45 protein-coding genes and 1 pseudogene (2 of these 46 running past the window's edge) are annotated in these 57,671 nt (G+C 67.1%); 18 read left to right on the top strand and 28 right to left on the bottom strand.

Going from position 1 to position 57,671, the window contains the following annotated elements:
- Window positions 1–1,603, bottom strand: the 5' portion of a protein-coding gene (locus tag LK540_RS08465; RefSeq protein ID WP_229436744.1) for a Na+/H+ antiporter. 29 nt of this gene lie to the left of the window's left edge; 1,603 of the gene's 1,632 nt are visible here — the first part of the coding sequence; it begins with the start codon at window positions 1,601–1,603; the stop codon falls past the left edge of the window.
- A gap of 265 nt (window positions 1,604–1,868) precedes the next feature.
- On the opposite strand from LK540_RS08465, the gene LK540_RS08460 reads away from it, so the two are divergent.
- On the top strand, window positions 1,869–4,091 hold the full coding sequence (locus LK540_RS08460) for a TonB-dependent hemoglobin/transferrin/lactoferrin family receptor (protein ID WP_229436743.1): 2,223 nt from the start codon (window positions 1,869–1,871) through the stop codon (window positions 4,089–4,091).
- Window positions 4,092–4,106: 15 nt separating this feature from the next.
- Complete coding sequence (locus tag LK540_RS08455; RefSeq protein ID WP_229436742.1) at window positions 4,107–5,264, top strand: hemin-degrading factor; 1,158 nt, start codon at window positions 4,107–4,109, stop codon at window positions 5,262–5,264.
- Window positions 5,265–5,289: 25 nt separating this feature from the next.
- Here LK540_RS08455 and LK540_RS08450 read toward each other — a convergent pair whose 3' ends face one another.
- The 8 genes from LK540_RS08450 to LK540_RS08415 form a co-directional block, all read right to left on the bottom strand.
- Entirely contained in the window at window positions 5,290–6,540 is a 1,251-nt protein-coding gene (locus tag LK540_RS08450; RefSeq protein WP_229436741.1) for an ATP-grasp domain-containing protein, read from the bottom strand.
- Complete coding sequence (locus LK540_RS08445) at window positions 6,540–7,133, bottom strand: hypothetical protein (protein WP_229436740.1); 594 nt, start codon at window positions 7,131–7,133, stop codon at window positions 6,540–6,542. The genes LK540_RS08450 and LK540_RS08445 overlap by 1 nt, the downstream gene beginning before the upstream one ends.
- Window positions 7,130–8,209 (bottom strand): polysaccharide deacetylase family protein, encoded by a 1,080-nt coding sequence (locus LK540_RS08440; RefSeq protein ID WP_229436739.1) that lies wholly within the window; start codon window positions 8,207–8,209, stop codon window positions 7,130–7,132. The genes LK540_RS08445 and LK540_RS08440 overlap by 4 nt, the downstream gene beginning before the upstream one ends.
- A 112-nt stretch (window positions 8,210–8,321) precedes the next feature.
- A complete protein-coding gene (locus tag LK540_RS08435; RefSeq protein WP_229436738.1) occupies window positions 8,322–10,031 on the bottom strand; it encodes a 6-pyruvoyl-tetrahydropterin synthase-related protein in 1,710 nt (569 codons plus the stop codon).
- Entirely contained in the window at window positions 10,028–11,131 is a 1,104-nt protein-coding gene (locus LK540_RS08430; protein ID WP_229436737.1) for a glycosyltransferase family 2 protein, read from the bottom strand. Before LK540_RS08430 ends, LK540_RS08435 begins: the two co-directional genes overlap by 4 nt.
- Entirely contained in the window at window positions 11,128–11,550 is a 423-nt protein-coding gene (locus tag LK540_RS08425) for a GtrA family protein (protein ID WP_229436736.1), read from the bottom strand. The genes LK540_RS08430 and LK540_RS08425 overlap by 4 nt, the downstream gene beginning before the upstream one ends.
- 240 nt (window positions 11,551–11,790) lie before the next feature.
- On the bottom strand, window positions 11,791–14,025 hold the full coding sequence (locus LK540_RS08420) for an ATP-binding protein (protein WP_229436735.1): 2,235 nt from the start codon (window positions 14,023–14,025) through the stop codon (window positions 11,791–11,793).
- Window positions 14,022–15,176 (bottom strand): pyridoxal phosphate-dependent aminotransferase, encoded by a 1,155-nt coding sequence (locus tag LK540_RS08415; protein WP_229436734.1) that lies wholly within the window; start codon window positions 15,174–15,176, stop codon window positions 14,022–14,024. Before LK540_RS08415 ends, LK540_RS08420 begins: the two co-directional genes overlap by 4 nt.
- Before the next feature lie 295 nt (window positions 15,177–15,471).
- On the opposite strand from LK540_RS08415, the pseudogene LK540_RS08410 reads away from it, so the two are divergent.
- From LK540_RS08410 to LK540_RS08390, 5 genes and pseudogenes are all read left to right on the top strand, one after another.
- Window positions 15,472–17,880 (top strand): annotated as a pseudogene (locus tag LK540_RS08410) (bifunctional salicylyl-CoA 5-hydroxylase/oxidoreductase).
- A gap of 14 nt (window positions 17,881–17,894) precedes the next feature.
- Window positions 17,895–18,749: an enoyl-CoA hydratase family protein gene (locus tag LK540_RS08405; RefSeq protein WP_229436733.1), complete on the top strand. Its 855-nt coding sequence runs from the start codon at window positions 17,895–17,897 to the stop codon at window positions 18,747–18,749.
- Between the two features lie 37 nt (window positions 18,750–18,786).
- Window positions 18,787–19,965: an acyl-CoA dehydrogenase family protein gene (locus LK540_RS08400; protein WP_229436732.1), complete on the top strand. Its 1,179-nt coding sequence runs from the start codon at window positions 18,787–18,789 to the stop codon at window positions 19,963–19,965.
- Between the two features lie 8 nt (window positions 19,966–19,973).
- Window positions 19,974–20,390: a RidA family protein gene (locus LK540_RS08395; RefSeq protein ID WP_229437130.1), complete on the top strand. Its 417-nt coding sequence runs from the start codon at window positions 19,974–19,976 to the stop codon at window positions 20,388–20,390.
- 57 nt (window positions 20,391–20,447) lie between these two features.
- Window positions 20,448–20,798 (top strand): hypothetical protein, encoded by a 351-nt coding sequence (locus LK540_RS08390; RefSeq protein ID WP_229436730.1) that lies wholly within the window; start codon window positions 20,448–20,450, stop codon window positions 20,796–20,798.
- Window positions 20,799–20,865: 67 nt separating this feature from the next.
- Here LK540_RS08390 and LK540_RS08385 read toward each other — a convergent pair whose 3' ends face one another.
- Both LK540_RS08385 and LK540_RS08380 read right to left on the bottom strand, forming a co-directional pair.
- Window positions 20,866–23,100, bottom strand: coding sequence for a molybdopterin cofactor-binding domain-containing protein (locus LK540_RS08385; RefSeq protein WP_229436728.1), 2,235 nt, complete (start codon window positions 23,098–23,100; stop codon window positions 20,866–20,868).
- Entirely contained in the window at window positions 23,097–23,573 is a 477-nt protein-coding gene (locus tag LK540_RS08380; protein WP_229436727.1) for a (2Fe-2S)-binding protein, read from the bottom strand. The genes LK540_RS08385 and LK540_RS08380 overlap by 4 nt, the downstream gene beginning before the upstream one ends.
- A 279-nt stretch (window positions 23,574–23,852) precedes the next feature.
- Here LK540_RS08380 and LK540_RS08375 point away from each other — a divergent pair, with 279 nt between their 5' ends.
- Together LK540_RS08375 and LK540_RS08370 are read left to right on the top strand one after the other, a co-directional pair.
- Window positions 23,853–24,491, top strand: a complete 639-nt coding sequence (locus LK540_RS08375; RefSeq protein WP_229436725.1) for a zinc ribbon domain-containing protein — start codon at window positions 23,853–23,855, stop codon at window positions 24,489–24,491.
- A gap of 31 nt (window positions 24,492–24,522) precedes the next feature.
- Window positions 24,523–24,798 (top strand): hypothetical protein, encoded by a 276-nt coding sequence (locus LK540_RS08370; protein ID WP_229436723.1) that lies wholly within the window; start codon window positions 24,523–24,525, stop codon window positions 24,796–24,798.
- Between the two features lie 72 nt (window positions 24,799–24,870).
- On the opposite strand, the gene LK540_RS08365 is transcribed toward LK540_RS08370, so the two are convergent.
- The 8 genes from LK540_RS08365 to LK540_RS08330 all read right to left on the bottom strand — a co-directional run bounded on the left by LK540_RS08365 (window position 24,871) and on the right by LK540_RS08330 (window position 31,470).
- Entirely contained in the window at window positions 24,871–26,211 is a 1,341-nt protein-coding gene (locus LK540_RS08365; protein ID WP_229436722.1) for an erythromycin esterase family protein, read from the bottom strand.
- Window positions 26,212–26,224: 13 nt separating this feature from the next.
- Window positions 26,225–27,439 carry an SRPBCC family protein gene (locus LK540_RS08360; RefSeq protein WP_229436720.1) on the bottom strand — a complete coding sequence of 405 codons (1,215 nt, stop codon included), beginning with the start codon at window positions 27,437–27,439 and terminating at the stop codon, window positions 26,225–26,227.
- Between the two features lie 27 nt (window positions 27,440–27,466).
- On the bottom strand, window positions 27,467–28,150 hold the full coding sequence (locus LK540_RS08355; protein WP_229436718.1) for a phosphoribosyltransferase: 684 nt from the start codon (window positions 28,148–28,150) through the stop codon (window positions 27,467–27,469).
- An 86-nt stretch (window positions 28,151–28,236) separates the two neighbouring features.
- Window positions 28,237–28,710, bottom strand: a complete 474-nt coding sequence (locus LK540_RS08350) for an Hsp20/alpha crystallin family protein (RefSeq protein WP_229436717.1) — start codon at window positions 28,708–28,710, stop codon at window positions 28,237–28,239.
- Window positions 28,711–28,938: 228 nt separating this feature from the next.
- Window positions 28,939–29,778, bottom strand: coding sequence for an S-formylglutathione hydrolase (gene fghA, locus LK540_RS08345; RefSeq protein WP_229436716.1), 840 nt, complete (start codon window positions 29,776–29,778; stop codon window positions 28,939–28,941).
- Window positions 29,779–30,051: 273 nt separating this feature from the next.
- A complete protein-coding gene (locus LK540_RS08340; RefSeq protein WP_229436715.1) occupies window positions 30,052–30,639 on the bottom strand; it encodes a chromate transporter in 588 nt (195 codons plus the stop codon).
- A complete protein-coding gene (locus tag LK540_RS08335) occupies window positions 30,636–31,211 on the bottom strand; it encodes a chromate transporter (protein WP_229436714.1) in 576 nt (191 codons plus the stop codon). The genes LK540_RS08340 and LK540_RS08335 overlap by 4 nt, the downstream gene beginning before the upstream one ends.
- Before the next feature lie 82 nt (window positions 31,212–31,293).
- The gene (locus tag LK540_RS08330) at window positions 31,294–31,470 is read right to left on the bottom strand and encodes a hypothetical protein (RefSeq protein ID WP_229436713.1); all 177 of its coding nucleotides are present in this window, start codon (window positions 31,468–31,470) and stop codon (window positions 31,294–31,296) included.
- A 244-nt stretch (window positions 31,471–31,714) separates the two neighbouring features.
- Between LK540_RS08330 and LK540_RS08325 the strand changes: the two genes are divergently transcribed.
- Both LK540_RS08325 and LK540_RS08320 read left to right on the top strand, forming a co-directional pair.
- Window positions 31,715–31,891 (top strand): hypothetical protein, encoded by a 177-nt coding sequence (locus LK540_RS08325; RefSeq protein WP_229436712.1) that lies wholly within the window; start codon window positions 31,715–31,717, stop codon window positions 31,889–31,891.
- Between the two features lie 441 nt (window positions 31,892–32,332).
- The gene (locus LK540_RS08320) at window positions 32,333–34,423 is read left to right on the top strand and encodes an ATP-dependent helicase (RefSeq protein ID WP_229436711.1); all 2,091 of its coding nucleotides are present in this window, start codon (window positions 32,333–32,335) and stop codon (window positions 34,421–34,423) included.
- A gap of 60 nt (window positions 34,424–34,483) precedes the next feature.
- Here the strand turns inward: LK540_RS08320 and LK540_RS08315 are convergent, their stop codons facing one another.
- The 3 genes from LK540_RS08315 to LK540_RS08305 all read right to left on the bottom strand — a co-directional run bounded on the left by LK540_RS08315 (window position 34,484) and on the right by LK540_RS08305 (window position 36,197).
- Window positions 34,484–34,657 (bottom strand): hypothetical protein, encoded by a 174-nt coding sequence (locus LK540_RS08315; RefSeq protein ID WP_229436709.1) that lies wholly within the window; start codon window positions 34,655–34,657, stop codon window positions 34,484–34,486.
- A gap of 102 nt (window positions 34,658–34,759) precedes the next feature.
- Window positions 34,760–35,596 (bottom strand): Sir2 family NAD-dependent protein deacetylase, encoded by an 837-nt coding sequence (locus tag LK540_RS08310; RefSeq protein WP_229436708.1) that lies wholly within the window; start codon window positions 35,594–35,596, stop codon window positions 34,760–34,762.
- The gene (locus LK540_RS08305) at window positions 35,589–36,197 is read right to left on the bottom strand and encodes a phosphohydrolase (protein ID WP_229437129.1); all 609 of its coding nucleotides are present in this window, start codon (window positions 36,195–36,197) and stop codon (window positions 35,589–35,591) included. Before LK540_RS08305 ends, LK540_RS08310 begins: the two co-directional genes overlap by 8 nt.
- A gap of 179 nt (window positions 36,198–36,376) precedes the next feature.
- On the opposite strand from LK540_RS08305, the gene glpD reads away from it, so the two are divergent.
- Complete coding sequence (gene glpD, locus LK540_RS08300; protein WP_229436706.1) at window positions 36,377–37,918, top strand: glycerol-3-phosphate dehydrogenase; 1,542 nt, start codon at window positions 36,377–36,379, stop codon at window positions 37,916–37,918.
- Window positions 37,919–38,120: 202 nt separating this feature from the next.
- On the opposite strand, the gene LK540_RS08295 is transcribed toward glpD, so the two are convergent.
- Window positions 38,121–39,446 (bottom strand): ISNCY family transposase, encoded by a 1,326-nt coding sequence (locus LK540_RS08295; RefSeq protein ID WP_229436705.1) that lies wholly within the window; start codon window positions 39,444–39,446, stop codon window positions 38,121–38,123.
- 185 nt (window positions 39,447–39,631) lie between these two features.
- Window positions 39,632–42,307, bottom strand: a complete 2,676-nt coding sequence (locus LK540_RS08290) for a M1 family metallopeptidase (protein ID WP_229436703.1) — start codon at window positions 42,305–42,307, stop codon at window positions 39,632–39,634.
- A 156-nt stretch (window positions 42,308–42,463) separates the two neighbouring features.
- On the opposite strand from LK540_RS08290, the gene LK540_RS08285 reads away from it, so the two are divergent.
- Window positions 42,464–43,090: a glutathione S-transferase family protein gene (locus tag LK540_RS08285; RefSeq protein WP_229436701.1), complete on the top strand. Its 627-nt coding sequence runs from the start codon at window positions 42,464–42,466 to the stop codon at window positions 43,088–43,090.
- Between the two features lie 140 nt (window positions 43,091–43,230).
- Entirely contained in the window at window positions 43,231–43,578 is a 348-nt protein-coding gene (locus LK540_RS08280) for a DUF4870 domain-containing protein (RefSeq protein WP_229436700.1), read from the top strand.
- 61 nt (window positions 43,579–43,639) lie between these two features.
- Here the strand turns inward: LK540_RS08280 and LK540_RS08275 are convergent, their stop codons facing one another.
- Together LK540_RS08275 and LK540_RS08270 are read right to left on the bottom strand one after the other, a co-directional pair.
- Window positions 43,640–44,512 carry a CheR family methyltransferase gene (locus tag LK540_RS08275; RefSeq protein WP_374041340.1) on the bottom strand — a complete coding sequence of 291 codons (873 nt, stop codon included), beginning with the start codon at window positions 44,510–44,512 and terminating at the stop codon, window positions 43,640–43,642.
- Complete coding sequence (locus LK540_RS08270) at window positions 44,500–49,419, bottom strand: response regulator (RefSeq protein ID WP_229436697.1); 4,920 nt, start codon at window positions 49,417–49,419, stop codon at window positions 44,500–44,502. Before LK540_RS08270 ends, LK540_RS08275 begins: the two co-directional genes overlap by 13 nt.
- Window positions 49,420–50,004: 585 nt before the next feature.
- Between LK540_RS08270 and LK540_RS08265 the strand changes: the two genes are divergently transcribed.
- Window positions 50,005–50,712, top strand: coding sequence for a LuxR family transcriptional regulator (locus LK540_RS08265; RefSeq protein ID WP_229437128.1), 708 nt, complete (start codon window positions 50,005–50,007; stop codon window positions 50,710–50,712).
- Here the strand turns inward: LK540_RS08265 and LK540_RS08260 are convergent.
- The gene (locus LK540_RS08260) at window positions 50,687–50,953 is read right to left on the bottom strand and encodes a helix-turn-helix transcriptional regulator (RefSeq protein WP_229436696.1); all 267 of its coding nucleotides are present in this window, start codon (window positions 50,951–50,953) and stop codon (window positions 50,687–50,689) included. The two genes, LK540_RS08265 and LK540_RS08260, sit on opposite strands and share 26 nt — an antisense overlap.
- Window positions 50,954–51,109: 156 nt before the next feature.
- Here LK540_RS08260 and LK540_RS08255 point away from each other — a divergent pair, with 156 nt between their 5' ends.
- Window positions 51,110–51,697, top strand: a complete 588-nt coding sequence (locus LK540_RS08255) for an acyl-homoserine-lactone synthase (RefSeq protein WP_229436695.1) — start codon at window positions 51,110–51,112, stop codon at window positions 51,695–51,697.
- Window positions 51,698–51,973: 276 nt separating this feature from the next.
- On the opposite strand, the gene LK540_RS08250 is transcribed toward LK540_RS08255, so the two are convergent.
- Window positions 51,974–54,088 (bottom strand): prolyl oligopeptidase family protein, encoded by a 2,115-nt coding sequence (locus LK540_RS08250; protein WP_229436694.1) that lies wholly within the window; start codon window positions 54,086–54,088, stop codon window positions 51,974–51,976.
- A gap of 110 nt (window positions 54,089–54,198) precedes the next feature.
- On the opposite strand from LK540_RS08250, the gene LK540_RS08245 reads away from it, so the two are divergent.
- Complete coding sequence (locus LK540_RS08245) at window positions 54,199–57,315, top strand: CHASE domain-containing protein (RefSeq protein WP_229436693.1); 3,117 nt, start codon at window positions 54,199–54,201, stop codon at window positions 57,313–57,315.
- Window positions 57,316–57,398: 83 nt separating this feature from the next.
- A protein-coding gene (gene recC / locus LK540_RS08240; RefSeq protein ID WP_229436692.1) for an exodeoxyribonuclease V subunit gamma crosses the window boundary here: on the top strand, window positions 57,399–57,671 show its beginning. 3,129 nt of this gene lie beyond the right edge of the window; only the first 273 of its 3,402 coding nucleotides appear in the window; it begins with the start codon at window positions 57,399–57,401; the stop codon falls past the right edge of the window.

The raw sequence follows: 57,671 nt of genomic DNA, 5'->3' as shown, positions 1-57,671 counted from the left end.
TCTCCCTCAGCAGCTTCCTGGCGATATCGTCCGATATCTTGCGCTGGTGCGTGAGCGCCAGGATCGCCTCGCGCTCGGCCTGCAGCGCCGCCAGCCGGTACTCGCGCTCGGCCTGTTCCGCGACCCGGATGCGCGACGGCTCGTTCGCCGCCAGGCCGGTGCCCAGGCGGTGCTCGTAGACGCCGCGCACATGGTCGACCGCGCTGGCATGCACGTCGGCGTGCTCGCTGTCGCCCAGGTGGCTGTGGCCGACGCGTTCGATTGCGGCAATCGCCGCCACCGCCGCGTTGTGGCGCGCCAGGTCTTCCTGCGCTTCTTCAGTCGATTCTTCCGGCAACTCGAGGCCGCGCAGCACGCGCGGCAGGCCGATGCTGGCCACCACCAGCGAGACGATGATCACCGCGCTGGCAAAGAAGATCGCCAGGTCGCGTCCCGGGAAGGCGGCGCCGCCCGGCAGGGCCAGCGGCAGGGTCATCACGCCGGCCATGGTGATGGCGCCGCGCACGCCGGCCAGCGAGGTGGCCAGCACCAGGCGGAAGTTCGGCTTGTAGATCTTCTGGCCCTGCAGGCGCGCGTTCAGCAGGGTCAGGCGCAGCGACACCCAGACCCACACCAGGCGCAGCACGATCAGGGCCAGGCTGATGAGCAGGGCGATGCCGAACAGTTTCCAGGGCGTGAGCGCGGCGTCGGGGCCGGCCTGGCGCAGGGCGCGTTCGATGATCTCGGGCAGCTGCTCGCCCAGCAGCACGAACATGCCGCCGTTCAACGCGAACTGCACCGTGTCCCAGACCACGGCGCGGCGCACGCGGGTAGTGGCGAGCGCACGGCCCGACAGTTCCACATAGCTCATCGTGATGCCGGCGGCCACCGCTGCCAGGATGCCGGACGCGTGCACGTGTTCGGCCACGAGGTAGGCGCCGAAGGGCAGCAGCAGATTGACCAGGATCGGCGAACCGGGGTCCTCGCCGAAGCGCTGGCCGATCACGCGCTGCACGAACGACACCGCGACCGTGATCGCCACGCCGCAGGCGATCCCGCCCAGCGCCACCCACAGGAAGGTCAGCGAGGCGCTGGCCAGCGAAAAGGCGCCGGTCATGGCGGCGGCCACGGCGAAGCGGAAGCACACCAGGCCGCTGGCGTCGTTCAGCAGGGATTCGCCCTCGAGGATGTGCATCAGGCGGTGCGGCACGTGGATGCGCGAGGTGATCGCCGATACCGCCACCGGGTCGGTCGGCGCCACGATGGCGGCCAGGGCGAAGGCCACCGGCAGCGGCATCGACGGCACCAGCCAGTGGATCAGGAAGCCGGCGCCGACCACGGTGAAGATCACCAGGCCGAGGGCCAGTTCGAGGATCGTGCCCTTGTCGCGGAACAGGCCGACTTTCGGGATGCGCCAGCCGTCCAGGAACAGCAGCGGCGGCAGGAACAGCAGGAAGAACATCTCGGGGTCGAGCGTGACGCCGTGCCCGAACACGCCGGAAATCACCGCCCCCAGGCCGATCTGCACCAGGGGCAGGGGCAGGCCGAACGGCAGCATGCGCACCAGGTAGCCACTGCCGATTACCGCCAGCAGCATTGCCAGCACCACACTTACCGATTCCATCGCCTCTCCTTGTATCAGGGCTCGATGATACGGCATTGTCGCTCTGCCATGTTTTTAGCGGCAAAACACGCGCGCTGGCCATGATGGATCAGTCAATATTTCTATTGCAAATGATAATCATTCGCATTAGGATGTGCGTTTCGTCAATGAGAATGATTCTCATTCATTGATGATGCGCACTCCGGCAGGCCATCGCGCCTTGCCGGCCGATCACCACTTTCATGGAACCCCTATGGCTGTTTCCCCGGCTGTTACCCCGTTACGCTTGCGACCGCTCGTCTTCCTGCTGGCCTGCGCCTTCAGCGGCGCCGCGTCCGCCCAGCAAGTCCAGGCAGCGCCCGATACCGTTCTCGTCACCGGCCAGCGGCTGGACGAATCCGGCACCGTGACCACCCTCGACGCCGATGCCCTCGCGCGCCAGGGCGCCACCGACATGCAGAACATCGCCCGCTACGCGCCCCTGGTCAGCGTGCCGGGCGCCGCCAGCGGCAGCGGCAACGTCTGGGACGGAGCAGGCAACACCGGGTTCAACATCCGCGGCGTGGAAGGCAACCGCGTCGCGCTCGACCTCGACGGCATCGCGCTGCCCGAGGCGGCGCCGAAACCCGACGCCTCGACCACGAATGCCTTCGGCGTCGGCCGCGACTACTTCGATCCCGAGACCTTCCGCAGCGTGCGCATCGGCTCGGGCAGCACGGCCGCCGGCGCCGGCTCGCCGGGCCTGGGCGGCAGCGTGGCCTTCGTCACCAAGGCGCCCGATGACTACGTGAGCGCCGCGCATCCGCTGTATGCCGAATACAAGATCGGCTACAACGGCGCCGACGGCATGCGCATGCACGCCCTGACCGGCGCCGCGCGCAGCGGTGCGCTGCGCATGCTGGCCCTGGTGGTGCACCGCGACGGCCACGAGCCGGAAGCGAAGGGCGCGGCGGCGACCAATCCCGACGACTGGGATTCGGATGCGCTGCTGGCCAAGCTCAGCTGGTCGCCGGCCGCCGGCCATACCCTGCACGCTACCGTCGACGCCTACCACGCCGACCACGCGCGCGCCTACGACAACAAGCAGGGCGCCTCCTACCCGGACGGCGCGCTGCAGGATTCGCGCACGCGCCGCCACCGCGCCAGCATCGAGCACCGCTACGACGGCGCCACGTCATGGTTCGACAGCCTGTCCACCCGCATCCACGTCCAGGATGCCGAGATCGAGGACACCACCCACGCGCGCTACATCACGGGCGGCCAGCCGTATATCCGCAATATCGTCACCAGCTACGAGAACCGCAGCAGCGGCATTGCCAGCGACGCCACCCTGCGCATCGGCGCCCACGAACTGGTCTACGGCCTGAGCGCGGAAGAGGTGTCGACGAAGCGGCCCTGGCGCGAAGACCGCACCGTGATCGCGAGCGGCGCGCAGCAGGTCACGCTGAAGAACCGCATGCCCGACATGGAATCGCGCAACTTGTCGGCCTATGCGCGCGCCGAGCTGGCGCTCTCCAGCGCCTGGAGCCTGACCCCGGGCCTGCGCTACCACTACCGAGAGATGAAACCGGACAGCCTGGCCGGCTACGCCGTGGCGCTGCCGAACGCGGGACGCGAAATCGTCAAGGAGACCGACAGCTACGTCACGCCGAGCGCCACGCTGCGTTGGCAGCTGCGTCCGGCGCTGCAGGCCTACCTGCAATACAGCCGCGGCACGCGCCTGCCGACGGCGGCCGAGCGAACCGGCACGTATGACTCCTTCAGCTACAGCGGCGCCGGCAACGGCTATGCGGTACTGGGCAACCCCGACCTGAAGAAAGAGACGAGTAATGCCTGGGAGCTGGGCGCCAAGGGCAGCGTCGCGCGCGGACTGCACCTGCACGCCGCATTGTTCCAGACCCGCTACGCCAACTTCATCGAGTACGCGGCCCAGCCGCCCGATCCGGTCAATTACCCGACCGTCACCTTCGGCCTGTACCGGCCCGAGAACGTCGGCCAGGCGCGCACCTGGGGCGGCGAGCTGTCGGCGGAACTCGACGCCGGCAAGTGGTCGGCGCCGCTCGCCGGCGTCACACTGACGGCCGCCGCTGGCATTCAGCGCAGCCAGGCGCGCAACACGCTCACCGGCGTCGAGGGCGAACTGGCTTCGACCCTGCCGAAGAAGGGGAGCGTGATCCTGGCCTGGGACGACCCGGCCAGGCGCGGCGGCGCGGCCTTTGCCGTCGTGCACACCGCCGCCAAGCAGGCCGCGCCCGACGTCATCGGCGGCGTGTCCACGCCGCGCTTCGCCGTGCCCTCGGCCACCGTGATGGACCTGACTGCGTACTGGAACCTGGGACGCAATGTCTCGTTCGGCGGCGGCGTCTACAACCTGGCCGACCGCAAGTACTGGGACTACGCCTCCTCGCGCAGCCTGCCGCTCGGCACCACCGCAGCCGGCGCCGCCGACATCGCGCGCCAGGCCCGTCCCGGCCGCTACGTCGCCGCCCATTTCAAACTGATGTACTGACCTGAAGGAAACACCATGAAAACACACCGCCACCTGATCGCCGCCGCCCTCGCGCTGGCATTCTCCGCCTCGCTTTCGGCCTTCGCCTCGGCCGCCACCCTGGCCGAGCAGTGGGAGTCGCTGCGCAGCCAGCAGCCGCGCCTGCAAACACGCGACGCCGCGCGCCAGCTGGGCGTGTCCGAAGCCGAACTGCTGGCAACCGGCATCGGCCGCACGGTCACGCGCCTGCAGGACAACCAGCACGCACCGCGCGAAATCATGCGCCGCGCCCTCGGCCTGGGGCGCGTGATGGCCCTCACGCGCAACGAGAACGGCGTAATCGAGACCACCGGCACCGCGACACGCATCAAGGACAAGGAAGAAGCCACGCCGGGCGCGGCCGACGATGCCGAACGCGAGGCGCGCATGCTGAACATCGCCGGCGGCTACCTGGGCGGGCCGATCGATTTGCGCTTCCAGTTCCCGCAGTGGAAGCATGCCTTTGCCGTGGTCCAGCCGGGGCGCGACGGCGCCGTCAGCCGCAGCCTGCAGTTCTTCGATGCCCAGGGCAACGCCGTCCACAAGCTGTATGTGCGCAGCGACGCCGGCGTGGCCGTCTTCGACAAGCTGGTGGCGGACTTCCGCCATCCGCAGCAGGATGCGCGCCTGGCGATCGCCCCGGCCGTGGCGAAGACGCCGCCCAAGCCCGACGGCGCAATCGACGTCGCCGAGTTCCGCGCCGCCTGGACGGACATGACCGACGTCCACCAGTTCAACCGCATCGTCTCGGAATTCGGCATGACGCGCGAACAGGCGATGCGCCTCGGGCCGGCGGGCATGGTGCGCAAGGTGCAGCCGGGCGCGGTGCGCCAGCTGCTCGAAGGCGCGGCGAAAGAGGGGGTGGCGATCATGGCCTTCGTCGGCAACGGGGCCGTGACCCAGATCTACAGCGGCAAGATCGCGAAGGTGGCGGCGGCGGAGGGCTGGTTCAACGTGCTGGACCCGGACTTCAACCTGCACCTGCGCGACAGCGCGCTGCGCTCCGGCTACGTGGTGCGCCGCGCCGGCGTCACCTCGGTCGAGTTCTACGACGACCAGGGCGAACTGGTGGTGACCTTCTTCGGCGTGCGCCAGCCGGGCAAGCCGCAGCCGCAGCCATGGCTCGACCTGGCCGCGGGCCTGCCGCAGGCTTGAGGGCAGGCTACATCGCGGGCCTTGTTTACTTGCGCCCGCGCCTGAATGCCTTGCCCAGCATGTTGCGCACGTCGTTGACGAAGGGTTTCGGGTCCTGCGCCTCGAACACGTAGTAGCGGCTCGACGGTCGCACGAAATCCAGGCAGTAGCCGGCCAGTTCGGGCAGGCGCCGGAAGCGGATGGTCTTGTCCTTGATCTTGCTTTGGCCGAACAGGATGCGCAGCAGGCGCTTGGTCTCCGGGACCATGAAGCGGCAGCGCACGCCGCTGCGGTAGGGCGTGTTGACGACGTTCTCGCCGAGGCCGAACAGGCGGTAGCTCAGGAAAGGGAAGTTGGCGCCGGCGTGATAAGCCAGCGGCAGGCTGCCCCAGAAACGCCCGTTCACTTCCATCAGCGCCGCCTCGTCGCGCACCGGGTCGTAGCGGTACTCGACCATGGCGATGCCTTCCCAGGCCAGCTCGCGCAGCAGGGCGATCGATTTTTCCATCAGGGCCGCGTGCTGCTCGCGCGCCACCGATTCGCACTGGCTGGAAAAGCCGCCTTCGGGCGGCCACTCGTGCAGGCGGCGGTGCTGGAAGGTGTAGTGGGCCTGGCCGTCTTTCATCAGCACGAACTGGCCCAGGCCGTAGCCGGCGCAGTATTCCTGGATCAGCGGCCAGATGCCGGCCGGCTCAAAGCGCGCCATGTAGGCGCGCAGCTGCTCGGGCGTGTCGCAGTAGTGGGTCTTGGCGACCGTCAGTCCATGCGGACGCAGCCTGGCGCCTACGCCGTGCGGATTGGCCCACTTCAGCACCACCGGGAAGCGCAGCACGCCGCACAGGGCGTCCAGTTCGTCCAGGCGCGTGATCTGCTCGCTGCGCGGGGCGCGCACGCCCACGCGCGCTGCGGCTTCATAGGTGCGGTCCTTGTTCAACACGCTGTCCAGGCGCGCCTGGTCGGCGAACATGATCTTGAAATTGCCGAGGCGCGCGCGGTGCCGGTTCAGCATCGCGATGTCGCCCTCGGACACCGCGAACAGGCAGGCCGTGCCGAGTTCCTGGCCCAGCTTCACCAGCTGGTTTACCTGCGCCTCTTCGCCGGCGTCTCGCACCAGGCCGCGGCGCAGCCAGCGCGAGGACAGGCCCAGGCCTTCGTTGTTGCGGGCCACGCCGTACACGGGCACGCCGTGGCGGCCGAGGTCGCGCACGATGGTCAGGCCGATCGGCGTGTCGATGCCGAACACGACGGCGGGGAGGGTGGAGGTCGAAGCGGTGGCAGGTATCTGGGCGCGGTCCATCAGGCGGTCTTGTTACGGGTAGTCGGTGGTTCGATGCGGGCGTTCGGCAAATCGGCACTGAGGTTGGCGACGGCTTCGCGCACGCGCACGAAGCAGGTGTCGAAATACGGGTCGCCCAGTTTATAGGGGTCGTGCAGGTGGGGCATGGGCGGCTTGCACCACATGCCGAGCAGGGCGATCTGGACGTCGTCGCGCGGGCCCAGGCGGCGGCGCACTTCGTGGGCCTGGCGTACTTCCATCACCAGGAAGAGGTCGCCGGGTTTTACCTTGAAATCGGGCCAGGAGGTGGCGCGGTGGGCCGTCATGTCGACCCCGGCGCGTTCCGACGCGGCCAGCGCCTGCTTCGGCGAGCGGCCGCCAGTGCTGGTTGACAGGCCGAGCGAGGCGACGTTCAGGCCGTGGCGAATGGCTTCCATGTGGGCAAAGGCGCTGCGGCAGATATTTCCGTGACATACGAAGACCGCGCGTCTGACGCCCGCCGGGTCGCGTAGTGCAAAGCTGCGCAGGCGGCCGGTGGCATGTTCCAGGTGGGCGAGGGCAGCGCGGATCATGCCGCGCCAGGTGCCGTAACGGCGGTCTATCGTTTCTTTCATGTAGGACGGGTATAGGGGCCGTGCTTGCGCGAGAGCAGCCAGCGGCCGTATTTGTGATAGGCAACCTGGGCCGCCATGCGCGGCACGGTGTGCCGCAGGGCGCCCTTCAGCAGAATGTTGCCGGCGGAGGCCGAAGCAGAAGCCGAAGCCGAGGCCGATACCGAGGCCGTGGCTGGGATGGCATTCGCTGCCGTGGCCAGCCCGCAGCCGTCGAAACGGTCGCGGTTCTCGTGCAGGAAGGCGCACAGCTGGACCAAGCGGCGCTGGGTCTGGCTGTTGATGCGGGTCTGGCTGAAGGCCAGGTCGCGGTTCTGCACGTATTCGAAGGGGTGGGTCAGGATCACCACCAGCGGGATGCCGGCGGCGCGCGCCTGTTCCAGCAGGCGCCGGGTTTCGGCAAAGCTGGAGCCGGCGATGGTCAGCGACTTGATGTGCTGCTTGCTGCCCAGCGCCCAGTCGGCAAAGGTCAGCACCGGGAACTCGCGCACGCCATGGCGCTCGTGCTGGCCGCTGTACAGGCGGTACTTGGCGTCGCCGCAGTCGAAGATCGCCACCGCCACGTTCGAGGCATACGGAATCCCGGCCTTGGCCAGCGCCTGGTACAGGGCGTCGTCGTGGTGCATGTTTCCGCTGCGGAATACCTGCGGGCGCGGCAGGCCCCAGTCGGCAAAGGTGTCGATGCCTTGCTGGATCAGCGCGGCGGAGTCGTCGATGTCGCGGCTGTGGTAATTGTCCTTTGGACGGCCCTTGCTCGCCACTTCGCGCCAGTCGTCGCGCTGGAACATGGTCCAGCAGGGGTGGGAGTGCAGCTGCACCTCGTGGCCCTGGTCGTGGATGCGGCGCGCGATGGCGCGCATCGGGTCGTGCTTGAAATAATTGCGCTGCAGGGTTTCCACGAAAAACGTGGCCTGCACACCGTAGCGGCCGAAGGTGTCGAGCATGAAGCCCAGGCCCTGCGACTGGCCGCCGACCTCGCACCAGACCAGGGGCTCGGCAACTGGCGTCCGGGCGGCGTTGGAAAACGCGCCGCCGATGCTGAATTCGGTATCGATGGTGATGCAGACACGTGTGCGCATGGTATGAAAAAATGCCAAAAAAATACTGCGGATCATAGCATGGTGGTCAACTTTCCAGCCGTCACCAACCGTGCGCGGCCTCCCCGCGCCGCGCTCCTCGCTTCGTTCCCATTTATCCAGTATGCATGAGCCGCCCGGCCTTGGCTCCGGCGTCCACCGCCGCCGGCGCCGTCCGCGCACGGCGGCGTAGAACCAGGAACCACACCAGCCACGCCACGCAGGCCAAGGCGCTGGCGATGCGTCCCGCCGTTTCCGCAGGCAATCCAACCCAGCTTAGCGCCACCGTATGACGGCCGGATGACAGGTTCGCCAGCGCCAGGCCGGTTGCCGGGTCGGCCGCCAGCGGGCGCCGTTCGCCGTCCACCGTCATGGCCCAGGCCGGGTAGGCCAGCAGGGGCAGGCGCAGCGCCACCGGGCGCGGCGTGTCGATGACAAAGGCCAGCTCGTGGGTCCGGTTCAGGGTCTGGCTGCAGGCGATGCCCAGGCGCGCGCATTCCCCGTCCAGCTTGCCGCCGGCCAGGTAAGCCTTCCACTCGGGCCCGCGCACCGCCGGGATGTACTCGGGCTGGCCGAAGCGGCCCTGCATGAAGCTGGCCGCTTCGGGAATCGGTTTGCCGCCGCGCACGATGCCCAGCTGCAGCTGCAGGGTCATGGCGCACTGCGCCGCCATCAGGGCCACGGCCAGGACGCGGAGCAGCGTATTCCAGCGGCGCCAGGCGCCTTCGTTGAGCTCGATGACGAGGGCGATGTTCGCCAGCAGCAGGGCCAGGAACATGAAGCGGTAGGGGAACTGGATCTTGCGCATCGGTTCGAGCAGCGCGTACAGCGGGTAAGCCAGTTCGCTCGCCAGCAGCATCGCCGCCAGCGCCGCGACCGCGAGCTTGCGCGCCCTGGCCGAACCCGGCGTGGCGGCGCGGCGGCTGGAATACAGCACGAACAGGCACAGCACCAGGGCCAGCAGCGACAGCGGCCCCTGGATCGCGAACCAGCGGAAGCCATGCGCCAGGAACGAGAAGGTGGGCAGGGCAAAGGCGCGGCGCCAGTCGAAGTTGGCGCCGCCGGTCCAGCCGTCGGGGTTGATCAGGTGCAACTGGGTGACGGCCGGCCACACAAAAAAGGCGGCCAGCCCCAGGCCCAGCACCACGCCCGCGCTCCAGTGCAGGTGGCTGGCCAGGGTGCGGCGGTTCGGCCAGGCCAGCGCCAGGCGCGCCAGGCCGGTGCAGGCCAGGACCATCAGGGCGCTCAGCAGGTGGCTGAGGCAGACCAGGGCCAGCAGCACCGCAAGGTGCGGCGCACGCGGCTGCTCGCCGGGGCCGGTGCGGATGCTCTCGGCCACGAACAGCAGGCAGAAGGGCAGGGCCAGGGTCCAGGGATAGGCCGCCATCTGCACCGCCAGGAACAGCAGCACCGGGCAGGCCAGCACGAACAGCGTGCCCGCCAGCGCCGGGCCGGGCCGGTAGGCATGCAGGAAGCGCTGGCGCACCACGATCCCGAGCAGCAGCGACGGGACCATCGCCGCGCCGACCAGCGCCGCTTCGCTGCGCAGTCCGAGCAGCCGGAGGCCGCTAGTCACGTAATAGAACAGCGGCTGGTAATAGAAGAAGGTGGGGTCGCCCAGGCCCTCGATCGAGGCATACGCCCAGCGCGGCAGCAGCCAGCCTTCGCGCAGCGCGGCCAGGAACTGCTCGGCCCAGCGCAGGTGGACCAGCATGTCGACCTGGTAGGGCAGGCGCAGCGTCGCCAGCGCGTACAGCCAGAGCAGCAGGGACATGGCGACAATGGCCAGCAGGCCCGGCCAGGATGGGCGGCGCGCCAGGGTCATGGATGCACCCGGGGCTGGGCCTCGGGCCGCGGGCCGGGCTGGGGAGCGGAACGCAGCTCGGGCTGATGTTTGGCGAGCGAGTCGGCTTCGGTCTGCATTTCCGAGCCGAGCAGGCGGTTCACCAGGTACAGGGGACGTTGCTTGACCTCGTTGAAGATGCGGCCCACGTACTCGCCCAGCAGGCCCACCGAAATCAGCTGCACGCCGCCGAGGAAGAGCACCACCGCCATCAGCGAGGGGTAGCCGCGCACCGGGTCGCCGAACACCAGCGCCTTCCAGATCACGAAGGCGGCGAACAGCAGGGCCAGCACGGCCACCGACAGGCCGAGGTAGGTGGCCACCTTCAGCGGCGCCACCGTGAACGAGGTAATGCCCTCGAGGGCGAAGTTCCACAGCTTCCAGTAGCTCCAGGTGGTGGTGCCGGCCACGCGCGCTTCGCGCCGGTAGTGCAGCGGGCGCGACGGAAAACCGACCCAGGCGAACAGGCCCTTCATGAAGCGGTGCTCCTCGCGCAGCTTGCCGACGGCCTCGACGGCGCGGCGCGTCATCAGGCGGAAGTCGCCGGTGTCGGTCGGGATCTGCACCCGGCTGACCGACTTGATGAAGCGGTAGAAGTACTTGGCGGTGAGCTGCTTGAACCAGGTTTCGCCGTCGCGTTTGGTGCGCACGCCGTAGACGACGTCGTAGCCTTCGCGCCAGCCCTCGAGCATGGCCGGGATCAGCTCCGGCGGGTCCTGCAGGTCGGCGTCGAGGATCACCACGACCTCGCCGCGGGTGTGGTCGAGGCCGGCGCTGAGGGCGATCTCCTTGCCGAAGTTGCGCGACAGATCGACCACGGCGACGTGCGGGTCGCGCTCGCGCAGGGCGTGCATCAGGGCCAGGGTGTGGTCGCGGCTGCCGTCGTTGACGAGCACGATCTCGTAGTCGCAGCCGAGCTTTACCAGCACCTCGCTGACGCGGCGGTGGAATTCACCCAGCACTTCCTGCTCGTTATAGGCCGGCGCCACCACCGAGATGCTGGGCAGGTGCGCGGCGGGGCGCGGATTCAGGGCGGGGTTCGGTGCGGAATTGGGCGCCGCGGACTGGGCGAGCGTATTCATCGTTGGCTTGGAAATATCCATTTTTTGCTTATCACGTAATTCAGGACCAGGACCAGCAGCGTCGCGCAGACCTGCGCCGCCATGAAATGCAGGCCGATCCGCGCCAGGGCGCCGACGATCAGGCCATTGAGCAGCGCACCGAACAGGGCCATCGCGGCAAAGCGCGGCAGGGCCTCGGCATGGCGGCGTTCGCTGCGGAAGATGAGGCTCCGGTTCAGCCAGTAGTTGACGACGGCGCCGACCAGGGCGCCGCAGGCGGCCGCAGGACCGGGGGCGACGCCGGCGCCGGCGCTCAGGGCCAGCAGGACCAGGTAGTGGCAGGCGGTGCCCAGCGCGCCGGCGGCGGCAAAGCGCAGGAACTGGTGGTTCAACTGGCGCAGCAGGGAAGGCATACGTGGGCGGGCATGGTTTTCGATCATGGAACATGGCCCGGCTAAGCGGGAAAGCAATGTCAGGTGTAATGACGCATGCTAGCACCCGTCATGCATAAGTTTTGATTTCTTGACTACTTGTTGTTCAAATTATACAAGAGTCAATACAGGAAGTTGATTTTGTGAAATTCAATCGTGCTGCGGTGCGGGATAGGATTAATACGAGGGCAAGAAAAAGCCCGGCGCAGCGTTCGCTGGGCCGGGCTCGTGGTGAGTTGATGCGGTGCGCTAGCGTGGGTGCTGCTGCGCCGCCACCTCCGCCAGCCGGTCGGACAACTCCACCGTGTTCACCGGCTTGACCATGTAGTGGTCGAAGCCGGCCGCCATTGCCGCCTCGCGGTCCTGCTGGCGGCCATAGCCAGTCATGGCGATCAGGGTGGCTCCGGTCGACTGCGGCATGCGGCGCAGGCGGCGCGCCAGTTCGTTGCCGTCGAAGTCGGGCAGGCCGATGTCGAGCAGGCAGACGTCGGGCTCGAACACGCGCGCCACGTCCACCGCGTCGGCGCCGCAATAGGCCACTTCCACCGTGTGCCCGCCGGCGCCCAGGAACAGCTGCAGGGTGTGGGCGGCGTCGAGGTTGTCGTCGACCAGCAGCACCTTCAGGGGCGTGGCGGCGGTGGCCTGGCCGCGGCTCTGGGCGATCGACACCGGCAGGTCCTGGGTGTGGCGCGGCAGGCGCACCGTGAAGCTGCTGCCCTTGCCCAGGCCCGCGCTTTCGGCGTGCACGCTGCCGCCGTGCAGCTCGACCAGGCTCTTGGCCAGCGCCAGGCCCAGGCCCAGGCCACCCTGCGAGCGGTCCGGGGTGCGCTCGGCCTGGCTGAACAGATCGAACACGCGCGCCACCAGCGCCGGCTCCATGCCGATGCCGTCGTCGCTGACGGTCAGCACGTAGTCGCCGTCGTCCTGGCGCAGGCGCAGTTCGATGCGGCCGCCTTCGGGCGTGTACTTGTTGGCGTTGTTCAGCAGGTTGGCCACCACCTGCACCAGGCGCTTGTGGTCGCCCTTGACGGTGGCGGCGTCCAGCGGCTGGTCGAGCACCACCGTGTGGCGGCGCGTGGCGATCAGGGGCCGGATCTGCTCGGCCGCGTCGTCGACCACCTTGCGCAAATCGAGTACCTGGGTCGACAGCGAGACCAGGCCGCGCGTCACGCGCGACACGTCCAGCAGATCGTCGACCAGGCCGGTCATGTGCTCGACCTGGCGCGCGATGATGGCGCAGGTCTGCGTGATCTGGGCGTTATCCGAGTGCAGCAGCTTGAGCAGGTGCGCCCCGGTGCTGATCGGCGCCAGCGGGTTGCGCAGTTCGTGCGCCAGCATCGCCAGGAACTCGTCCTTGCGCTGGTCGGCGGCGCGCAGCTCGCGTTCGGCCAGCCCGCGCGCCGCTTCCTTCTTCTGCAGGATGGCGGCCATGCCGTCCAGGGCCTCGGCCAGCTGGCCGATCTCTTCGCGCTCGTAGGCGATGCCCGAGCGTGCATCGAGATCGCCGGCGGCGATGCGGGTGGCGGTGTCCTTCAGTTTGCGCACGCGCTGCACGATCAGCACGTCGCCGGCCAGCCAGGCGGCCAGCAGGGCCAGCATGGTGGTGGCGGCCAGGCCGACCAGCGACATCAGCTGGGCGCGGCGCGCGCCGGCGGTGACGATCTCGGTCGGGATTCCGATCGTCACCGTGTAGTCGGACAGGGTCGGGGCGCCGACGCGGGCAAAGGTGTGCAGGCGCTCGACGCCGTCTTCGTCCTGGATCACCACGGCGCGGCGGCCGGCGCCCTGCATCGCCTCGCGCAGGCGGGCCGGCACGCGCGAGCCGAACCAGCGTTCCGGGTCGGGGCGGCGCGAGATGATGGTGCCGTTGGCGTCGGCCGTCACCAGCACCGAGCCGGGCGGCAGGTTGATGTCGTTCACGAAGGTGTCGAGGCCGGCCAGGTCCATGGCCGCGAACACCACCGCCACCACGGTGCCGGAACGGTCGATGACGGGATAGGTGAGGTTGATCGTGTGGCGCCGGATCACGCGTCCGAACACGTAGTCGCCGGCGATGAAGCGGCGTTCCGCGATGGCGCGCTTGAAGTGGCTGCGGTCGCCCAGGTTCACCGGGTGCAGCATCGGCACCGCGCTGCAGCTGACGTCGCCGTTCAGCTGGATCAGGCCGAAGTTCACGTAGCCTTCGTTGCGGTCGAGGACATCGGCCAGCAGGGCGTTGCAGCCGGCCGTGGGGCCGAGCAGATCGGGCACGCTGGCCAGGTCGACCAGGATCTGGCGCGCGCGCTCGACCGACTGCGCTTCGTTGGCCGCGGCCAGGTTGGTCAGGCGGCGCAGGTTTTCCTCGGAGGCCTGGACCGCCTGCTCGCGCTCGCGCATGCCGCCGACCACGGTCATCACCGCCAGCGGCAGGATCGCCAGCGCGACCAGCAGCATCAGCCGGCTGCGCAGGCTGCTCAGCTTCAGGAAGGGGGCGGACGGCTTCATTGGAGCGCGGCCCGCCGGTCGCCAAAGGCGATCACGCGGCGCACGCCTTCGCGCAGCGTGGCGACGTCGTCCGAGATGTAGCCGATCCGGATGAAGCCCCGCACGCCCAGGGCGTCGCCGGGCATGACCGCGACCTTTTCTTCCTCGATCAGGGCTTCGGCAAAGGCCACCGTGTCGTGGGTGAGGGCGCGCACGTCGCCCCACAGGTAGGGGCCGGAGTCCGGGCTGTGCATGACGATCCAGGGCACGTCGGCGAAGCGCCGCACCACCATGTCGCGCCGCTCGCGGTAGTCGTCGAGCATGTGGCGCTGCACGCCGGCATTAAAGGCGGCAGCCGTCGCCACCTGGCTCAGGTGGCTCGCGGCGGCGGTGATCGGCCCCTGCAGGGTCTGCATCGCGGCCACCAGCGGCGCCGGCGCCAGGGCGAAGCCCACGCGCCAGCCCATCATGGCATAGCTTTGCGAGGCCGAGAAAATGGTGACCACGCCGAGCGCGCGCCAGTCGCACAGCGAAGCGAAGCTGGTGTGCGCGGGGCCGAACGAGAGGTGCTCGTAGCTTTCGTCGACGATCACCTGGGCGCCGGTGGCCTGCACCCAGTCGCGGATGGCTTCGAGTTCGGCGCGGCTGTAGACCTTGCCGGTCGGGTTGTGCGGATTGTTGATGATGACGATGCGCGCCGGCTCGCAGGCGGCCAGGAAGGCCGGGGTCACTTCCTCGGGCAAATCGGCCAGCACCGGGCGCAGGCCGAGCAGCTGGCAGGTGGCGACATAGGCCGGCCAGTGCGGCTTGAAGATCAGGACGCTGTCGCCGGGGTCGCTCATCGCATACAAGGCTTCGTACAGGGCCTGCTTGGCGCCGTTGGTGACGATGACTTCGGCGGCGCCGGCGTCGATGCCGTTTTCACGCGCCAGCTTATCGCACAGGCGCTCGCGCACGTCGAAGGCGCCGACCACGCTGGTGTAGGGCATGGTGCGCACGTTCTCGACGGCTGCGCCGACGGCGTCGAGCACGGCGGCCGGCGCCGGGAAGTGCGAGATGGCGATCGAGAAATCGATGACTTCCTCGCCTGCGTGGCGCATGCTTTCGACGCGACCGTGCATGGCGGTGGTGGCCAATGGACGGGAGTGGGCAATCCTTTGTGAGATTTTCATCGTTCTTATAAAAGGAAAAGGCGATTCCAAATGTGTCTCAGTGTGTCGGCCGGCACAACATTTCCTGATTGTACTAAATTCCAGGTCAGTAGAGGCGCTCAATCGAAGCGCAGGCTCCCGTTTGTAGAGGATGTGAAAAAAACGTCAGGGCAAGGGCCGAGTCGAAGACAGTACGGGCATACGGCGAGACGAGGCAACGCAGCCATGGCGATTTTTTCACGTCCTCTGTGGAATTATTTGACATCTAAACTATATGCTCATCTAATATGCTGCAGGATCGATAACCGGAGCTGCAATGAAGATCGTGTGCGTGGGAGGTGGACCGGCCGGCCTGTACGCCGCGCTGCTGCTCAAGCAGGACGATCCGGCGCACGAGGTGACCGTGGTCGAGCGCAACGGCCGCGCGGACAGCTTCGGCTGAGGCGTGGTGTTCTCGGACCAGACCCTGGGCAAGCTGCAGGCCGCCGATGCCGCCAGCGCCGCCGCCATCCTCGGCGCCTTCAACCACTGGGACGACATCGCCATCCATTTCAAGGGCCGCACCGTGACGTCCGGCGGCCATGGCTTCTGCGGCATCGCCCGCCGGCGCCTGCTGGCCATCCTGCAGGCGCGCTGCGAAGAAGTAGGTGTGCGCCTGCTGTTCGACACGCCGGTGGACGACGAGCTGGCCCTGGCGCGCCGCCTCGATGCCGACCTGCTGCTCGCCGGCGACGGCATCCACAGCCGCATCCGCACGCGCCATGCGGCCACCTTCCAGCCGCAGATCGACCAGCGCCATTGCCGCTACGTCTGGCTCGGCACCACCAAGCGTTTCGATGCGTTTACCTTCGCGTTCGAGCATACCGAAGAAGGTTGGTTCCAGGCGCACGCCTATCGCTACGACGACACGACCTCGACCTTCATCGTCGAGACCCCGGAAAGCGTGTGGCGCGCCGCCGGCCTGGAAGGCCTGGACACCGCACAGACGCTGGCCTTCTGCGAGCGCCTGTTCGCGCGCCACCTGGACGGGCACCCGCTGCTGGCCGCCGCCGGCCACGACCGTCTCGATAGCCGCGGCGCGGCCATGTGGGCGCGCTTTCCGCGCCTGGTGTGCCGCGAGTGGGTGCACTGGGAAGATCTCGATGGGCGCCGCCTGCCGGTCGTGTTGCTGGGCGACGCCGCCCACAGCGCCCACTTCTCGATCGGCTCGGGCACCAAGCTGGCGCTGGAAGACGCGATCGAACTGGCCGTGCGCTGCCGCGGCCGTACGGCGGCCGAGCTGCCCGCCGTGCTCGACGGCTACCGCGCCGCGCGTGCGGTCGAGGTGCTCAAGCTGCAGAGCGCGGCGCGCAATTCGATGGAATGGTTCGAGAACGTGGCGCGCTACAGCGCCATGGAAGCCGAGCAGTTCGCTTATTCGCTGCTCACGCGCAGCCAACGCCTGTCGCACGAAAACCTGCGCCTGCGCGACCCGGCCTACGTGGCCGGCTTCGAGCGCTGGCTGGCGCGGCGCGCCTGCGAGCAGGCCGGGCAGCCGCCGCGATGCGACACTTTCCATCATGCGCCCGACGACGAGGAAGCCGCACCGCCGCCGATGTTCACGCCCTACCGGGTGCGCGGCGTGGTGCTGAAGAACCGCATCGTGGTCTCGCCCATGGCCCAGTATTCGGCCGTGGATGGCCAGGTGGGCGACTACCACCTGGTGCACCTGGGCGCGCGCGCCCTCGGCGGCGCGGCGCTGGTGATGGCCGAGATGACCTGCGTGTCAAGCGACGCCCGCATCACGCCGGGCTGCCCGGGTTTGTACGCGCCAAAGCACACGGCGGCCTGGCGCCGCATCGTCGACTTCGTGCACCAGAACTCGGATGCGAAGATCGGCGTGCAGCTCGGCCACGCCGGCGCCAAGGGCTCGACCCGGCCGGCCTGGGAAGGCATCGACCAGCCGCTCGTCACGGGCAACTGGCCGCTGGTGGCGGCGTCGAGCCAGCAGTACATCGCGGGCGTGTCGCAATGGGCGCTTGAAGCCAGCCGGGCCGACATGCTGCGCATCCGCGCCGACTTCGTGCGCGCGGCGCTGGCGGCGCGCGAGGCCGGCTTCGACTGGCTGGAACTGCACTGCGCGCATGGCTACCTGCTATCGAGCTTCATTTCGCCGCTGACCAACCGCCGCGGCGACGGCTATGGCGGCAGCCTGGACAACCGCTGCCGCTTCCCGCTGGAGGTGTTCGCCGCCGTGCGCGCCGTCTGGCCGCAGGACTTGCCGATCAGCGTGCGCATCTCGGCCCACGACTGGGTCGAAGGCGGCATCACGCCCGACGACGCGGTGGCGGTCGCGCGCCTGTTCCGCGCTGCCGGGGCCGACATGATCGACTGTTCCTCGGGCCAGGTCAGCCGCATCGAGGAAGTGCAGTACGGGCGCATGTTCCAGACCCCGTTCGCCGACCGCATCCGCAACGAGGCGGGCATCCCGACGATTGCCGTGGGATCGATCTACGAGGCCGACCACGCCAACGGCATCATCGCCTCGGGCCGCGCCGATCTCTGCGCGGTGGCGCGCCCGCACCTGGCCAATCCGGCCTGGACCCTGACCGAGGCGGCGCGCATCGGCTATACCGGCGCCGCCTGGCCGAAGCAGTACCGCGCCGGCAAGCTGCAGCTCGAACGCAATCTCGAGCGCGAGCGCCAGCAGGCCGCCGTGCCGCCGGCGCGGCCTTCCGACACCTGAATGAGGAGCACACCATGCGTTACCTGAGGGGCGAGCCGCACGCGCTGCCCGGCCACCGCGGCAGCCTGGCCGGCTACCCGGCCCAGCATTTCCAGTTCGAGGTGGAAGAGGGCGTGGCCACGCTCACCCTCGACCGGCCCGAGCGCAAGAACCCGCTCACCTTCGATTCCTATGCCGAGCTGCGCGCACTGTTTCGCGCGCTGGCGCTGGCCGACGACGTGCGCGCCGTGGTGCTGGCCGGCAGCGGCGGCAATTTCTGTTCGGGCGGCGACGTGCATGAGATCATCGGCCCGCTCACCGAACTCGACATGCCCGGCCTGCTGGCCTTTACCCGCATGACCGGCGACGTGGTCAAGGCGATGCGCGCCTGCCCGCAGCCGATCGTCGCCGCCATCGACGGCGTCTGCGCCGGCGCCGGCGCCATGCTGGCCCTGGGCTCGGACATCCGCTACGGCACCGCGCGCAGCAAGACCGCTTTTCTCTTCGCCCGGGTCGGCCTGGCCGGCTGCGACATGGGCGCCTGCGCGCTGCTGCCGCGCGTGATCGGGCAGGGACGGGCCGCCGAATTGCTCTACACCGGGCGCACTCTACGTGGCGAGGAGGCCGAGCGCTGGGGCTTTTTGAACCGCCTGGTCGAGCCGGACGAATTGCTGGCCGAGGCCCGGGCCTTTGCCGCCGGGCTGGCGTCCGGCCCCACCTTCGCCCATGCGATGACCAAAAAGATGCTGCAGCAGGAATGGAACATGGGCGTGGACGAAGCCATTGAGGCCGAGGCCCAGTCGCAGGCGATCTGCATGGCGACCAACGATTTCCACCGCGCCTACCACGCCTTCGTGGCGCGCGAGACGCCGCGCTTTGAAGGTGACTGAGGCGACTGAGGCGACCGAGGCGACTGAAGGAGACTGAATGAGCGACACGAGCTATCTCGACTGGCCCTTTTTCGAGCCGCGCCACGCCGCGCTGGCGCGCGAGCTCGATGCCTGGGCGAGCGAACACCTGTCGATGGCGCATGGCCACGACGTCGACGCCGCCTGCCGCGCGCTGGTGGCCGAACTCGGCGAAGCCGGCTGGCTGCGCCATGCAGTCGGCGGGCGCGGCTACGGCGGGGCGCAGGACGCCATCGACACGCGCAGCATCTGCCTGGTCCGCGAAACCCTGGCGCGCCATGCCGGCCTGGCCGACTTCGCCTTTGCCATGCAGGGCCTGGGCAGCGGCGCGATCGCCCTGTTCGGCAGCGAGGAGCAAAAGGCGCGCTACCTGCCGCGCGTGGCCTCCGGTTCCGCGATTGCGGCGTTTGCCTTGTCGGAGCCGGATGCCGGTTCGGACGTGGCCGCCATGGCCTGCGCCGCGCGGCGCGATGGCGACGGCTACGTGCTGGACGGCGAAAAGACCTGGATCTCGAACGGCGGCATTGCCGATTTCTACGTCGTGTTCGCGCGCACGGGCGAAGCCGAGGGCGCGCGCGGCATCTCGGCCTTCGTCGTCGACGCCGATGCGCCGGGCTTCACGGTTGCCGAACGCATCGAGGTGATCGCGCCGCACCCGCTGGCGCGCTTGCGCTTTCAGAGCTGCCGGATTCCCGCGGCGCGGCGCATCGGCGCGGGCGGGCAGGGCTTCAAGGTGGCGATGGCCACGCTCGACGTGTTCCGCACCTCGGTGGCCGCCGCCGCGCTCGGCTTCGCGCGGCGCGCCTTCGACGAAGCCCTGTCCCGGGCCAGGTCGCGCCGCATGTTCGGCAAGACCCTGGCCGACTTCCAGCTGACCCAGGCCAGGCTGGCCGACATGGCGACGAAGATCGACGCCGCCGCGCTGCTGACCTACCGCGCCGCCTGGGAACGCGACCGCGGGCAGCGGGTCACGAAGGCGGCGGCGATGGCCAAGCTGACCGCCACCGAGCACGCGCAAGCCGTGATCGACGCCGCCGTGCAGCTGTTCGGCGGACTCGGCGTGGTCAGCGGCCAGCCGGTGGAGATGCTGTACCGCGACATCCGCGCGCTGCGCATCTACGAAGGCGCGAGCGAAGTGCAGCAGCTGATCATCGCGCGCGAGCTGCTGGGCGAAGCCGTGGCCGGGAGCGCGCCATGAGCGAGCTGCTGCGGATACTGCAGCCGCCGGGCTGGCCGCGCCCGAAAGGCTACGCGAACGGCGTCGCCGCGCGCGGCGTGCAGGTGCACGTCAGCGGCATGGTCGGCTGGGACGCCGAAGGACGCTTCCAGACCGACGATTTCGTCGGCCAGGCGCGCCAGGCGCTGGCGAATATCCTGGCGGTGCTGGCCGAGGCCGGGGCCGGACCGCAGCACATCGTGCGCATGACCTGGTATGTGCTCGACAAGCGCGAATACCTGGACGCCGGCGCGGCGCTGGGCGCGGCCTACCGGGACCTCATCGGGCGCCACTATCCGGCGATGAGCGCGGTGCAGGTGGCGGGGTTGATGGAAGACCGGGCGCGGGTCGAGATCGAGGTGACCGCAGTGATCCCGCAGGTGATCCCGCAGTTGAGCCCCGACTGAGCGCCGCCGCCTGCCCGATTCTGGTACGGTTGTTTTAACCGTAACAATGGAGCAGCCATGAACCAGATCGTACGTGTAGTGGAAACCGTCGAAGAAGCCGAGCGCGCACGCCAGGCGCTGCTGGGCGAAGGATTCGATGCCAACGGCATCGAGATCAGCCATACCGGCGACGAAGCCGGTCCCTCGGAAGCGAATTTCACGGTGGGCGATTCGCCGGCCGTGAAGGGCGGCACCGATTACAAGGATGTGTACACGCCGGGGCTGGAGATCGGCAAGTGCATCATTACCGTCACCGCGCTCGATGCCGCACAGGCGGCACGCGCCGCCCAGATCATCGAGTACCACGGCGGCAAGGACAACGATCCTGCGCACGCCGCCGCCCAGCGCAGCGGATCGTCGTTGGCATAGGGCGGTTGGCGTCGCCCCATGTGTGTCCGGTCGGTTTCCGTATGGAAACCGCCGGAACTAACGCCGCTCAGCTCCAGCTCAAGTCCGTCTTGCTGAGCGGCAGCTCACGCACCCGCTTGCCGGTCGCCACGAAGATCGCATTGCACACGGCCGGCGCCAGCGGCGGCAGCACGGGTTCGCCCAGGCCCGTCACCGGGTAATCCGTCTTCAGGAAGTGGATGTCGATTTTCGTCGGCGTGTCCGGCATGCGCAGCAGGTTGTAGTCGTGGAAGTTGCTTTGCACGACACGGCCCTTCTCGATGTTCAGTTCCGGATACATCAGCGTCGACAAGCCGTCGATCACCGAGCCCTGCACCTGGTTCTCGGCGCCGCTCAGGTTGACGATCTGGGCGCCGATGTCGGTCACCACCACCACGCGGTCGACCTTCAGCTGGCCTTCTTTCGACACCGTGACCTCGGCCACCTCCGCCACGTAGCCGCGGTGGCTGAAGTGGAAGGCCACGCCCGCGCCTTGCCCCTTGGCGAATGTCTTCTTGCCCCAGCCCGACTTCTGCGCCACCTCCTTCAGCACATTACGCATGCGCGACACGCTGTAAGGCTGGCCCCGTTCGCCGGTGCCCGCGACGATGTCCTTGTCGCCCAGCAGTTCCAGGCGGAACTCCACGGGATCGCGCCCGGCCGCGTGGGCCAGTTCGTCGATGAAGCTGTGGAAGACCCAGGAAAACACGCTGCTGCCCGGCGCGCGCCACGGACCCATGGGAATTCGGCATTCGAGGGCGGTTTGTTCCAGCAGGCAGTTAGCCAGCCAGCGGCCCGGGAATTCGTCGCCGGACAGGCTGCCGCCGCTGCCCGGCTGCAGGATGCTTTTACCGTCGCGCTCGACGCGGTTGGCAAAGGTGACGAAGTGGTTGTGCCAGCCGACCAGCTTGCCGTTGGCGTCGACGCCGCCGCGCAGGTGGTGGAAGCCGCCCGGGCGGAAATGGTCGTGCTGCAAATCGTCTTCGCGGGTCCAGGTCAGCTTCACCGGGGCATTCACCTTCTGTGCGATGGCTGCCGCTTCGACGATGAAGTCCGAGCTCAGGCGCCGGCCGAAGCCGCCGCCGCTGCGGATGATGTGCAGGGTGATCTTTTCCTTCGGAATGCCGAAGGTGGTGGTTACCAGGGCCTGGCCGGAACCGGGGTTCTGGGTCGGCGCCCACAGTTCCAGCGTGCCCTCGGTCGGTTTGAACCAGGCGGTGCAGTTCTGCGGCTCCATGCTCGCGTGCGAGATGAAGGGATAGCGGTAGCTGGCCTCGACCGTTTTTGCGGCCCCGGCAAAGGCGGCGGCAACGTCGCCATCCTTGCGCAGGGTGGTCGTGCCCGGCTTGCCGGCGGCGGCCGCGGCCTGGGCGGCAAAGTCGGCCCAGCTGTGGCCGGCGCCTACTCCCTCGTCCCATTTGACTTCCAGCGCACGCCGCGCCTTGAAGGCGGCCCAGGTCGACGTGGCGACGATGGCCACGCCCGGACGCAGGCCGTTCAGGTTATCGCTGCCCGCGATGATGAAGGCATCCTTCACGCCCGGCATGGCCTTGATCGCATCCAGGTTGGCGCTCAGCGGCTTGCCGCCGAATACCGGGCACTTGGCGTACACCGCGTACAGCATGCCCGGCAGCTGGATGTCGATGCCGAACAGCGGCTTGCCGCTGACAATCGCCTCGTTGTCGACGCCGCCGATGCGCGTGCCCAGCAGCTTGTAGCCCGCCGGGTCCTTCAGCTGCACCTGCGCCGCGTCCGGCACCGGCAGGGTGGCGGCCAGCGGCACCAGGGCGCCGTAGCCGAGCTTGCGTTTGGTCGGGCCGTGGACGACGGCGCCATGCGCGGCGCTGCACTCGCCGACCGGGACCTTCCAGGTCTGGGCGGCAGCCTGCACCAGGACGGTGCGCGCCGCCGCGCCCAGGCGGTGGAAGTTCTCGTAGTTGGTCGGGGTCGAGGTCGAGCCGCCGGCGCCCTGGCTGCCATAGGCCGGATTCAGGTCGCCCTGGACGATGCGCACGTCCTTCCAGTCGATCTCCAGTTCCTCGGCAATGACCATCGGCAGCGAGGTCTTGATGCCCTGGCCGATTTCCGGCTGCTTCGACACCAGGGTGACGATGCCCTTGCGGTCGATGGAAATGAAGGCGTTCGGATCGAAGGTGGCGGCGCCCGGTGTGTTGCCCGGTGCGGCCAGCGCACCGGTCGGGCCGAAGCCGATGACCAGGGCGCCGGCGCCGATGGCGCTCGTGCCGAGGAAGCGGCGGCGCGAAAGTGAAAGCGGCGCGTTCATGCCTTGCCCTTTCCGTTGGCGATCTCGGCGGCGCGGTGGATGCCGGCGCGGATGCGGGTATAGGTGGCGCAGCGGCACAGGTTGCCGGCCATCGCTTCGTCGATCTGGGCGTCGCTCGGCTTCGGATGCTGTTTCAGCAGGGCGCAGGCGGTCATGATCTGGCCCGACTGGCAGTAGCCGCATTGCGGCACATCGAGTTCCTGCCAGGCTTGCTGCAGCGGGTGCTGGTGCTGCTTGTCCAGGCCCTCGATGGTGGTGATCTTTTGCGTGGTCAGGCTGGAGACCGGCATCAGGCAGGAACGGGTGGGCACGCCGTCGATGTGGACGGTGCAGGCGCCGCACATGCCGGCGCCGCAGCCATACTTGGCGCCGACAAGTCCGAGCGAATCGCGCAGGGCCCAGAGCAGCGGGGTATCGGGTTCGACATCGACTTGCTGGCGCTTGCCGTTGATATTCAGCGTAAATTTACTCATGAACCGTTCCTTGCCGGATGATAAACCCGAGCATGCTACCAAAAGCCGGCAGGAAAAAAATACATGGAACCCAGTTTATTGTTGGCAAATTGTTGCAAGGCTGTGTTTATCGAATGCGGCGGGGCATGGCGTTTTATCTGCTCGGCCTTGGGCAAAGCGCGCGACGTGGCAGACATGCGACGCTTGTGGTTTCTGCTCGGCGGGAAGCTGCTGTTTTTTTGCCAAGTGGATATAATCGGCTTCTCCCTGTACAGACAAGTGGCCACCGATATGTCGGAAATGCAGTTCTCAAACAATTACCGTGACCTGAGCGATTCGCAAGGCGTCGACGCCGGGTTCCAGTTCGAGTTTTATTGCGAGCGCTGCAGCGACCGCTGGCGCACGCACTTCAAGCCTTACCGCAGCGCCCAGGCCTCGGGCTGGCTGCAAAAAGGCGCGAGCATGTTCGGTGGCATGCTGGGCAATGCCAGCAGCGTGCTGTCCGGCATGGCGCAGGCCGGCTGGCACAGCGCACGCGACGAAGCGTTTACGGAAGCCATCGCAGCCGGCAAGGCCCACTTCAACCGCTGCGGCAATTGCCACGACTATGTGTGCGCCACCTGTTTCGACAGCCAGAACGGCCTCTGCTACAACTGCGCGCCGAACGTCAACGTGAAGATTTCGCAGGCACGCGCCCAGGGCGAAGTCAGCGCCGCATCCGAGATTGCCAACGACGAAGGCAAGGTGCGCGGCGCCCGGCGCGACGTCACGCAGGCCATGCAACTGGTTTGCCCACAATGCCGCGCCGAGACCCACGGCGCCAAGTTCTGCCCGGAATGCGGATTCAAGATGGCGCAACAGGTGTCCTGCATCAGTTGCCCGACGCTGCTGCAGCCGGGGACCAAGTTTTGCACGGAGTGTGGGACACGGCAGACCTGAAGCCAGGCCAAAGAAAAGAGGACACTCAGGCATGAAGAAAATTACCGATTACAACTTCAGCGATGCATGGGCTGTGCGGGAGGTCAATCTCAAGACGAATGAGGAATACCTGGTAGTAAACGATCTGGGTGACCTGAAGAAGGGCGACCTGGTTAAATTCGTCGGTTTCGATGACGTCGAGAATCACTACGGCGTCTTCGTATTCGTCGATGCGAATGGCACGATTCTGGAAGTATCTGGAGACTTTTCCAGCCCAACGCATTCCAGTATGACGAATCTGAAACTGGCATTATCAAAACCGGCCTGAGCAAGCCGCCCCTTGAACGGTAGTTCAAATCGGTATTTGATCGCTTGCACTCTATCGAGCGGGCCGGGCAGTCTAAATCCCTTCCGGGTAGGTCTCCGGCGGTTCCCCCGAATGCCAGCCACTCGTCGCATCGAGCGGCACCAGCGCTTCGGTGCGGTCGATGTGGATCACGGCATCGAACTGCTGGGCCATCTGGGCGTTGAAGTAATGGCTCTGGCGCTCGGTGCGCGGCAAGTACAGCACGCCGATCGCGCGTTCCAGGCGACGCTCCATCATGATGCGCCGCACCGGCGTGTCGTCGCGCAGATTCAGCCAGTAGCGCGGCAGGCCGACGTGGTGCAGCAATTCCTCGTAGCTGCCGTGCAGGGCAGGGCGCACGCGCTTGCGCTCGGCCGGGCCATCCCATGCCGATGCCGCCGTCACGTGGCCGTCGTAGGTGGAAAAACCGATCAGACAGGTCTGGCCCGGATAGGCCTTGCGCGCCAGTTCGCCGACATTCCATTCGCCCAGATTGCCGACATCGGTGGCGCGGGCGTCGCCGATGTGGGAGTTGTGTTCCCAGACCACGATCTTGGCCGGCTCGCCGTCGCGCGACAGGTGGCGCGTGAGCGCGTCCAGGGTTTCGGCCATGTGGCTGTCGCGCAAATTCCAGGACGACACGCGGCCACGGAACATGGTCCGGTAGTATTCCTCGGCATTTTTCACCAGGCGTGCGTTCTGCTGGGCGTAGAAAAAGGCGTCCTCGCTTGAGGCACCATCGGCCTGCATGTAGTCGAAGGCGCGTTGTAGGAGTTCCTGTAACTGAGTCAGCACGCCTTGCTGGCAGGATTCGGACAGGCCGACACCGGTGGCGTAGCCATAGTGCTGGCTGTCTTCGTCGTAATGGTCGAAGCAGGCGTAGCGGCGGCGCGCTTCCGCGGCCGCGGTCGGGTCTACCTTGTCGAGGTAGTCCAGCACTTCGCGCACCGAGGTGAACAGGCTGTATAAATCGAGCCCGTAGAAGCCGACCCTGGGCCCGGCGCGCAGGCCTTCGTTGTGCGTGCGCAGCCAGTCGACAAAGGCGGTCACATCGGTATTGCGCCACATCCAGGCGGGGAAGCGCTCGAAGCCGGACAGGGCTTCGTCCGCATTCTTGTCGCTTCCCTCGCCGCGCACATAACGGTTGACACGGTAGGCATCCGGCCAGTCGGCCTCGACCGCCACCGCCGTGAAGCCCTTCTCGCGGATCAGGCGCTGGGTGATGCGCGCCCGTTCCTCGTAGAACTCGTGGGTGCCGTGCGTCGCTTCGCCGATCAGCACGAAGCGGGCGTCGCCCACGAGATTGAGCAGGGCGTCGTAGTCGCCGGGCCCACCCGTGAGCGGGTGGGCGGCGTCGGCCAGGGCGGCCGCGCCGATGTCGGTTGCCGTTACCATGCGCTCCCTCGCCTCAATGCAGGAAGCGGCTGCCGGATTTTGCACGCCCGTTATCGCGCGACGGGGCGTTGGCCTGCGCGTCGCGCGGAATCACGCCGCGCTCGACGAAGTGCTTCATGCGCGCCAGGTCGTCGTCCATTTGCCGTTTCGGGTCGGAGCCGAGCAGCACCGCCAGGCCATGGCCGACGATGCCGGCCGGCGGCGTGTACGACAGGCGCACCGTGACCAGGGTGCCGCCGCGATGCGGCTCGAAGGTAATTGACCCTTCGTTGGCGATCTGCGCGCCCGGTTCGCTGCGCCAGGCCAGGCGCTTGCCCTTCGACTGCTCGGTCAGCACCGCATCCCACTCGAACTGGCTGCCGGCCGGACCCTGCACCACCCAGTGCGAGCGGCGGCGGCCGGTGTCGCGCACCTCGACCACGTGCGACATGAAGCGCGGGAAGTTTTCGTAGTTGCTCCAGAGTTCGTACACGTCTTCCGGCGAGGCGTCGATGCGGATGGTTTTTTCCAGGTCGACGCTCTGGCCGCGGCCGCGGCGGCTGCCCATCAGGTTCGAGAGCAGACCGTTGCCGGTTTCATGGCCGCCACCTGGATTGCCAACGCTGCGCGCCGCCAGCGCCAGGCCGGCCAGGCCCAGCACGCCGACCAGCGGCGAGCGGCGCATCAGGCCGAAGATACCGAGCAGGCCGCCGCTGACGACGGCCGGGTTGCGCAGCAGCGAGGCGAGGTCGTCGCGGTCGTTCAGGTGCAGGGCGCCCATCACGCTGCTGCCGGCCTGGCTCGCCAGGCGGCCCAGGCGCGAGGTGGCCGCATCGAGGTCGGAAGCGCTGGAGCTGGCCATGCGCGAGACGCTGTCGACCGTGTTGTCCCAGGCGCGGTGGGCGGCGCCGTCGGGCTTGGCCGCCTCGAGTGCGCGGCTGGCGCGCGAGCCGGCGGCGTCGGCCAGGTCGCTGGCGCCGCTGCCGGCCTTGTCGTACAGGTCGCTGGCGCTGTCGGCGGCGCTGTGGGCGAGCGAGCCGATGCGTTCGCTGACGCCGTGCCAGGCATTGCCGAGCGCGCTGCCGGTACGCGAGCCGGCGTTGCGCAGGGCCGCGGTGGAGGTCGAGCGGCGGGCGCTGCCGCGGTCGGGGTCGAGCATGTACATCAGGAGGGCGCCGGCGGCGGCGCCGCCCAGCAGCTTGGCAAGGTCGCCTGCTTCGTATCCGGTCTCGGTGCGGGTATGTTTCATGTCTTGTCCTTTTGGTTGGGTTGCTTGTCAAAGGGGCGAGGCCTGTTTGCTCCAGGCCATCGCCAGCAAATCCTGCACTTCCGCGTCGCTCGTCTGATCGAACGCGTCGTACCACTGGCTCACCGCGCGAAAGCGCAGCGGCGACACCAGGCAGACCAGCTCGTCCACTTCGGGCTCGAGCCGGCCCAGCGTATCGGGCGGCGCCACCGGCACCGCCACGATCACGCGCGCGGCATGGCGCCCGCGCGCAATTTTGACTGCCGCTTCCATCGTCGAGCCGGTTGCGATGCCGTCGTCGACGATGATCACCGGGCGCTGCACCAGCGCCGGCTCGGGCCGCCCGCCGCGGTACAGGCGCGTGCGGCGTTCGATTTCCGCCAGTTCGCGCGCGCTGATCGCGTCGACCTGTTCCTGGGTCACGCCCATCAGGCCGGGCACGCCCGGCTGCAGCACCTGCACACCGCCGCTGCCGACCGCGCCGATGGCGAACTCGGGCTGGTAGGGCAGGCCGAGCTTGCGCACCAGCAGCAAATCGAGCTCCAGGCCGAGCGCCGCCGCCACCGCGTAGCCCACCGGCACGCCGCCGCGCGGCAGGGCCAGCACGATGGCGCCGGTCTCGGCCGTGCCGGGGCGACGGGCGTAGGCTTTCAGCTGCTTCGCCAGCAGCCTGCCGGCCTGCGCCCGGTTCCTGAAGCGATGTGCGTCTGTCATGTGCGTGCGCTTGCGCGTGTGGCGCCGGGCCCGCCCGCAAAGCCGAAGTTATGGCGCGGGCGAAGCGCGGACGAAGGCGCGGACGATTAGCCGATGGTCAGGCGCCGCGCCTCGCTGCCCTGCTTCTTGGGCAGCGTCAGGTGCAGGACGCCGTTCTCGAGTTTCGCCTGCGCCGCCGCGTCGTCGACCTCGGTCGGCAAGCTGAAGCTGCGCATGAACTTGCGTGCTGAACGTTCAGAATACACCACGTTTTCGCCCTCGCGCCGCTCGTTTGCCTGACGGCATTCTCCTTCGATGGTGACGCGCTGGCGGTCGATGGCGACCTTCAAATCTTCTCTGTTTACGCCAGGCATGTCGGCCTGGATTTCATAGGCTTGCTCGGTCTCGGTCATGTCGAGCCGGGGTACGGCGGCATCGGCTTCGCGCCAGCGGCTCGCCGACGACCCGAAGGGGGCGAAGAAGTCTTCGAACATGCTTTCGACGAGCCGGCCGAAGCCTTCTTCGACCGAATTGGGACGATAAGCCGGCAGTGGCGTACTGCCTCTCCTGACGAGATTCATGGTAGGCCTCCCTTGTGCATGGTTGAGATGGCGGCAGGACCGCCGCACCTGATTTATAGGGCAGCGGCGCGGCGATTTCAAGGCGTGCGGGACGGGTTGGCGGCGGCGTGCGCGCGGGCTTTGCGCGCCGCCAGCGAACCTGGAGCGGAAGGGAACCCGGGCGCGTTCCGGATGGTCTGACGGCGTCGGGCCGGAACGCGCCGGGCGTTGCGTACTTCGTGTTCGGCCTCAGCCGAGCTGGCGGCCGTGGAAGCGCAGGTGGTCTTCGACGAAGGTCGAGATGAAGTAATAGCCGTGGTCGTAGCCGGCATGGCGGCGCAGTTCCAGCGGCTGGCCGGCGGCGCGGCAGGCGGCCTCGAAGGCGTCCGGGTTCAGCTGGTCGGGCAGGAACTTGTCGGCCAGGCCCTGGTCGACCAGGATGCCTTGCGGGAAGCGCACCGGGCCGCCGGCCACCAGTTCGGTGGCGTCGTAGGCTTTCCAGGCCTCGCGGTCCGCACCCAGGTAGCCGCCGAAGGCCTTTTCGCCCCAGGGGCAGCGGGTCGGCGCGGCGATCGGGGCAAAGGCCGAGACCGAGCGGAACAGGTCCGGGTTGCGCAGGGCCAGCATCAGGGCGCCGTGGCCGCCCATCGAGTGGCCGAAGATGCCGCAGCGGGCCGGGTCGGCGCCGAATTCCGCCATCACCAGTTCGCGCAGTTCCAGGACGTAGCTGTACATGCGGTAGTGGCGCGACCAAGGCTCGGCGGTGGCGTCGACATAGAAGCCGGCGCCGACGCCGAAGTCCCAGCTGTCTGCTTCGCCCGGCACGCCGGCGCCGCGCGGGCTGGTGTCGGGGGCGACCAGGATGATGCCGAGTTCGGCGGCCACGCGCTGGGCGCCGGCCTTGGTCATGAAGGTTTCTTCGGTGCAGGTGAGGCCGGCGAGGTAGAACAATACGGGCAATTGTTTGCCTTCGTGGCCGGGCGGCAGGTAGACCGAGAATTTCATCGGCAGGCCGATGGCCTTGGCGTCGTGCTGGTAGAAACGCTGGACGCCGCCGAAGCAGGCGTGTTCGTTCAGGAGTTGGGGCATGGTGGTATCCGTCGTGTGGTCGATGGTGCAAGTATGCCAGTTTGGCATGGGGCGGTGGTAGCGGGCGTTATGTGTCCGTTTGCGGGCGGGACGTCGGTTGGTGTTCGACCGGGATGCGTTGTACCGCGTGGACACAGGTGTCCACCCTACGAATCCAGAACGCGCGCGCGACCGTTTAGCTCATCGACGCTGGTTTCGTAGGTTTTTGTAGGGTGGGCACTTGTGCCCACGCGGTACAACGCATGATGGTCGAGAGAGAAAGCCGTCAGCCGCTTACACTACCCCCAACGCCCCCAGCAAGGCCCCCGCGCCCAGCACCCACAGCAAATGCAGCCTGGTCCGCCAGATCACCACGCAGCTTGCCAGCGCCAGGGCCCACAGTGGCCAGTCCGCCACGCCGCGCCCGGCCGAACTGGCCAGTATCCACGCCGTCGACAGCAGCATCGCGATCACCACCGGCGCCATGCCCTGCTTGAAGGCGCGCACGGCGCGCAGGTCGCGGTTGCGGTGGCCCCACTGCGCGACCTGGTAAGTGAAGACGGTCGAGGGCAGCATGATGCCGACCATGGTCACCGCCACGCCGAGGAAAGCGGCCGTGGTGCTGCCGGCGTTCATGCCGACCTGCCAGCCCATCAATGCCACGAACAGCACGTTCGGCCCTGGCGATGCTTGGGCAAGGGCGATGGCATCGTTGAACTGGGCCTGGGTCAGCCAGCCGTGCTGCTCGACCAGGAAGCGGTGCATCTCGGACGTGGTGGAAATCGCGCCGCCGAGCGACATCAGCGACAGCATCAGGTAGTGCGCGAACAGGTTCAGCCAGTCGTGCCAGCCCAGGCTCAGGTGGATGGCGCCGGCGCTCATGCGCGCATCTCGCGCCAGGTAAGCGCCCAGCCCAGGCCGCCCAGGCCAAGCAGGACCCAGACCAGCGGCACCTTCAGCAGCGCCACCAGCACGAAGCCGAGCGCGGCAATGCCGATGCACCAGGCGGCCGGCAAGGGGCTGCGCGCCAGCGCGTTCGAGAGCTTCAGGCCGGCGGCGGCGATCAGGCCGGCCGACACCGCCGCCATGCCGCGCAGCGCGCCTTCCACCTGCGGGTTGCCGGCAAAGTGCGCATGCAGGTTGGCGAGCAGCAGCACTAGCGCCAGCGGCACGGCAATCAGGCCGGCCAGGGCCGTCATGGCGCCGCGCAGGCCGAAGTAGCGCGCGCCGATCATCATCGACAAATTGACGACGTTCGGGCCGGGCATGATCTGCGCCACGGCCCAGTCCTCGATGAATTCGTCCTGGGTCAGCCAGCCGCGCCGCTCGACGATCTCGCGCTGGACCACGGCCAGCACGCCGCCGAAGCCCTGCAGGGCCAGCAGGGTGAAGGCGACGAACAGGTGGCGCAAGGATGCGGGGCGCGGGCGGTCGGCGGATGGCGCAGGAGTCATCCTGCGATGTTACCCGCAACTAAGACGCCACTTGCTATTTTTGTTACGAAACGGCGCCAGGCGAGCGCCGGCGGCACAGGCCTCAGCCGCCGCCGATCCCGCGCATTACCTTGCCACTGCCGCCGCACTCGGGGCAGGGCTTGCCGTCGCCCAGCTTGCCGCTGCCGGAGCAGGCGTCGCAAATGTCTTCGCCGGCGCCGGGCGTGCCGGGAGCGGCTTCGTCGCCGGGGTTCAGGTCCGGTTGCGGTGTCGTGTTCATCGCTGCCTCGCTGGTAGTGGAATGGGGATCAACGCAGCCATTCTAGGCGCCTTGTACGGACAGCGGCGCTACGCTGCCGTCGGGCATGCCTACACAACTTTATTCACTCCAATACGAGAATGACATTGACTTTGGCCATTGGTGAACAATACTCGTTACGCAAGCAAGGTACCAAGCAATGTCCGATGATCAGCCACGACAGCCCGGGGGAACGATGAAGCAGGCTCCAGCAATGCTACGCAGCATGGTCGCAGAAGAACGTACCGATATGCACCAGCGCACGATCGTGGACGACGGCATCGCCGTGCAGTGCAGCGCCAACACCATGTCTGCCCTCGAGTACCTGCGCTCGCGCGATATCGCCCGCACGGTGATCGAACGCGTGCTGCTCGAACCCGCCCGGCGCCGTTCTCGCCAGTAAAGTTGCTCTACAGTTCGGATTTTGATTACCAACAAAGCAATTTTGTGGATTTCGGGTAAGCCCGGTTATACACAAAAATTTCTTTTTCGTAATTCGGACGGGTTTTCTTCCCAAGGTGCGCAAATGCGTGCAAGTCATTGATTTTACGTGGCTTCGGCTTTGCCTCCGGTTTGGGCATTTTGTTGAAAGCCGCATTCCGACACGCTTTCGCAATGTCAAGCCCCGCGTTTTCCACAAAGTTATTCACAAAGTTTGTGGATATCCGGAAAACCTGTTTGTTTCCACAGACTTAGCACACACTCTTCGCAAGCCGTTTGAAGTGGCTCTAAAGCGAACGCAGCCTTTTTACGACAACTTCGTCGGCTGCGTAGCGAAAATGCACTTGCGCACGCTTACTGGACAGATATACAGTTGCGCTGGTTCATCATTGCCATCTCTTCCATGACTGCCGCCGCCACCGATCCGTCCCTCGATGCCACCGTCGACGACCCCTTTGCCAGCCTGAACCCCGATCAGCGCGCCGCGGTCGAGCACGACATCGGCGTGGCAGCCGTGCGCCCCTTGCTGGTGGTGGCCGGCGCCGGGTCCGGCAAGACGAACACGCTGGCGCACCGCGTCGCGCGCCTGATCCTGAGCGGCGCCGACCCGCAGCGCATCCTGCTGCTGACCTTCTCGCGGCGCGCCGCCAACGAGATGAGCCAGCGCGCCGGCAATGTTCTGCAGCGAATCATCGGCGGCAGCAAAGGGACCGTCACGCTGCCCTGGGCCGGCACCTTTCACGGCATCGGCGCGCGCCTGCTGCGCGAGTTCGCCAGGCGCATCGGCCTGGACGAATCCTTCACCATCCACGACCGCGGCGATTCCGAAGACCTGATGGGCATGGTGCGCCACGAGATCGGACTGACCGGCACCCAGAAGCGCTTTCCGCTGAAGGGCACCTGCCTGGCGATCTATTCGCGGGTGGTGAATTCGCGCGAGCCACTCGACCTGGTCCTGCAAAGCATGTTCCCCTGGTGCGCGGAATGGGAAGGCGACCTGAAGCGCCTGTTCGGCGCCTACGTCGACGCCAAGCAGGAGCAGAACGTGCTCGACTACGACGATCTGCTGCTGTTCTGGGCGGAGATGGCGTCCGACCCGGAACTGGGGCCGGAACTCGGCTCCCTGTTCGACCACATCCTGGTCGACGAATACCAGGACACGAACCGCCTGCAATCAAGCGTCATCACCGGCATGAAGCCGGACGGGCAGGGCGTGATGGTGGTGGGCGACGATGCCCAGTCGATCTATTCCTTCCGCGGCGCCACGGTGCGCAACATCCTCGACTTCCCGACGCAGTTTTCGCAGCCCGCCGCCATGATCACGCTCGAGCGCAACTACCGCTCCACGCAGCCGATCCTGGACGCCTCGAACGCCGTGATTGCCGCCGCGCTCGAGCGCCACGCCAAGACCCTGTGGACCGACAAGGCCGCGACCGCCTTGCCGCAATTGATCCTGATCCCCGACGAAGCCGAGCAGGCGCGCTGGGTCTGCAACCGCATCCTCGAGCACCGCGAAGCCGGCGTCAAGCTTACCCAGCAAGCCGTGCTGTTCCGCGCCGCCAGCCACAGCGCGGCGCTGGAACTCGAACTCATGCGCCGGAATATCCCCTTCGTGAAATTCGGCGGCCTGAAGTTCCTGGAAGCGGCGCACATCAAGGACGTACTGGCCGTGCTGCGCTTTGCCCAGAACCCGAATGGACGCCTGGCCGGCTTCCGTGTGGCGCAACTGATCCCCGGCATAGGCCAGGCCACCGCCACGCGCCTGCTCGACGCGGTGGCCGAAGCGCCGGAAGCGTTGGCTGCGGTGGAAGCCTTCGAGGTGCCGGCCAGGGCGCAGGGCGACTGGAACGCCTTTGTCGAACTCTACCGCCGCCTGCGCACGCCCGGCCTGCGCTGGCCGGCCGACATCGAGCTGGCCAAGGACTGGTACCAGCCGCACCTCGAGCGCCTGCACGACGATGCGCCGGTGCGCGCCGCCGACCTCGACCAGCTGGCGCAACTGGCGGGCGGCTATGGCAACCGCGAAAGTTTCCTGGCTGAGATCACGCTCGACCCGCCGGAAGCGACCAGCGACCGCGCCGGCCCGCCGCTGCTGGACGAGGATTACGTGATCCTGTCGACCATCCATTCGGCCAAGGGCCAGGAGTGGAAGTCGGTGCACGTGCTGAACGTGGTCGATGGCTGCATTCCTTCGGACATGAGCACCGGCAGCGCCGACGAGATCGAGGAAGAGCGGCGCCTGCTGTACGTGGCGATGACGCGCGCCAAGGAGCACCTGCACCTGGTGGTGCCGAACCGCTTCTACGTGAAGCAGCAGGCGCAGATGGGCGACCGCCACATGTACGCGGCGCGCACCCGTTTCGTGACGCCGGCCATGCTCAAGCATTTCGAGGAATGCGTGTGGATGACGGCCGACCTCGCCCAGTCGCGCAAACCAATGCCGAACAGCGTGCGCATGCTGGTGCGCGACCGTGCACGTAATGCCTGGAAATAAAGAGAAGAGGGCCTTGCCGATATGGCAAAAATGAGGATCAGGGGAAGCTGATTTGATGACTTATCCCCTGCGCAGCTGCCCTGTAGGAATTTTCTGATAAGGCTGCGCAACGCCGAAAGCGGGTTCGTGCAGGTCCTTGATTTCAAAGGGACTTATTTTTGCCTCCGGAACGGGCATTTTGTTGAAACCCGCATCAATACTGCGCTTGCGGCTTGTCAAGGGATGCTTTTCCACACACTTATCCACATTTCTTGTGGATATCAATGTAATCCTAATAAAATCAATGATTTAGAGGTGAGGCGTTGATGTACAGCAAAAGATCAACGGCTAGGCCGTTCAAGCCTGATGAGGGCGTCCTCCCACCAGTGCCTGCCTGATCCGATCCAGCGCATCGTGCGCGCCCAGCGCCAGGCCGACGCCGCTGGCGCCATCGAGCTGGGGCGCGCGCGGATTGATGCGCACCAGCGGCGCGCGTTGCCGCTCGCTCATGCGGCGCACCGAAGGAATGTCGACGCCGGCGCCGAGCTCGACCACCACCAGGCGCCGCACGCCGGCGCGCCAGGCCTGCAGGCGCGCAAACTGCGCCTCGGTGCGGGTGTCGATCCAGGCGCTGTCGTTGAACATCAGGATGTTCGGCCGCGCCAGGGCGCCGCAACGTGGGCAGCGCGGTGGGGCATTGCGCAGGCGGCAGGCGGCCGCGTCGACCTCGGGCAGGAAGGCGGCGGCGGGCCAGATCGCATCGCCGCAGGGCTGGCTGCATTGCAGGTGGTGGATCGAACCGTGGCACTCGACGACCTGCTCCTCGCCGAAGCCGGCGCGCCCGAACTGGCCGTCGACGTTGCTGGTGAAGATAAACGCGCCTTGCGGCATGGCGCGCGCCAGGTCGAGCAGGATGTCGAAGCCGGCGTGCGGGACGGTGTCGCGGTACAGGGCCAGGCGGTGGCCATAGAAACCCCAGGCCAGTGCCGGGTCGGCGCGGAAGCTGGCGGGATTGGCAATCTCGTGGAAGGGCGTGCGCGCCGCGCCGAGGGCTGGGTAGGCTTTCCAGAAACCGGCGTCGCCGCGGAAGTCGGGCAGGCCGGAGTCGACGCCCATGCCGGCGCCGGCGCAAATGAGCAGGGCGTCGGCGCCGGCAATCAGGGCGGCGGCGCGGGCGATGTCCTGCTCAGGCATGTTCGCCCTCGCTCACCAGCCGGGTAAGCCGGTCGAGTTCGGCCAGGAAGCGTTCGCAGGCCAGGGCCGGCGGCCAGGGTTCCCAGGGCTGGCCGCCATAGACCGCGGCCAGCGGATCGTCCTGCAGCACGGCGGCGCGGATCTTCAGGGTGCGCCGCACCTCCTCGCGCGACCAGCCGGCCACGTGCACCGCCTCGCTGGCGGCGGCCAGGCGGTCGGCGCGCTTGTGGCGGGCATGCTCGCTGGCGCTCCAGGAGGGCAGGCGATAGCGCAGGAAAACCGCGTGTTCCAGGCGCTTGGTAAGGGCACGGAAACCTTCGCCCAGGAAAGGCTTGATGACCGACAGCGCATCGAAGCCGAGCAGGCCTTCCTCGGCGTCGTGCAGCAGTTCGCGCAGTTCCAGCAGCGGGTCGACCCGTCCCCCGAGCGCGGCGCGCTGCAGCAGCATGACGGTGATCGAATGCTGGGCCACGGACAGCGGCAGCGGCCAGGCCGAGTGCCCGCCCCAGCGGTAGGTGCGGGCCAGGCCCAGGGCCAGGTCGGCGTCGTCCCAGTCGAAGGGCGTGGGATTCAATAAATCCAGGCGTTTGCCTGAAGGCATGCGCACCCAGGCGCGTTGTTGCTCCATCAGCACCGGGGCTCCCACATCGGTTGTTGCGTGCATCTCGTCATCATGCTGCAATTCTACACATCGGCGCGTGCAACGCCCCGCTTGATCTGTGCGAACATGGGGCAGGGCGGCAGACCTACACTGGACCGGTTGCGTTTTCGGAGCACCGAATGAACCACATCGATTGCGACCTGCTGATCGTCGGCGGCGGCATCAATGGCGCGGCCATCGCGCGCGACGCCGCCGGGCGCGGCCTGCGCGTGCTGCTGTGCGAAAAAGACGACCTGGCCCAGCATACCTCGTCGGCATCGAGCAAGCTGATCCACGGCGGCCTGCGCTACCTCGAGCATTACGAATTCGGCCTGGTGCGCAAGGCCCTGGCCGAGCGCGAAGTGCTGCTGCGCAGTGCGCCGCATATCATGCGGCCGCTGCGCTTCGTGATGCCGCACGACCAGGAGGGCGGCCAGCGCCCGGCCTGGCTGATCCGCGCCGGGCTGTTCCTGTACGACCGCCTGGCGCGGCGCGAAATCCTGCCGGGCTCGCAGGCCGTCGACCTGCGCGCGCATCCGGCCGGCGCCGCGCTGCAGCCGCGCTATGGCCGCGGCTTCGTGTATTCCGACGGCTGGGTCGACGATGCGCGCCTGGTGGTGCTGAACGCGGTCGACGCCCGCGAGCGCGGCGCCACCATCCTCACGCGCACGCGCTGCCTGGCGCCGCAGCGCCATGCCGCGCACTGGAGCACCACCCTGGTGCAGGATGACGCCAGGCTGCAGGTGCGGGCGCGCTGCCTGGTGAACGCGGCCGGGCCCTGGGCGGCGCGCTTCCTCGACGGCTTGCCCGACCTGCCCGCGCGCGGCGCGCTGCGCCTGATCAAGGGCAGCCACATCCTGGTGCCGCGCCTGTTCGAGCACGAGCAGGCGTATATCTTCCAGCATCCCGACGGGCGGATCGTGTTCGCGCTGCCCTACGAGGGAGCGTTCACGCTGATCGGGACCACCGACGTCGATTACACGGGAGACCTGGACCGGGTGGCGATCGGCCCCGAGGAAATCGCCTACCTGTGCGGGCTGGCGAACCGGTATTTCGTGCGCGCCGTGACGCCGGGCGACGTGGTGTGGAGTTACGCGGGGGTGAGGCCGCTGGTGCAGGATGGCACTGGAGACGCTGCTGCAGTAACGCGTGACTTCCGGCTCGACACCGATACCGACGGGGCGCCGCTGCTGTCTGTGTTCGGCGGCAAGATCACGACCAGCCGCAAGCTGGCGCAGGAGGCGGTGGACTGGATCGGGCCGGCGCTCGGCAAGCGTGTGCCGGCCTGGACGGCGGGGGCCTGCCTGCCCGGCGGGGACCTGTACGGGCGCGGGCCGGACAAGCGCGGCGTGCTCGAGTTCGGGACCTGGGAGGCGACCCAGGCGGTGAAGTATCCGTGGGTGCCGCCGGCGCTGCTGCGGCGCTGGGTGCGGGCGTACGGGACGCGGATCGACCTGCTGCTGGCGCGCAGGAATGCGTTGGCGGATCTGGGGGACGAGGTAGTGCCGGGGTTGTTTGCGGCGGAGGTGGCCTACCTGGTGGAGAACGAGTGGGCGCGGTCGGCGGCGGATATCCTGTGGCGGCGCAGTAAGCTGGGCTTGCATGTGGCGCCGGAGAGTGCGGGGGAGCTGGATGCGTGGATGGAGGCGCGCAGGGTGGGAGCCCGGGTGGAGGTTGATTGAAAGCGGTATGCGGGCGGTAATGGGGCTGTTGCCTGTGACGTTATCGGTGTGTTGAATCCGCGTGGGCACGGAGTGCCCACCGTACGGGATACGCCGCGTACCTGGGTTTCGCGTGAACTCGCTGATAGTGGTGACCGTACGGTGTGTAAAGGCAAAGTTGAAATGTCCGCTTTCAGCAAAGTTGAAATGTCCGTTTTGGACGTCAAACTCGGCTCTGAGCAGACATCTTCCTCGCTGCCGTTACGCCCCTTGCGGTGATGTCCTGCGGTAGGTTTTTCCGCTCGTTTCGGTTGCGCCTCGTCTTATCGACGGCATGATGCAAAGTCTTGCTATCGACCATGATGGGCTTGGCTGGTTTCGGTAGCTCCCGGCAGGTATGGGGCACGACTTGGCCCTTAGCACGCAGCTCTGTTTTACCTTGGAGGTCCGTATGGATATCGATACGCTGGCCGATAAGCGCCCGTGCTTTGGGTTTGTCTTCGAGCAGGTAAAGCTGACCGCCATACTGCAGTGTGAGGTTTGGGCTGAGCTTCCGGGTTTCATGGAAAGCCAGGATAAGTGCCAGGTCGTCGTTTCGGTGTAACGGCTCATGGACATCCAGCGGACTGCGTGCAATGCGGGCAAAACCGTCGTTGAAGCGGTTGATGAAGGTGCCGCACCAGGCGTTGGCGCTCGCCATATCGCTGATGCCTTCCAGTCTCATTTCCTTGACCAGACGATCCTGCAAAGTGCGGTTGAGCCTTTCCACACGTCCTTTCGCTTGCGGCGAATTGGCGCAGATAAGCTCGATGTTGAGTTCGTCGAGGGCACGCTGGAATTGGGTGCGTGTACGCCCTGTCGCCATCGGTGAACGAAACACGGCTGCGCGGTCAGCGTAAAACGCCTGCGGTTTGCCGTGGCGCTCGATATAGCGCCGGGTAGCTTCGAAGTAGCTGGCGGTCGTTTCTGTTTCTGCAAAGTGCAGTTGCAGGATTTTTCCAGTCGCGTCATCAACAAACACCAGTAAGGTGCATGCTTGGCCACGTCCTTCAAACCAGCGGTGGCGGCTGCCGTCGATCTGGACCAGCTCACCGACACATGGCCGCCGCTCCCTCGGTTGATGGAGCTTGGCGCTCCGGGCTGCTTTCGGTATCCACAGCCCGGCCTCGATCATCAGATGCCGTAGCGTCTCCTTGGACAGATCAAGCTGATGGCGAACCCGTAACTGCTCGCATGCCAGCGTCGGGCCAAAATCGGCGTATCGCTCGTGAACTAGCTGCAGAGCTTTCTTGGCCAGATCCGGCTCGAGCCGATTATTGCTTGGTTTGCCCCAGCGCCTGGATGTCAATCCGCCGACGCCATTTTCGCTGAACCGCGCCAATAGACGCCTCACATGCCGCGTCGTGATACTCAACTGCTCCGCCGCGACAGCGACCGTGATGTCGCCCTTGGAACAGGCCGAGATGACCTCGGCGCGCTCTTTTCCCTGCATCGTAACGCCCCCGACTTTGCCCATGCCCGACCCCAATCTATTTGGAATCGCCAGCATGAACCATCTAGCAAAGTGGACATTTCAACTTTGCTAGAAGCGGACATTACAACTTTGCTCTAACACGGTGGGCACTCTGTGCCCACGCGGATCATGCGTACCAATCATGCCTCACGCAACAGCGCCACGAACGTCACAAGCGACGCCGCGAACAACCCCGCGGCCACTGCCCCCGAACGCCAACCTTACATCCCCTTGCGCTTCAACCACCCATCGATCTCCGGCACCCGCTCCCCGCGCACCTTCAACCTGTCCTGGATGGCCGCAACCGCCGTCTCCGCGTCGCGCCGGGCTTCCGGCGCCAGGTTCGCCTCGGCATACCTGCGCACCTTGCCCACCATCTCCGGATCCGACGAGCCCCGCGCCAGCGCCGGGAAGAAGCGGCTGCGCGAGCTGGCGTCGATGCGCTCGTTCACGGCGGCCATGTTGGCCAGCGCGAAGTCGAAGGCCAGGTCCGGGTGGGTCTCGGCCACGGTCGAGATCATCTCCGCCCCAATCGTCTCGCCCGGCTCGCCGGTGATGGCCAGCGCCAGCGCGCGTGCCGCCAGGGCCGGATCGTTGGCGGTGGCCAGCAAGCCGTACATGGTGTCGCGCACCAGCGGCGAGGCTTCGGCGCGGGCGGCGGCGCGCAACCCGTCCCAGGTCGGGGCGTCGGCATGCGCGGCCACGACCGCCAGGATGCTTTTCCTGAGCGCGGCAGGCACGGCCTGCGGGTCGCTCGCCATGGCGGCGTAGCGGCGGCGCGCCTCGCGCAGGGTGGCCGGGTCGCCCAGGTGGCCGAGCACCTCGATCAGTTGGGCGCGCAGGTTGGTGCGCGGCGTGGCCTCGTTTGCAACCGCGTTCCAGCCGATGTCCGCCATCACCGGCGCCAGGCGCGCCAGGGCATAGGCGTCGAAGCGCTTCTGGCCGGCGGGGTCTCCCGCATACTGGGCGTGGATCGCGGCAAAGGTCGCGGCGATGCGGCCCCAGACCTGCGGGTCGGCGCCGGGCGGCGTGGCCTGGGCCAGGTCGAGGAAGCTCGATGCCGGCTGCAGCCCGGCCATGCCGAGCGCCCAGCTGTCGGCCAGCAGGCCGAGCTGGTCGATCGGCGCCAGGCCGGCAAAGGCGCCGGCCAGCTGCGCGAAGGACTTCGGCGCGTACAGGGTGCGGTAGTAGCCGCTCTGGCCCGCGTTCACGACCACGGCGCCGCAGCCGGGCAGGCTGACGCTGCCCTTGCCGCCGGCGACCAGGGTGCGCCCTTTCGCGGCGCCGCCCGCGATCTGCGCGATCACCGGCACGCGCCAGGACAGCGGCTTGCGCGCCGGCTGGTCGCGTGAGAACTCGCCCTGGACCAGCGCCACGGTGCTGCGCCCGTCCTTGCACACCGGGTCGGCCACGCGGATCAGCGGCACGCCCGGCTGCAGCGTGAAGTCGTGGGCGATGGCCGTCACCGGCTTGGCGGCGGCGCGCTCGATTTGCCGCCACAAGTCGTTCGAGACCGTGTTGCCGTAGGCGTGCTCGCGCATGTAGCTGCGTACGCCGCGGCGCCAGGCATCCTCGCCGACATAGGCTTCCAGCATGCGGATCACGGCTTCGCCCTTCGAATAGGTGATCTCGTCAAAGGCCTGGCTGGCCTGCTCCACGGTTTCGACGTGCTGCACCACCGGGTGCGTGGTGGCGACCGAATCGCGCACCATCGCGCCGTCGCGCACGCCCACTGCGTTCAGGGCCGTGTTCCATTCCGGGTGCAGGCGCGCCGTGGTGCGGCTTTCCATCCACGAGGCGAAGCCCTCGTTCAGCCAGAGGTCGTCCCACCAGGCCATGGTGACCAGGTCGCCGAACCACTGGTGCGCCATTTCGTGGGCGGCGGTGATGAAGATTTCCTGCTTGTCGGACTGGGTCGAGATCTTCGGGTCGAGCAGCAGCGCGTATTCGAAGGTGAGCACGGCGCCCCAGTTTTCCATCGCGGAAAAGAACTGGCTGCGGCCCGGGCCGGCCACGTTGTCGAGTTTCGGCAGCGGATAGCGCATGCCGAAGTAATCGTTGTACTCGCGCAGGATCGCCTTCGAGGCGTCCAGCGCAAAGGCGGCCTGCGGCAGCGCGCCGCGGCGCGTGACCACGCCCAGCTCGGTGCCGTCCACGCTGGCGGTGGCGCGCTCGAAGTCGCCCAGGGCGAAGAACAGCAGGTAGGTCGACATCTTCGGCGAGTCGGCGAAACGCACGCGCACGCGGCCGTCGGGCAAGGTGGTGGTGGACGTCACCGGCATGTTACTGACCGCCATCTCGCCGGCCGGCACCGTCGCTTCCAGTGCGAAGCTGGCCTTGTAGGCCGGCTCGTCCCAGGACGGCACCATGCGCCGCGCGTCCGAGTTCTCGAACTGGGTGAACAGGGCGCGCCGCTTGCCGGCCTCGCCGTCGTAGTCCAGGGAAAACAGGCCGGCAGCCTGAGTGCCGACCACGCCGCTGTAGTCGATGGCCAGGCGGTAGCGGCCTTTCGCCAGCGGCTTGGCGAAGCGGAAGGTCGCGGTCTGGGCTTCTTCGTCGACGGCGATGCGGGCGGGCTGTGGAGCGCCGTTTTTCGCAGTCAACGTAGCGCCGGCGAAGGCCAGGTCGGCCGCGTTCAGGGTGATGCTGGACGTCGCCGCCGCGACCTCGAGGTCGATCGCCACCCGGGCCGTGAAGCGCGACGCCTGGGCGTCCGGCACGAGCGCGATGTCGTAGTGCAGCGGACGCACGCCGCGCGGAAGCTGGGTGGTCGTGTTGGCGGCGCTGGCGGATGCGGGTGCTGGTGCAGGTGCGGCAAAGGCGGGGGCGGGGGCGGAGGCGGCCGCGCCGCCGGCAAGGGCCAGGGCGACGGCGAGGGAAATCAGGCTGCGGTACATGAGGTCTTTCGTCGTGGAGCCGGCGGCGGAAGGCGGCCGTGCGCGGGCATCTTGGCCCGAAAGCAGGAAGGTGTCAATCCATCAACTTCGCTGCGCCGTAGGCACAGGCTTGCGCTATGATCTGGCCAGGCAGTCAACAATCAAACAAGGAGACCCATGAAACTGTATATCAGCAGCCATGCGCCGAATCCGCGCCGCGTGAGCATGTTCATCGCCGAGAAGGGCATCACCGGCATTGACACCGTGATGGTCGACCTGATGAAGGGCGAGCACCGCAGCGAGGCCTACCTGGGCAAGAATCCCCTGGGCCGGGTGCCGGCGCTGGAATTCGACGACGGCCGCGTGCTGAGCGAAGCGCGCGCGATCTGCACCTACCTCGAAGGCCTGCATCCGGAGCCGAACCTGATGGGCGCGGACTTCGAGGAGCGCGCCTTCATCGAGATGGCGGACCGCCGCATGGAACTGCACCTGCTGCTGGAAACGGCCAGCGCCGCGCGCCATACCCACCCGGCCCTGGCGGTGCTGGAACAGCCCCAGTTCGCGGACTACGGCGTGGCCCAGGGCGACAAGATGCGCATCACCGCGCGCTGGCTTGACCAATTGCTGGCGCGCCAGGAGTACGTGGCGGGAGACCGCTTCACGGTTGCCGACATCACGGCCTTCTGCGCCCTCGAGTTCGGGCGCGGGCTATTGAGATTCCGGCCGGGCGAGGAAGGCATGACCCAGCTGCAGGCCTGGCGCGACCGCATCGCGGCGCGGCCGAGTGCGCAGGCGTCGAAGTAAGGGGTGGCATGCGCAGCCGGCGAGATAGTCAGCCGGCGGTGATAATTCGATAGTTTCCGTTTTGCAATCGTACGTATAATGGCCCGGATCATCCGGCCTGGCCTGGTGAACCACACCACTACCTATCGAGGAGAAGCAGAATGGAACACACCCCCGTCGCGACGACGCAAACCGGCGACAAGACGCTCGCCATCCTGGTGCACATCGGCGCGATCTTCTTCAGCTGGCTGGCGCCGCTGGTCGTGTACCTGATCAAGAAGGGCAGCGGCGACGAGTTCACGACGGCGAATGCGCGCGAGGCCCTGAACTTCCAGATCACGCTGGTGATCGCCTATGTCGTCTGCTTCATCCTCTCGTTCGTCCTGATCGGCATCTTCCTGCTGTGGATCGTGATCCTGGCTAACCTGATCCTCTGCATCCTGGCCGCGGTGAAAGCCAGCAACGGCGAGACCTATCGCTATCCGATGACGATCCGCCTGGTCGGCTAAGCAGTTTTCCGGGCCGCGCCAGCCGGTGCGGCCTGTCCTTCCCGCATGACACCACCCGCCATCACGCCACCCGCTTGTACCAGGCCGGATAGCCCCTGACAGGCTGGTAGGCCGCCGTGATCGCGTCGCCGGCCCTTAGTTCGCCACCGATTCCCAATACCCCGAAACGCGCCAGGCTATCGTGAAACAGGCGCAGCACGCGCTGGCGCAGGGCGGGGCCGAAGTCGCGCGGGTCGCGGCAGCAGACGATGGCCTGGAACTCGTTGCACGAGGCGTCGGTCGCCAGGCTGTAGCTGGCCCAGGTAATACGCGCGCGCAGGTGCGGCAGCAGGACCGCGCGGCCGTCGCGCACCTCGAAATAATCGGCCACCTGTCCGGCGCCGCCGCCATGCCGGTACTGTTGCTGCAGCGCGGGCAGGGTGGCGGCGTCAAGCGAGGCCGCGCGCATCTCGGCGAGCAGCTCCTCGTTGGCGACCGTGGCAAAGATCTCGGTGCGCGCCAGCACCCCTTCCTCGCACAACAGGATCGCCAGCGTCCAGGCCTGGCCCGCGCCGGCGCACTCGGCCAGCCATACCTTCGGCACCGGGGCCGAGCACAACGACTTTCCCAGCACCTCACGCGCCTCCCTGGCACGCGGCGGGTCGTCGAACAGGGCGCTGTGCTGCACCGCCAGCGCGCGCAGCACGGCGGCCGCGGCGCCGGGTTCGTGCAGCACGCGCTCCTGCAGGCCCGATACCGTAACCAGGCCGCGCTCGGCCATGACGCCGAGCAGCCTGCGCCGCACCAGCGCGCGGTCATGGTCACGGAAATCGTCGCCGTGGCGCGCGTGCAGCGCCTCCAGCAGCAGCGCGATTTCCAGCGCCTCGAGCGCCGGGTCGATCGTCGACCCGGCGCCGCAGGCAGCGGAAGATACCGGTGTGCTCAATGCAGCCACACCCGCATCAGCGACAGCAGCTGGGCCACGTCGACCGGCTTGGTGATGTAGTCCGAGGCGCCGGCGGCGATGCACTTGTCGCGATCGCCCTTCATCGCTTTCGCGGTCAGGGTGATGATCGGCAGCGACTTGAATTTCGGGATACGCCGGATCGCGCGCATCGTGTCGTAGCCGTCCATCTCCGGCATCATGATGTCCATCAGGACGATCTCGATGCTCGGGTCCTTTTCCAGCACCTCGATGCCGTCGCGGCCGTTCTCGGCGAACGACACCTGCATCTGCTGGCGCTCCAGCAGCGACGACAGGGCGAAGATGTTGCGCAAATCGTCGTCGACGATCAGGACCTTGCGTCCGGCCAGGCCGCCGTCCTGGGCGTGGATATCTTCCAGCATCTTGCGCTGCAGCTCGGGCAGCGAAGCGTGCGAGCGGTGCAGGAACAGCGCAGTTTCGTCGAGCAGGCGTTCCGGCGAGCGCGCATCCTTGATGACGATGGTCTTCGCATACTTCTTGAGCTTGGTGACTTCCTTGCGGTTCAGCTCCTGGGCCGTGTAGATCACGATCGGCAGGTCGCGCAATTCGGGCTGCTTGCCGATCTGGTCGAGCAGGTCGAAGCCGGAGATGTCGGGCAGGGTCAGGTCCAGCACCATACAGTCGAAGTGCGAAGCGCCCAGGGCTTCGAGGGCCGACTTGCCGTCGACGGCGGTGACGATGCGCAGGTCGGCGTCGCCGATCAGCGACACGATCGCTTCGCGCTGGGCCATGTCGTCTTCCACCACCAGCAGCGAGCGCTTGCCGCCCATCAGGAACTTCTGGATGCGCGTGAATTCTTCCTGCAGCGCCTCGCGCTCGACCGGCTTGTTCAGGTAAGAGATGGCGCCCTGGCGCAGCGCGCGCTCGCGTTCGCGCAGGGACGACATCACGTGCACCGGGATGTGGCGCGTGCTCGGGTCGCGCTTCAGGCGGTCCAGCACCGTGAAGCCGTCGATGTCGGGCAGGTCGATGTCGAGCAGGATCGCCGACGGCAGGTAGTCGCGCGCGAGCGACAGGGCCGAGTCGCCGCGGTGGGTGACGATCGCCTTGAAGTTTTTCTCGCGTGCGTATTCCAGCACCACCTTGGCGAAGCGGTCGTCGTCCTCGACGATCAGCACCGACGGGTCGCCCGGGGCGATCAGGGCGCGGTCGTCGAGCATCGAGGCGTATTCGACCAGGCCGCCGCCCGGCGCCGGTACTTCGATGGTAGCGATGGTGCCGCCCTCGGTTTCCGGGGTGCCGTAGGCCAGCGGTGCGCTGCGTGCGGCCGGCAGGGCCGGCGGCGCCAGGCGTGCCTGCTGCGGCTGGCGCGTGGTGGCTTCGTAGTTGATGAAGCCGGCGCGGTTGTACGGCAGGTAGAGGGTGAAGGTGGAGCCGGCGTTGACGGTCGACTCGACGCGGATCTCGCCGCCCAGCAGGCGCGCCAGTTCGCGCGAGATCGACAGGCCCAGGCCCGTGCCGCCGTATTTGCGGGCGGTCGAGCCGTCGGCCTGCTGGAAGGCTTCGAAGATCAGCTGCAGCTTGTCCTGCGGGATACCGACGCCGGTGTCGCTGACCGAGAAGGCCAGCACCGCATCCGCATGCAGCAGGTGCGGGTGGTCGGCGGTCCAGCCGCTGGTGACCAGGCTGATGTCGAGCGACACCTGGCCATGGCTGGTGAACTTGAAGGCGTTCGAGAGCAGGTTCTTGAGCACCTGCTGCAGGCGCGTGGTGTCGGTCATCACGGCGGTCGGCAAATTGTCCGCCAGGCCGACCTGGAAGCCGAGGTGCTTGGCTTCGGCCATGTGGCGGAAGGTGCGGTCGACGTAATTGCGCAGGTTCGAGAAGCGGTATTCCGACACGTCCAGCGTGACGGTGCCGGACTCGATCTTCGAGAGGTCGAGGATGTCGTTAATCAGGGTCAGCAGGTCGGAGCCCGAGCCGTGGATGGTCTTCGCGAATTCCACCTGCTTGCCGGACAAATTGCCCTCCGGGTTGTCGGACAGCTGCTGCGCCAGGATCAGGAGCGAATTCAGGGGCGTCCTCAGTTCGTGCGACATATTCGCCAGGAACTCGGACTTGTATTTCGAGGACAGGGCCAGCTGGGTCGCCTTTTCTTCCAGCGCCAGCTTGGCCTGTTCCACCTCGCGGTTCTTGCGTTCCACCTCGATGTTCTGCTCCGAGAGCAGGCGCGCTTTCTCCGCCAGCTCCTGGTTGGTCTGCTGGAGTTCCTGGGCGAGGGACTGCGACTGGGTCAGCAGCGACTCGGTCCGGCTGTTCGCCTCGATCGTGTTCAAGACCACGCCGATCGACTCCATCAGCTGGTCGAGGAAGGAGAGGTGGGTTTCGGTGAAGCGGTCGAGCGAGGCGATCTCGATGACGGCTTTCACCTGCTGCTCGAACAGGATGGGCAGCACCACGATGTTGTTCGGCGGCGCCGAGCCCAGGCCCGAGGACACCACGATGTAGTCGCGCGGGACGTCGAGCAGCCAGATGCGGGTCTTCTCGAGCGCGCACTGGCCGACCAGGCCTTCGCCCGGCAGGAAGGAGGTCGGCAGCTTGCGGCTGGAACGGTAGCCGTAGGAGGCGATCATGCGCAGGCGCGCGTCGTCGTCCTGCGAATCCATCATGTAGAACACGCCGTGGTGGGCCGAGACCAGCGGCGCCAGCTCGGACAAGATCAGCTTGGTCACCGCCTCGAGGTCGCGCTGGCCCTGCAGCAGGCGCGTGAAGCGCGCCAGGTTGGTCTTCAGCCAGTCCTGCTGCGCATTCTTCTGCGTGGTTTCCTTCAGGTTGCGGATCATCTCGTTGATGTTGTCCTTCAGGTAGGACACCTCGCCGCGCGCTTCGACTTGAATCGAACGGGACAAGTCACCGCGCGTCACCGCGGTGGCCACCTCGCCGATCGCGCGCATCTGGTTGGTCAGGTTCGCCGCCAGTTGGTTGACGTTCTCGGTCAAGTCCTTCCAGGTACCGGCCACACCCGACACGTTGGCCTGGCCGCCCAGCTTACCCTCGGTGCCGACCTCGCGCGCCACCCGCGTCACTTCCGACGCAAACGACGACAGCTGGTCCACCATGACGTTGATGGTGTCCTTCAGTTCCAGGATCTCGCCCTTGACGTCGACCGTGATCTTTTTCGAGAGGTCGCCACGCGCCACGGCGGTGGTCACCGCCGCGATGTTACGCACCTGGCCGGTCAGGTTCGAGGCCATGAAGTTGACGTTGTCGGTCAAGTCCTTCCAAGTGCCGCCCACGCCCGGCACATAAGCCTGGCCGCCGAGTTTACCCTCGGTGCCGACTTCGCGCGCCACGCGCGTGACCTCGGATGCAAACGAAGACAGCTGGTCGACCATCACGTTGATGGTGTTCTTCAGCTCCAGGATCTCGCCCTTCACGTCGACCGTGATCTTCTTCGACAGATCGCCGTTCGCCACGGCGGTGGTCACCTCCGCGATGTTACGCACCTGGCCGGTCAGGTTACCCGCCATCGAGTTCACGCCGTCGGTCAAGTCTTTCCAGGTACCCGCCACGCCCGGCACGTTGGCCTGGCCGCCGAGGCGGCCTTCGGTGCCGACTTCGCGCGCCACCCGGGTCACCTCGGAGGCAAAGGAGTTCAACTGGTCGACCATCACGTTGATGGTGTTCTTCAGCTCCAAGATCTCGCCCTTGACGTCGACCGTGATCTTTTTCGAGAGGTCGCCGTTCGCCACGGCGGTGGTCACGTCGGCGATGTTACGCACCTGGCCCGTGAGGTTACCGGCCATCGAGTTCACCGAGTCGGTCAGGTCTTTCCAGGTGCCGGCCACGCCCTTCACCTGCGCCTGGCCGCCGAGTTTACCTTCGGTGCCGACCTCGCGCGCCACGCGCGTGACTTCCGACGAGAACGAGGATAGCTGGTCGACCATCACGTTGATGGTGTTTTTCAGTTCCAGGATCTCGCCCTTCACGTCCACGGTGATCTTCTTGGACAGGTCGCCGTTCGCCACCGCGGTGGTCACGGTGGCGATGTTACGCACCTGGCCCGTGAGGTTCGAGGCCATGAAGTTGACGTTGTCGGTCAAGTCCTTCCAGGTGCCGCCCACGCCCGGCACATAGGCCTGGCCGCCGAGCTTGCCCTCGGTGCCGACCTCGCGCGCCACACGCGTGACTTCGGAGGCGAAGGAACGCAGCTGGTCCACCATGACGTTGATGGTGTCCTTCAATTGCAGGATTTCGCCGCGCACGTCGACCGTGATTTTCTTCGACAAGTCGCCGTTCGCCACGGCGGTCGTCACTTCCGCGATGTTACGCACCTGCGAGGTCAGGTTGCCCGCCATCGAGTTCACCGAGTCGGTGAGGTCCTTCCAGGTGCCGGCCACGCCTTTTACTTGCGCCTGGCCGCCGAGCTTGCCTTCGGTACCCACTTCGCGTGCCACGCGCGTCACTTCCGAGGAGAAGGACGAGAGCTGCTCGACCATGGTGTTTGCCGTTTGCGCCGCGCGCAGGTACTGGCCCTTCAGCGGGTGCCCGTCGACTTCGAGCGCCATGGTCTGCGACAGGTCGCCTTTCGCCACGGCGCCGATGACGCGCGCCATTTCGGTGGTCGGGCGCACCAGGTCGTCGATCAGGGTGTTGACCGAGCTGACGATGGTGCTCCAGCCGCCGACCACGCCCGGCACGTCGGCGCGCTGGGTCAGGTGGCCTTCGCGGCCGACCACGCGCGATACTTCCGTGACGGTTTCGACCATCTTCTGCTTGGTCTCGATGATGTCGTTGAGCGTGTCGGCGATCTTGCCCGAGACGCCGGTCCAGTCGGAAGGCATGCGTACCGAAAAGTCGCCTTTCTTCAGGGCCATCAGCGTCGTCAGCAGGAGCTTGACGTCCAGCTGTTCAGCCATGTCGGTCATGGTGTTCATCGACGGTAAATCCTCGTTGTGGAAAGTGGGGTGGGTGCGGTGTTGTGTGCGGCTGGCGGTTGTGCCGGGCCAGGCGCGCCATGTGGTCGAGCCGCTGGGTTAAGCGTATAGAAACTGTTAAACAGAAAGTATTCAACGATACGCTTGTGCAGGGTCAAGTCAAGTACGCACTGGAAAGTCTTGCATGATTGAAATAATTTTTATACAGGCGCGCGGAGCTTAGCCCAAGCGGCAAACGCATGGCGCACGATTGATTGCTTGCGGTGAACATGCTTCATGCATCGCTGATATAAGCGATGCGCCTGAAATCGTTATCACATGAGAGCAGGGCGACTTCTTGCACGATTGAAATAAGTATTGGACATGACCGTATTACTTGGAGTAAAAATACCGACGGTATCCGGATTTCTCTTATTTAACAAATTGTGTTGCCGGATAACGACCACGAATTCTCACATTCCATCGCTGGGGCTTAATAAATTGCCAGTTTGAATTAAGCTGGCGTGCGATTGGATTACCATCGTGATTTCACATTTCAGTTAGAAGCGAGCACACATGGTCGAGACTGCACAACTGGTGCAGCTGATGGAGATACAGGATCCCGGCGCCTGGAGCCAGATCCTGTTCGGGCTGGCACGCCAGCTCGGCTTCGATCAGGTGCTGTATGGTATGGTCGGCTCGCGCCATGCCCAATTCGAGCGCGCTTTTTTGCGCAGCAATTATTCGTCGGCATGGCGTGAACACTATGATGCCGAGCGCCTGGCCTATGTCGACCCGACGGTCGGCCATTGCCTGAGCAGCACGCTGCCGATCGTCTGGGAACCCGACACCTTTGCCGGGAAAGAGGGGCGTGCGCTGTATGAGGAAGCCTGTGCCTATGGGATTCGTACCGGCGTGACGCTGCCGGTGCACGGGCCGAACGGCGAATTCGGCGTGCTCAGCTTCGCATCGGATGCGCCGGCAAACCAGGACTTCACACGCTCGATCGACCACGTCATGCCGACGCTGACCCTGGTGCGCGATTATGCGTTCGCCTCGGCGATCCGCTTCATGAACAACGGCCTCGGCAGCGAGCCGGTGCCGCGCCTGACCCGGCGTGAGCTGGAAGTGCTCAACTGGGTCATGGCGGGCAAATCGTCTTGGGAAATTTCAAAGATCACCAATTGTTCCGAGGCGACCGTGAATTTCCACCTGGCCAACGTGCGCCAGAAATTTAACGTCAACACCCGCCAGCAGGCGGTGGTGAAGGCGATTGCGCTCGGGCTGATCAGCCCTGAAGATCGCCATCGTTGAGCTTGCCGTTGACGTAGAGCTTCAACAGGATCGCCACCGGGGCCGGAATCGCCAGCCCCGTCTCGAAGCGGCTGCCGCTCGACTGGGTCACGCCGAAGCGGCCCCAGAATTTTTCCTGGCTTTCGCGCCTGCTGATGCGGAACTGGCGCAGGTCCACGTGCGCCGGGCGCGGGGGCTGGTGCAGGGCTGGCTGCAGCTGCGGGCGGGCCAGCATGGTTTCGCTTACGAAATCGTTCGGCATGATGCGGTCTCCTGGTTGTTCGGTAGCAAAACCTCAGTATTCCACTCCCGTACCCCATAGCCCACCTAGCAGAGCTGCTAGTTCCCATGCTGCCCAGATTGCATGACTCTTTATGCGCTTCGCATACTTTTTCATTCACAACACAGGGAGAACAACATGGCACTGCAGATCAATATCGCAGCACGGCGCGAATTCAAATCCCGCGATCTGTGGGAAATGCACACGCTTCGCGCAAAAGTGTTCCAGGGCCGGCTCGGCTGGGAAGTGCCGGTGCTCTCGGGTATGGAGATCGACGGCTACGACGCCCTGGAACCGCACTACATGATGATGCGCGAGCCGGGCGGCGGCGTGCTGCGCGGCTGCTGGCGCATCCTGCCGACCGAAGGCCCCTACATGCTGAAGGACTCCTTCGCCCAGCTGCTGCACGGCCAGCCGGCGCCGTGCGACGAGCACATCTGGGAGCTGTCGCGCTTCGCCATCGAAACCGAGGGCTGTAGCCACTTCGGGTTCTCGGAAATCACGATGGAGTCGATCGCCGCGATCATCCGCTACGGGCACGAGCAGGGGATCGAGCGCTACGTGACGGTGACCACCACGGCGATCGAGCGGCTGCTGCGCAGGGCCGGCGTGGTGACCGAGCGCCTCGGGCCGCCGCTGGTGATCGGGGTGGAGACGGCGGTTGCCTTGTATGTGGATATCGAGCCGACGTGCCGGGTGTTGTTCGATCGGCGGCTGGCGAGTTGATGGGCGCCATGCGCGTCGTGATGACGTTACCGCGGCCCGCAGCACGAACGTAGGGTGGGCACTCCGTGCCCACGCGGTACGCACGTATCCGCAGTCAGCGGCGGGGAGGTGTCGCCCGCAAGGCATGCGATGGCCGCGGGCCGTTGTCGAACGATTCGAGCGACACGTCGCCGCCAACGCAAAATGGAGGCGCACGTACCGCGTGGGCACGGGGTGCCCACCCTACGATATCCACCGTCACGCAAAAAAAGCGCCGCGGGAGCGGCGCTTTCTTCATTACTTCAACTGCTTCAACAAGAACGAATACGTCAACGCCCACATGCGCGCCGCCTGCGCATTGTTGGCCGCGCCGCCATGCCCGCCCTCGGTATTCTCCCAGTACAGGATGTCATGCCCCTGTTCCTGCATCAGCGCCGCCATCTTGCGTGCGTGGCCCGGGTGCACGCGGTCGTCGCGGGTCGAGGTGGTGAACAGCACGCGCGGGTAGTGCTTGTCCTTGAACACGTTCTGGTACGGGGAATACTTCGAGATGTATTCCCACTGCTTCGGATCGTCCGGGTCGCCGTACTCTCCCATCCACGACGCTCCGGCCAGCAGCTTGTGGTAGCGCGCCATGTCGAGCAGCGGCACCTGGCACACCACGGCGTTGAACAGGTCCGGGCGCTGCACCAGCGTGGCGCCGACCAGCAGGCCGCCGTTGCTGCCGCCCATGATGCCGAGGTGGCGCGGGCTGGTGACCTTGCGCGCGATGAGGTCCTGGGCCACGGCGATGAAGTCGTCGTAGGCCTTTTGCCGGTTTTCCTTCAGCGCCGCCTGGTGCCAGCGCGGGCCGAATTCGCCGCCGCCGCGGATGTTCGCCAGCACGTACACGCCGCCCTGGTCGAGCCAGGCATTGCCGATCAAGCCGCTGTACGACGGCTTGAGCGAGACCTCGAAGCCGCCGTAGCCGTACAGGACGGTCGGGTTCTTGCCGTCCATTTTCGCCTTGCGGTCCATGACCACGAAGTAGGGCACCAGGGTGCCGTCCTTCGACTTCGCCTCGTGCTGCGTCACCGTGTAGGGTTTGCTGTCGAAGTAGGCCGGCATGGCCTTCACGCGCTCGCGCGCATCGGCGCCGGCCTCGCCCAGGTAGAGCGTGGTCGGGTTCAGGAAGTCGGTCACGGTCAGGAAGTACTGGTCGGACTCGATGTGATCCAGCGCCGACACGCCCAGGCTGCCGATGCCGGGCGCGGCGACGTCGCGGCGTTGCCAGGCGTTGTCGACGCGGCGCAGCTCGACCACGCGGTTCTTGACCTTGTCGAGCACCGTCAGCAGCAGCGCGTTCTTCGTCACCGCCACGCCGTCGAGCGAGGTGGTGGCGCTCGGCGTGAACAGCGCCTGGAAATCGCGCTCGCCGCGCATGAAGCGGTCGAAGTTCATCGCCAGCAGGCTGCCCTGCGGCCAGGTGCGCCCGCCGGTCGTCCAGGCGGAGCGCAGCTCGACCAGCATCTGGTCGCGCACCGCATAGGCATTCGCGTCGAGCGGCTTGTCGACCTTGACCAGTTTGCCGGCATCAACCAGGAACAGTTCCGAGGTATAGAAGTCGATCTGGCGCGAGACGAAGTCGCGCTCGTAGCCGGGTGTCAGGTCGCGGCTGGCCGAGGCCGACAAGTCGGTGGCGCTGGCCTCGTACACGGTGCGCGCGCTGGCCAGGGGCTGGCCGCGTTTCCATTCCTTGACGATGCGCGGATAGCCCGAGGTGGTCATCGCGTCCTTGCCGAAGTCGGTGCCGACGAATACCGTGTCCTGGTCGATCCAGGCGATGCTGCTCTTCGCTTCCGGCAGCGCGAAGCCGTTCGCGACAAAGGCGCGCGTCTTCAGGTCGAACTCGCGCACCACCTGGGCGTCGCCGCCGCCACGCGAGAGCGACACCAGGCAGCGGTCGCCGCGCGGCTCGAGGCAGGAGGCGCCGGCCCAGACCCAGTTCTCGTTCTCGCTGCGAGCGAGGGCGTCGAGGTCGATCACGGTTTCCCAGTGCGGGTCTTCCTTGCGGTATTCAAGCAGGGTGGTGCGGCGCCAGATGCCGCGCACGTGCTGGGCGTCGCGCCAGAAGTTGTACAGGTAGTCGCCGTGCTTGCTGGCGTAGGGAATGCGCTCCTTGGCGTCGAGGATGGTCTGCAGGCGCGCACGCAGGGCCTCGTGGGCCGCGCCGCCGAGTTCGCGCTCGGCCACCGCGTTGTGCTCGCGCACCCAGGCCAGCGGCTTGTCGCCGGCCACGTCTTCCAGCCACAGGCGCGGGTCGGCCGCACCCGATGCCGGCGCCTGTGCCGGCGCGTCGCCCGCTGTCGCCGATCCTGCGGCCAGTCCCGCGCCCAATCCTGCCGCCAATCCGATCACTAATTTCGCTGCCATTTTTGGCATGTTCGTGTATTTACTGTCGAGCGCCCCCCCGGCGCACTGATCGCGTATATTACCAATGAATTAATCGTACCCATCAGTTAGCGACCTGGCAGGGCAAGGCGATGAATCTTTCGATCCCCCGCAGCATCGGCGCCGCCTTTGGTGCGCGCGGCACCACCCGCATCGTGTCGTGGGCGGCGGGAGCATGGCTGGCGCTGCTGGTCGGCGCGCTGCTGCACATGGGCGCCAGCCGCAACGTCGAGGAAGAAGCGCGGCGCCGTTTCGAGAACCGCGCGCACGCCGCCCAGGAGCGCCTGGCCAATTCCATCAAGTCGTATTCCGAGGTCACGCGCGCGCTGGCGGCCCTGTTCTCGTCGAGCACGACCCCGATCACGCGCCTGCAGTTCCACCGCTACGTGGCGCTGCTCGACGTGCGCGCCAACTATCCGGCCATCGACGCCGTCTCGTTTTCCCAGGAAGTAAAGGACGCCGAGCGCGACAGCTTCGTGGCCGCCGTGCGCGCCGACCGTACGCTGGAACCCGGCGGCTACCCCGAGTTCGCCATCCGCCCGGCGGGCCGCCGTGCCAGCTACAACGTGCTGACCTACATCGAGCCGCCCGAGATGCTGCCCGAGAAGTTCGGCGTCGACCTGACCGCCGCCGGCCCGGTGGCCGAGGCCATGGCGCGGGCGCGCGACAGCGGCGGCATGAGCGCGTCCGGCCACCCGATCCAGGTGGCGCTGCCGGCGCCGCACATCGCGCTCGGCATGCGCGCCCCGGTCTACCTGGCCGATGCCGCCCCGACCGACGTGGCCAGCCGGCGCGCCGCCTATGCCGGCGCGGTGGGGGTGGCATTCTCGGTGCAAGCCATGGTCGAGCGCGCGCTCTCCGGCCAGCAGGGGCCGGCCCTGACGCTGTCGCTGTTCGCGGCCGGCCAGGGCAGCGGGGTGGACAAGGCGGCGGACAAGGCGGCGGACAAGGCGGCGCAGAGCCCGCGGCTGGCGCTGGCGCCGGACGACCGCCTGCTGTCCGGCGACGCCGGCGTGCGCACGGCGCGGCGCGACGACACGCGCTTTGCCACCGTGCTGCCGGTCGACTTCAGCGGCTCGCTCTGGAAGGCCCACTTCAGCGCGCGCAAGAGCGAGCTGTATTCGCCTTTCGACCGCTGGTTCCCGTGGCTGGCGCTGGCCGGCGGCTTCCTCGGGACCCTGCTGGTGTACAGCCTGTTCCTGTCGCTGTACTGGTCGCGCCGCGGCGCGATCGACCAGCGCACCCTGCTCGACACCGTGCTCGACAACCTCGACGCCTACGTCTACATGAAGGACCGCGACCGCCGCTACCGCTACGTGAACGCGAAGATGGCGCTGGCCCTGGGCCTGCCGGCCGAGGACATCGTCGGGCGCCTCGACCGCGAGGTGATGCCCGTGGCCCAGGCCGACGCCGCCTGGCAGCGCGAGCGCAACGTCTTCGACGGCACCCGGCGCGCCAGCCAGGTCGGCGTCGAGCTGCCCGACGGCGCCACCCTGCAGCTGTGGGAAGTGAAGGTGCCGGTGCGCCTGGAGGGCGACGTCAGCGGGGTGCTGTGCGTGGCCACCGACGTCACCGAGCTGCACCAGCTGAAGGCCCAGGCCGATGCGGCGAACCAGGCGAAGAGCGACTTCCTGTCGAACATGAGCCACGAGATCCGCACGCCGATGAACAGCATCATCGGCATGACCCACCTGGCACTGAAGAACGCGCCCGACCCCAGGCAGCGCGACTACCTGGAAAAGATCTACCACTCGGGCCAGCACCTGCTCGGCATCATCAACCACATTCTCGACTTTTCCAAGATCGAGGCCGGGCGCCTGGAGCTCGAGCAGCTCGAATTCCGCCTCGACACCCTGATGCAGGGCCTGGAAACCCAGCTCGGCGAAGCGGCCGCCGCCAAGGGCCTGCGCCTGGAATTCGACATCGCCCCGGAACTGGCGCGGCCCCTGCGCGGCGACCCGCTGCGCCTGGAGCAGGTGCTGCTCAACTTCACCGGCAACGCCATCAAGTTTTCCGAGCGCGGCAGCATCGTGATCCGCGCCCGCTCGCTGCGTGCCTTCGGCCACGAGACCCTGGTGCGCTTCGAGGTCGAGGACAGCGGCATCGGCATCGCGCCCGAGGAATTGGGCCGCCTGTTCACGTCCTTCCACCAGGCCGACCCCTCGACCACGCGGCGCTACGGCGGCACCGGCCTGGGCCTGGTGATCAGCAAGCAGTTGGCCGAGGCCATGGGCGGCGAAGTCGGCGTCGAAAGCACGCCGGGGCGCGGCAGCACCTTCTGGTTCACGGCGCGCCTGGGCCGGGACGAGCAGCCGCGCCGGCGCGTGGAGCAGGCGGCGCCGAGCGCGCCGGCGCGCCTGGACGGGCGCAGCATCCTGCTGGTCGAGGACAACGTGTTCTCGCAGCAGGTCGGGCGCGAGCTGCTGGGCGAGGCCGGCGCTACGGTGGTGGTGGCGAACAACGGCGCCGAGGCCCTGGTGCAGATGTACCGCCAGATGTTCGACTGCGTGCTGATGGACGTGCAGATGCCGGTGATGGACGGCTTCGAGGCCACGCGCCGCATCCGCGCCGACCCGCGCCTGGCCGACACCGTGGTGATCGCCATGACCGCGAATGCCGGCGTCGAGGACCAGGCGCGCTGCATGGCGGTCGGCATGAACGACTTCCTCACCAAACCGGTGGCGCCGGAACACCTGGCGGCGACCATCGCGCGCGCGATCCGGCGTGGCGGCGCGGCGCAGGCCGCCGTCACCGCGCCGGATGCCCGCATGCCCGATACCCGTACGCCGGAAGCCCGTACGCCGGAAGCGGCGCCCGCGCCGCGCGGCGAGGGGCCGGCCGAGGGTGGCGCCGTGCCCCTGCTGGACATCGCCGTGCTGGCCGCCACCTTCGGCGACAACCCCGACAAGCTGCGTAAATATGCCTTCATGTTCCTCGACAGCGCGCGCGAAGGCCTGGCCGAGATCGACATCGCGCTGGCGTCGAGCGACCTGGAACGCGCCGGCGCGGTGGCGCACCGCCTGAAGTCGTCGGCAAGGGCGGTGGGCGCGATGGCCTTCGGGGAGGTCTGCGCCGAGCTCGAGCAGCAGCACGCGCGCGGCGCCGTGGCCCAGGCGCGTGCCCTCGGGGCCCGCCTGCGCAGTCTGTTTGCACGCCTGGAGCGCCAGGTCGCGGCGGAACTTGGCGCGCGCGCGACGGATCATCGCTGAAGCACCGGCCGCCTTCCGCCGGCGGGGCAAAAAGAGTATGCTGTGGCGCCGAACTGCCCAAGCATACTGCGCCCACTTTCACCATGTCCTCGACTATCACGCCCGGCCTGCTGATCCTGCACGGCAACCAGATGGAAATGCTGCGCGAAGCCGTCTTCGACTGGCTGCGCACGCACCCGCTCGGCGCCCTGGAACAGGAAACCATCCTGGTGCAGTCGAACGGTTTCGCCGAGTGGCTCAAGATCGCGCTGGCCCAGGACCTGGGCGTGTGCGCCGCCACCCGCGTGGCGCTGCCGGCGCGCTTCCTGTGGGAAGCCTACCGCGCCACCCTCGGCCGCGAGCGCGTGCCCACCCGT

This window comes from Massilia sp. IC2-278 (assembly GCF_020708045.1).
GTDB lineage: Bacteria > Pseudomonadota > Gammaproteobacteria > Burkholderiales > Burkholderiaceae_D > Telluria.
Note: the sequence above shows the minus strand (reverse complement) of the source record. Positions and strands in the feature narration are given on the sequence as shown.

Coding starts and splice junctions, on each gene's coding strand:
- LK540_RS08455 (WP_229436742.1), top strand. CDS start 4,107: ATGAAAACACACCGCCACCTGATCGCCGCCGCCCTCGCGCTGGCATTC.
- LK540_RS08450 (WP_229436741.1), bottom strand. CDS start 6,540: ATGGACCGCGCCCAGATACCTGCCACCGCTTCGACCTCCACCCTCCCC.
- LK540_RS08445 (WP_229436740.1), bottom strand. CDS start 7,133: ATGAAAGAAACGATAGACCGCCGTTACGGCACCTGGCGCGGCATGATC.
- LK540_RS08440 (WP_229436739.1), bottom strand. CDS start 8,209: ATGCGCACACGTGTCTGCATCACCATCGATACCGAATTCAGCATCGGC.
- LK540_RS08435 (WP_229436738.1), bottom strand. CDS start 10,031: ATGACCCTGGCGCGCCGCCCATCCTGGCCGGGCCTGCTGGCCATTGTC.
- LK540_RS08430 (WP_229436737.1), bottom strand. CDS start 11,131: ATGAATACGCTCGCCCAGTCCGCGGCGCCCAATTCCGCACCGAACCCC.
- LK540_RS08425 (WP_229436736.1), bottom strand. CDS start 11,550: ATGATCGAAAACCATGCCCGCCCACGTATGCCTTCCCTGCTGCGCCAG.
- LK540_RS08420 (WP_229436735.1), bottom strand. CDS start 14,025: ATGAAGCCGTCCGCCCCCTTCCTGAAGCTGAGCAGCCTGCGCAGCCGG.
- LK540_RS08415 (WP_229436734.1), bottom strand. CDS start 15,176: ATGAAAATCTCACAAAGGATTGCCCACTCCCGTCCATTGGCCACCACC.
- LK540_RS08405 (WP_229436733.1), top strand. CDS start 17,895: ATGCGTTACCTGAGGGGCGAGCCGCACGCGCTGCCCGGCCACCGCGGC.
- LK540_RS08400 (WP_229436732.1), top strand. CDS start 18,787: ATGAGCGACACGAGCTATCTCGACTGGCCCTTTTTCGAGCCGCGCCAC.
- LK540_RS08390 (WP_229436730.1), top strand. CDS start 20,448: ATGAACCAGATCGTACGTGTAGTGGAAACCGTCGAAGAAGCCGAGCGC.
- LK540_RS08385 (WP_229436728.1), bottom strand. CDS start 23,100: ATGAACGCGCCGCTTTCACTTTCGCGCCGCCGCTTCCTCGGCACGAGC.
- LK540_RS08380 (WP_229436727.1), bottom strand. CDS start 23,573: ATGAGTAAATTTACGCTGAATATCAACGGCAAGCGCCAGCAAGTCGAT.
- LK540_RS08375 (WP_229436725.1), top strand. CDS start 23,853: ATGCAGTTCTCAAACAATTACCGTGACCTGAGCGATTCGCAAGGCGTC.
- LK540_RS08370 (WP_229436723.1), top strand. CDS start 24,523: ATGAAGAAAATTACCGATTACAACTTCAGCGATGCATGGGCTGTGCGG.
- LK540_RS08365 (WP_229436722.1), bottom strand. CDS start 26,211: ATGGTAACGGCAACCGACATCGGCGCGGCCGCCCTGGCCGACGCCGCC.
- LK540_RS08360 (WP_229436720.1), bottom strand. CDS start 27,439: ATGAAACATACCCGCACCGAGACCGGATACGAAGCAGGCGACCTTGCC.
- LK540_RS08355 (WP_229436718.1), bottom strand. CDS start 28,150: ATGACAGACGCACATCGCTTCAGGAACCGGGCGCAGGCCGGCAGGCTG.
- LK540_RS08350 (WP_229436717.1), bottom strand. CDS start 28,710: ATGAATCTCGTCAGGAGAGGCAGTACGCCACTGCCGGCTTATCGTCCC.
- fghA (WP_229436716.1), bottom strand. CDS start 29,778: ATGCCCCAACTCCTGAACGAACACGCCTGCTTCGGCGGCGTCCAGCGT.
- LK540_RS08340 (WP_229436715.1), bottom strand. CDS start 30,639: ATGAGCGCCGGCGCCATCCACCTGAGCCTGGGCTGGCACGACTGGCTG.
- LK540_RS08335 (WP_229436714.1), bottom strand. CDS start 31,211: ATGACTCCTGCGCCATCCGCCGACCGCCCGCGCCCCGCATCCTTGCGC.
- LK540_RS08330 (WP_229436713.1), bottom strand. CDS start 31,470: ATGAACACGACACCGCAACCGGACCTGAACCCCGGCGACGAAGCCGCT.
- LK540_RS08325 (WP_229436712.1), top strand. CDS start 31,715: ATGGTCGCAGAAGAACGTACCGATATGCACCAGCGCACGATCGTGGAC.
- LK540_RS08320 (WP_229436711.1), top strand. CDS start 32,333: ATGACTGCCGCCGCCACCGATCCGTCCCTCGATGCCACCGTCGACGAC.
- LK540_RS08310 (WP_229436708.1), bottom strand. CDS start 35,596: ATGCCTGAGCAGGACATCGCCCGCGCCGCCGCCCTGATTGCCGGCGCC.
- LK540_RS08305 (WP_229437129.1), bottom strand. CDS start 36,197: ATGCCTTCAGGCAAACGCCTGGATTTATTGAATCCCACGCCCTTCGAC.
- glpD (WP_229436706.1), top strand. CDS start 36,377: ATGAACCACATCGATTGCGACCTGCTGATCGTCGGCGGCGGCATCAAT.
- LK540_RS08295 (WP_229436705.1), bottom strand. CDS start 39,446: ATGCTGGCGATTCCAAATAGATTGGGGTCGGGCATGGGCAAAGTCGGG.
- LK540_RS08290 (WP_229436703.1), bottom strand. CDS start 42,307: ATGTACCGCAGCCTGATTTCCCTCGCCGTCGCCCTGGCCCTTGCCGGC.
- LK540_RS08285 (WP_229436701.1), top strand. CDS start 42,464: ATGAAACTGTATATCAGCAGCCATGCGCCGAATCCGCGCCGCGTGAGC.
- LK540_RS08280 (WP_229436700.1), top strand. CDS start 43,231: ATGGAACACACCCCCGTCGCGACGACGCAAACCGGCGACAAGACGCTC.
- LK540_RS08270 (WP_229436697.1), bottom strand. CDS start 49,419: ATGAACACCATGACCGACATGGCTGAACAGCTGGACGTCAAGCTCCTG.
- LK540_RS08265 (WP_229437128.1), top strand. CDS start 50,005: ATGGAGATACAGGATCCCGGCGCCTGGAGCCAGATCCTGTTCGGGCTG.
- LK540_RS08260 (WP_229436696.1), bottom strand. CDS start 50,953: ATGCCGAACGATTTCGTAAGCGAAACCATGCTGGCCCGCCCGCAGCTG.
- LK540_RS08255 (WP_229436695.1), top strand. CDS start 51,110: ATGGCACTGCAGATCAATATCGCAGCACGGCGCGAATTCAAATCCCGC.
- LK540_RS08250 (WP_229436694.1), bottom strand. CDS start 54,088: ATGGCAGCGAAATTAGTGATCGGATTGGCGGCAGGATTGGGCGCGGGA.
- LK540_RS08245 (WP_229436693.1), top strand. CDS start 54,199: ATGAATCTTTCGATCCCCCGCAGCATCGGCGCCGCCTTTGGTGCGCGC.